At 64.0% G+C, this 57,671-nt stretch carries 46 protein-coding genes and 2 pseudogenes (2 of these 48 running past the window's edge); 11 read left to right on the top strand and 37 right to left on the bottom strand.

Translation table 11 applies throughout. The annotated features are described in order from the left end of the window. From ACZ9H4_RS30560 to ACZ9H4_RS30500, 13 genes are all read right to left on the bottom strand, one after another. Window positions 1–1,230: the 5' portion of an FAD-dependent oxidoreductase gene (locus ACZ9H4_RS30560; RefSeq protein WP_408152229.1), read on the bottom strand. The gene continues 309 nt to the left of window position 1, outside the view; the window shows 1,230 of its 1,539 coding nt (coding positions 1–1,230); it begins with the start codon at window positions 1,228–1,230; its stop codon lies beyond the left edge, outside the window. 18 nt (window positions 1,231–1,248) lie between these two features. Further along, window positions 1,249–1,992 carry an SDR family oxidoreductase gene (locus ACZ9H4_RS30555; protein WP_408141156.1) on the bottom strand — a complete coding sequence of 248 codons (744 nt, stop codon included), beginning with the start codon at window positions 1,990–1,992 and terminating at the stop codon, window positions 1,249–1,251. A gap of 37 nt (window positions 1,993–2,029) precedes the next feature. After that, on the bottom strand, window positions 2,030–2,992 hold the full coding sequence (locus ACZ9H4_RS30550; RefSeq protein ID WP_408141155.1) for an NAD-dependent epimerase/dehydratase family protein: 963 nt from the start codon (window positions 2,990–2,992) through the stop codon (window positions 2,030–2,032). A 22-nt stretch (window positions 2,993–3,014) separates the two neighbouring features. Continuing rightward, entirely contained in the window at window positions 3,015–3,437 is a 423-nt protein-coding gene (locus ACZ9H4_RS30545; protein ID WP_408152228.1) for a cupin domain-containing protein, read from the bottom strand. Next, on the bottom strand, window positions 3,434–4,357 hold the full coding sequence (locus tag ACZ9H4_RS30540) for an NAD-dependent epimerase/dehydratase family protein (RefSeq protein ID WP_408152227.1): 924 nt from the start codon (window positions 4,355–4,357) through the stop codon (window positions 3,434–3,436). The genes ACZ9H4_RS30545 and ACZ9H4_RS30540 overlap by 4 nt, the downstream gene beginning before the upstream one ends. Further along, window positions 4,354–5,226, bottom strand: coding sequence for a sugar phosphate isomerase/epimerase family protein (locus ACZ9H4_RS30535; protein WP_408141152.1), 873 nt, complete (start codon window positions 5,224–5,226; stop codon window positions 4,354–4,356). Before ACZ9H4_RS30535 ends, ACZ9H4_RS30540 begins: the two co-directional genes overlap by 4 nt. Further along, complete coding sequence (locus ACZ9H4_RS30530) at window positions 5,223–7,829, bottom strand: branched-chain amino acid ABC transporter ATP-binding protein/permease (protein WP_408152226.1); 2,607 nt, start codon at window positions 7,827–7,829, stop codon at window positions 5,223–5,225. The genes ACZ9H4_RS30535 and ACZ9H4_RS30530 overlap by 4 nt, the downstream gene beginning before the upstream one ends. Further along, a complete protein-coding gene (locus ACZ9H4_RS30525; RefSeq protein WP_408141150.1) occupies window positions 7,826–8,695 on the bottom strand; it encodes a branched-chain amino acid ABC transporter permease in 870 nt (289 codons plus the stop codon). Before ACZ9H4_RS30525 ends, ACZ9H4_RS30530 begins: the two co-directional genes overlap by 4 nt. 43 nt (window positions 8,696–8,738) lie before the next feature. Then, complete coding sequence (locus tag ACZ9H4_RS30520) at window positions 8,739–9,971, bottom strand: ABC transporter substrate-binding protein (RefSeq protein ID WP_408152225.1); 1,233 nt, start codon at window positions 9,969–9,971, stop codon at window positions 8,739–8,741. Window positions 9,972–10,078: 107 nt separating this feature from the next. Further along, entirely contained in the window at window positions 10,079–11,857 is a 1,779-nt protein-coding gene (locus ACZ9H4_RS30515) for a thiamine pyrophosphate-binding protein (protein ID WP_408152224.1), read from the bottom strand. A gap of 13 nt (window positions 11,858–11,870) precedes the next feature. After that, window positions 11,871–13,307: an aldehyde dehydrogenase family protein gene (locus ACZ9H4_RS30510; RefSeq protein WP_408141147.1), complete on the bottom strand. Its 1,437-nt coding sequence runs from the start codon at window positions 13,305–13,307 to the stop codon at window positions 11,871–11,873. A 77-nt stretch (window positions 13,308–13,384) separates the two neighbouring features. Further along, a complete protein-coding gene (locus ACZ9H4_RS30505) occupies window positions 13,385–15,085 on the bottom strand; it encodes an FAD-dependent oxidoreductase (protein ID WP_408141146.1) in 1,701 nt (566 codons plus the stop codon). Between the two features lie 283 nt (window positions 15,086–15,368). Beyond that, a complete protein-coding gene (locus tag ACZ9H4_RS30500; RefSeq protein ID WP_408152223.1) occupies window positions 15,369–17,579 on the bottom strand; it encodes a TonB-dependent siderophore receptor in 2,211 nt (736 codons plus the stop codon). 580 nt (window positions 17,580–18,159) lie between these two features. Here ACZ9H4_RS30500 and ACZ9H4_RS30495 point away from each other — a divergent pair. From ACZ9H4_RS30495 to ACZ9H4_RS30470, 6 genes are read left to right on the top strand one after another with little or no spacing between them, the layout of a single operon-like run. Continuing rightward, the gene (locus tag ACZ9H4_RS30495; protein WP_408152222.1) at window positions 18,160–19,554 is read left to right on the top strand and encodes a lysine N(6)-hydroxylase/L-ornithine N(5)-oxygenase family protein; all 1,395 of its coding nucleotides are present in this window, start codon (window positions 18,160–18,162) and stop codon (window positions 19,552–19,554) included. Then, window positions 19,551–20,804: an MFS transporter gene (locus ACZ9H4_RS30490; protein WP_408152221.1), complete on the top strand. Its 1,254-nt coding sequence runs from the start codon at window positions 19,551–19,553 to the stop codon at window positions 20,802–20,804. The genes ACZ9H4_RS30495 and ACZ9H4_RS30490 overlap by 4 nt, the downstream gene beginning before the upstream one ends. Further along, on the top strand, window positions 20,794–21,459 hold the full coding sequence (locus ACZ9H4_RS30485) for a GNAT family N-acetyltransferase (RefSeq protein ID WP_408141142.1): 666 nt from the start codon (window positions 20,794–20,796) through the stop codon (window positions 21,457–21,459). Before ACZ9H4_RS30490 ends, ACZ9H4_RS30485 begins: the two co-directional genes overlap by 11 nt. Next, window positions 21,456–23,342 (top strand): IucA/IucC family protein, encoded by a 1,887-nt coding sequence (locus ACZ9H4_RS30480; RefSeq protein WP_408152219.1) that lies wholly within the window; start codon window positions 21,456–21,458, stop codon window positions 23,340–23,342. Before ACZ9H4_RS30485 ends, ACZ9H4_RS30480 begins: the two co-directional genes overlap by 4 nt. A gap of 2 nt (window positions 23,343–23,344) precedes the next feature. Then, window positions 23,345–24,151: a siderophore ferric iron reductase gene (locus ACZ9H4_RS30475; RefSeq protein ID WP_408152218.1), complete on the top strand. Its 807-nt coding sequence runs from the start codon at window positions 23,345–23,347 to the stop codon at window positions 24,149–24,151. A 47-nt stretch (window positions 24,152–24,198) separates the two neighbouring features. Then, window positions 24,199–25,428, top strand: coding sequence for an aromatic ring-hydroxylating oxygenase subunit alpha (locus tag ACZ9H4_RS30470; RefSeq protein WP_408152217.1), 1,230 nt, complete (start codon window positions 24,199–24,201; stop codon window positions 25,426–25,428). Window positions 25,429–25,614: 186 nt separating this feature from the next. Here the strand turns inward: ACZ9H4_RS30470 and ACZ9H4_RS30465 are convergent, their stop codons facing one another. After that, window positions 25,615–27,702 carry a TonB-dependent receptor gene (locus ACZ9H4_RS30465; RefSeq protein ID WP_408323331.1) on the bottom strand — a complete coding sequence of 696 codons (2,088 nt, stop codon included), beginning with the start codon at window positions 27,700–27,702 and terminating at the stop codon, window positions 25,615–25,617. Window positions 27,703–28,059: 357 nt separating this feature from the next. Continuing rightward, a complete protein-coding gene (locus tag ACZ9H4_RS30460; protein WP_408323330.1) occupies window positions 28,060–28,932 on the bottom strand; it encodes a LysR family transcriptional regulator in 873 nt (290 codons plus the stop codon). Window positions 28,933–29,045: 113 nt separating this feature from the next. Between ACZ9H4_RS30460 and ACZ9H4_RS30455 the strand changes: the two genes are divergently transcribed. Continuing rightward, window positions 29,046–30,440, top strand: coding sequence for an MFS transporter (locus ACZ9H4_RS30455; RefSeq protein ID WP_408323329.1), 1,395 nt, complete (start codon window positions 29,046–29,048; stop codon window positions 30,438–30,440). Between the two features lie 68 nt (window positions 30,441–30,508). Here ACZ9H4_RS30455 and ACZ9H4_RS30450 read toward each other — a convergent pair whose 3' ends face one another. The 4 genes from ACZ9H4_RS30450 to ACZ9H4_RS30435 form a co-directional block, all read right to left on the bottom strand. Further along, window positions 30,509–33,049: a branched-chain amino acid ABC transporter ATP-binding protein/permease gene (locus ACZ9H4_RS30450; RefSeq protein ID WP_408152213.1), complete on the bottom strand. Its 2,541-nt coding sequence runs from the start codon at window positions 33,047–33,049 to the stop codon at window positions 30,509–30,511. Then, window positions 33,046–33,915 (bottom strand): branched-chain amino acid ABC transporter permease, encoded by an 870-nt coding sequence (locus tag ACZ9H4_RS30445; protein ID WP_408141134.1) that lies wholly within the window; start codon window positions 33,913–33,915, stop codon window positions 33,046–33,048. Before ACZ9H4_RS30445 ends, ACZ9H4_RS30450 begins: the two co-directional genes overlap by 4 nt. A 33-nt stretch (window positions 33,916–33,948) precedes the next feature. After that, the gene (locus ACZ9H4_RS30440; RefSeq protein ID WP_408141133.1) at window positions 33,949–35,247 is read right to left on the bottom strand and encodes an ABC transporter substrate-binding protein; all 1,299 of its coding nucleotides are present in this window, start codon (window positions 35,245–35,247) and stop codon (window positions 33,949–33,951) included. Window positions 35,248–35,411: 164 nt separating this feature from the next. Beyond that, entirely contained in the window at window positions 35,412–36,308 is an 897-nt protein-coding gene (locus ACZ9H4_RS30435; protein WP_408152212.1) for an NAD-dependent epimerase/dehydratase family protein, read from the bottom strand. Between the two features lie 117 nt (window positions 36,309–36,425). Between ACZ9H4_RS30435 and ACZ9H4_RS30430 the strand changes: the two genes are divergently transcribed. Continuing rightward, on the top strand, window positions 36,426–38,201 hold the full coding sequence (locus tag ACZ9H4_RS30430; RefSeq protein WP_408152211.1) for an FAD-dependent oxidoreductase: 1,776 nt from the start codon (window positions 36,426–36,428) through the stop codon (window positions 38,199–38,201). Between the two features lie 26 nt (window positions 38,202–38,227). Here ACZ9H4_RS30430 and ACZ9H4_RS30425 read toward each other — a convergent pair. From ACZ9H4_RS30425 to ACZ9H4_RS30390, 8 genes and pseudogenes are all read right to left on the bottom strand, one after another. After that, window positions 38,228–38,568: pseudogene (locus tag ACZ9H4_RS30425) on the bottom strand (IS5/IS1182 family transposase); the annotation flags it as partial. A 44-nt stretch (window positions 38,569–38,612) separates the two neighbouring features. Continuing rightward, window positions 38,613–39,494, bottom strand: a complete 882-nt coding sequence (locus ACZ9H4_RS30420) for an alpha/beta fold hydrolase (protein WP_408152209.1) — start codon at window positions 39,492–39,494, stop codon at window positions 38,613–38,615. Between the two features lie 106 nt (window positions 39,495–39,600). Further along, on the bottom strand, window positions 39,601–40,479 hold the full coding sequence (locus ACZ9H4_RS30415) for an amidohydrolase family protein (RefSeq protein WP_408141128.1): 879 nt from the start codon (window positions 40,477–40,479) through the stop codon (window positions 39,601–39,603). Window positions 40,480–40,490: 11 nt separating this feature from the next. Beyond that, entirely contained in the window at window positions 40,491–41,291 is an 801-nt protein-coding gene (locus tag ACZ9H4_RS30410; RefSeq protein WP_408141127.1) for an SDR family NAD(P)-dependent oxidoreductase, read from the bottom strand. 5 nt (window positions 41,292–41,296) lie between these two features. Next, window positions 41,297–41,848 carry a carboxymuconolactone decarboxylase family protein gene (locus ACZ9H4_RS30405; RefSeq protein WP_408141126.1) on the bottom strand — a complete coding sequence of 184 codons (552 nt, stop codon included), beginning with the start codon at window positions 41,846–41,848 and terminating at the stop codon, window positions 41,297–41,299. Between the two features lie 48 nt (window positions 41,849–41,896). Continuing rightward, window positions 41,897–43,204 carry a cation:dicarboxylate symporter family transporter gene (locus ACZ9H4_RS30400; protein ID WP_408141125.1) on the bottom strand — a complete coding sequence of 436 codons (1,308 nt, stop codon included), beginning with the start codon at window positions 43,202–43,204 and terminating at the stop codon, window positions 41,897–41,899. Window positions 43,205–43,277: 73 nt separating this feature from the next. Further along, a complete protein-coding gene (locus tag ACZ9H4_RS30395) occupies window positions 43,278–43,892 on the bottom strand; it encodes a hypothetical protein (protein ID WP_408152208.1) in 615 nt (204 codons plus the stop codon). Further along, window positions 43,889–44,752, bottom strand: coding sequence for an alpha/beta fold hydrolase (locus tag ACZ9H4_RS30390; RefSeq protein WP_408152207.1), 864 nt, complete (start codon window positions 44,750–44,752; stop codon window positions 43,889–43,891). Before ACZ9H4_RS30390 ends, ACZ9H4_RS30395 begins: the two co-directional genes overlap by 4 nt. A gap of 94 nt (window positions 44,753–44,846) precedes the next feature. Here ACZ9H4_RS30390 and ACZ9H4_RS30385 point away from each other — a divergent pair, with 94 nt between their 5' ends. Next, complete coding sequence (locus ACZ9H4_RS30385) at window positions 44,847–45,857, top strand: LysR substrate-binding domain-containing protein (protein ID WP_408141122.1); 1,011 nt, start codon at window positions 44,847–44,849, stop codon at window positions 45,855–45,857. A gap of 7 nt (window positions 45,858–45,864) precedes the next feature. Here the strand turns inward: ACZ9H4_RS30385 and ACZ9H4_RS30380 are convergent, their stop codons facing one another. The 8 genes from ACZ9H4_RS30380 to ACZ9H4_RS30345 form a co-directional block, all read right to left on the bottom strand. After that, on the bottom strand, window positions 45,865–46,080 hold the full coding sequence (locus ACZ9H4_RS30380) for a hypothetical protein (protein ID WP_408152348.1): 216 nt from the start codon (window positions 46,078–46,080) through the stop codon (window positions 45,865–45,867). Next, on the bottom strand, window positions 46,043–46,264 hold the full coding sequence (locus ACZ9H4_RS30375) for a hypothetical protein (RefSeq protein WP_408152206.1): 222 nt from the start codon (window positions 46,262–46,264) through the stop codon (window positions 46,043–46,045). The genes ACZ9H4_RS30380 and ACZ9H4_RS30375 overlap by 38 nt, the downstream gene beginning before the upstream one ends. Before the next feature lie 123 nt (window positions 46,265–46,387). Next, window positions 46,388–47,242 (bottom strand): IclR family transcriptional regulator, encoded by an 855-nt coding sequence (locus tag ACZ9H4_RS30370; protein ID WP_408141121.1) that lies wholly within the window; start codon window positions 47,240–47,242, stop codon window positions 46,388–46,390. A 95-nt stretch (window positions 47,243–47,337) separates the two neighbouring features. Then, window positions 47,338–48,720 carry an MFS transporter gene (locus ACZ9H4_RS30365; RefSeq protein WP_408152205.1) on the bottom strand — a complete coding sequence of 461 codons (1,383 nt, stop codon included), beginning with the start codon at window positions 48,718–48,720 and terminating at the stop codon, window positions 47,338–47,340. Window positions 48,721–48,821: 101 nt separating this feature from the next. After that, window positions 48,822–49,655 carry a sugar phosphate isomerase/epimerase family protein gene (locus ACZ9H4_RS30360; RefSeq protein WP_408152204.1) on the bottom strand — a complete coding sequence of 278 codons (834 nt, stop codon included), beginning with the start codon at window positions 49,653–49,655 and terminating at the stop codon, window positions 48,822–48,824. A gap of 44 nt (window positions 49,656–49,699) precedes the next feature. After that, on the bottom strand, window positions 49,700–50,311 hold the full coding sequence (locus tag ACZ9H4_RS30355) for an NIPSNAP family protein (protein ID WP_408152203.1): 612 nt from the start codon (window positions 50,309–50,311) through the stop codon (window positions 49,700–49,702). Beyond that, window positions 50,308–52,059, bottom strand: a complete 1,752-nt coding sequence (locus tag ACZ9H4_RS30350; RefSeq protein ID WP_408152202.1) for an FAD-dependent oxidoreductase — start codon at window positions 52,057–52,059, stop codon at window positions 50,308–50,310. Before ACZ9H4_RS30350 ends, ACZ9H4_RS30355 begins: the two co-directional genes overlap by 4 nt. A gap of 118 nt (window positions 52,060–52,177) precedes the next feature. After that, window positions 52,178–53,215, bottom strand: coding sequence for a Gfo/Idh/MocA family protein (locus ACZ9H4_RS30345; RefSeq protein WP_408152201.1), 1,038 nt, complete (start codon window positions 53,213–53,215; stop codon window positions 52,178–52,180). Between the two features lie 210 nt (window positions 53,216–53,425). On the opposite strand from ACZ9H4_RS30345, the gene ACZ9H4_RS30340 reads away from it, so the two are divergent. Further along, a complete protein-coding gene (locus ACZ9H4_RS30340; RefSeq protein WP_408152200.1) occupies window positions 53,426–54,271 on the top strand; it encodes a shikimate dehydrogenase family protein in 846 nt (281 codons plus the stop codon). A 105-nt stretch (window positions 54,272–54,376) separates the two neighbouring features. On the opposite strand, the gene ACZ9H4_RS30335 is transcribed toward ACZ9H4_RS30340, so the two are convergent. Both ACZ9H4_RS30335 and ACZ9H4_RS30330 read right to left on the bottom strand, forming a co-directional pair. Further along, window positions 54,377–56,125, bottom strand: a complete 1,749-nt coding sequence (locus tag ACZ9H4_RS30335) for an FAD-dependent oxidoreductase (protein ID WP_408152199.1) — start codon at window positions 56,123–56,125, stop codon at window positions 54,377–54,379. A 399-nt stretch (window positions 56,126–56,524) separates the two neighbouring features. Further along, window positions 56,525–57,391, bottom strand: a complete 867-nt coding sequence (locus ACZ9H4_RS30330) for a glucose 1-dehydrogenase (protein ID WP_408152198.1) — start codon at window positions 57,389–57,391, stop codon at window positions 56,525–56,527. A gap of 185 nt (window positions 57,392–57,576) precedes the next feature. On the opposite strand from ACZ9H4_RS30330, the pseudogene ACZ9H4_RS30325 reads away from it, so the two are divergent. Beyond that, window positions 57,577–57,671: pseudogene (locus tag ACZ9H4_RS30325) on the top strand (DUF72 domain-containing protein); its annotated part runs 31 nt beyond the window's last position; the annotation flags it as partial.

Raw genomic sequence — 57,671 nt, 5'->3', positions numbered from 1 at the left:
GATGCTCGCGCCGAGTGCGTTGGCGTCCATCCCCGTGATGCGCGCGAGCCCTTCGACGGTATTGGCCTCGCGATAAATATCCGGACGGTTGCGCCGGTAATCGGCGAGATATGCGTAGGCGACACCCGGCGCGGTCGAAATGAAATGCGGCCAGCGGGAATAGCGTTCGGCGATACGCCCGTCGATGACGATATAGCCGACGCCGCCCGGCTGATCAGGCAAGCGGTATGCGGGCTTGTCGGACTCGTCGCAGAAACGTTCGCCACGCGCGTTGACGAGCAGCGCGCCGTCTTCGAATAGCGCGAGTGCGGGTGCGAGCGCGGTGGTCAGGAACTTCATGAGGAACGGCCGCAGAATCACGTCGGGAACATGTTTCATCGACCATTGCATGACCGCGGCCAGCGAACGCCACGGCGGCAGACGGCGCACGAAATTCTCCTTCGCGGGTGCGATGAAACGGATCTCCGGGCCGAGCGCGAGGTCGCCATTGACGATCTGCGCCCCGCAGCGCTCGGCCATGCGCTGGCCGTCGCCGGTGGCGGTCGGGTTCACCGCGGCGACTTTAGCCTCCTGCGGTCCCATGAAACGGGCCTTCAGTTCGGGGCTGTTGGTAAAGTCGCCCGCGGCGAGAATCACCCCCCCGCGGGCGTCGATACGCCGAGTCGGGCGGCCTTCGCTCTCGCTGTCGACGAGCACGCCCCGTACTCCGTCCTCCTCCAGCACCAGTTCCGTCACACGCGCGCGGACGCGAATCTCCACGCCACAGCGGCGCGCGCGCCGCGACAGGTGATAGATGAACGAACGCGAATTCGGCAAAACGTTGTGCATGCGCGGCACGCGATGCGGCGGCTCGGGCATCGGTCCCATGAACCGGATGCCGCTATCGAGCAGCCATTGGAACGTGTCGGGCATCGCGTCGCACAACACGTGGCGCAGCGCGTCGTTGTCGCGGTCGGCGAGATCGCCCGCGAAGCCGGGCATGTCCTCCCAGTGCGCTTGCGGCGTGTCCGCGATGCCCTGGGCCCGCTGATGCGGCGTCTGCGAAGCGCTCACGGAGCCGATCGACCACGAGGTCGATCCACCCGGCGCCTCGTTTTTCTCCAACAGCACGACGCGCGCACCAGCCTCGGCCGCCGCGATCGCCGCCGCGAGCCCCGCGCCGCCCGCGCCGACCACTAGTACGTCAACGGTCTCGTCGGCCGGCGGATAGATACGGTTTCGTGTCTGCATCTCTGTACGTCCGGACATTCACACCAGCGCGCCGTTGGCCTGCACGATCTGGCCGTCTACCCACGACGCTTTACCCGAGACCAGGAACGCGACCACTTCCGCGACCTCCTCGGGCGTGCCGATGCGGTTCAGCGGGCTCATGCTGGCCGAGCGCTGCTTTGCTTCGTCAGTCTTGCCGGCGCGAAACAGCTCGGTGTCGATCGGCCCTGGCGCCACCGCATTCACGCGCACGTTGCGCGCCGCGAGTTCCTTCGACATCGACCGTACGAGGCACTCCACCGCCGCCTTGGTCGCGCTGTACGGGCCCACGCCCGGCACCGCGTGGCGCACGAGCGAGGTGGTCAGCGCGACGATCGAGCCGCCGTCGGCCACCTCGCGCGCCGCGGCGCGCAGCACATGAAACGCGCCGACGAGGTTCACTTCGATGAGGCGCCGGAAATCGTCATCGCCGAATTGCGCGACGGGCGCGGGCGGCACGTTGATGCCGGCGTTCGCGATCACCGCTTGCAGCGGGCGCTCAAAGTCGCGCAGGATGTCGGCGAACACTGCGTTCACGGCAGCCGCGTCGCAGATATCCACGCGGTAGCCACGCACTTTTGCGCCGTGCGCGCTCGCCTTGTCCTCCAGTTCGCGGGCCGCCGTGGACTGGCTCGCGTAAGTGAATGCGATGTCGCTACCGCCGCGCGCCAGCACATCGACACATGCGGCGCCAATGCCGCGCGATCCACCGAACACCAGCGCCAATGGCTTGATGCTGTTCATTGCCTGTCTCCCTTTTGCGTATCGATGCGTAACGGTGCTACGCGGTATGGCGCGCAAACGCCGCGCGGGTTTCTTCGATGGTGGCTTCGATGCCATGCTGCAAGTCGTAGCGCGGCTCGTACCCCAGTTCGGCGCGCGCCCGGCTGATGTCGAGCGCGCCCTTCTTCGCGCTGAGCACCGTGCCGCCGTGCCGGTACGGGCCGCGACTACCCACGGTGATGCGCGCGCCGGGGATCGCCCGGTTGACGGCTTCTGCGACGTCCGCGATCGTCGGTGCAACGCCCGTCGCAACGTTGTAGCTGTCGAAACGGTGCGCCTCTTTGTCGAGCGCGAGCAGCAGACCCGCCACGGTGTCGGCAACGTAGACCTGATCGACCGCGAGCTGCGCGCCGTCCGGCGCATGCAGCGCCTCGCCGCGCAGCGCGGCTTCGATGAAGGTGCGCGGCACGCGCAGGCGCGGCAGATGCGGCCCATAGACCCAGCAGGTGCGCACGTTGATGCATTCGAGCCCGTGATCGCGCGAGTACATGCGCCCGTAATGCTCGACCGCGAGCTTCGTCGCGCCGTACACGCTGACGGGCTTTTGCGGATGATCTTCGTCGATCGACGGCGCGGTGAAGTCGCCGTACGTCTCCTCTGTGCTGACATGCACGATCCGCTTGACGCCCGCGAGCCGCATCGCTTCGAAGAGGTTGATCGACCCTTCCACGTTGACGCGATTCGCCTTGATCGGAATGTCCGCGCACTGAATCACGCCGACGATCGCAGCCGCATGAATCACCGCGTCAGGACGATGGTCGTGCATCAGACGCAATACTTGCGGCCACTCGCACAGGTCCGCCGCGGCCAGCGTGAGCGCCGGATAGCGCGCGGCGAGCGCGGTCGCCGCCGGGCTGATCACGATGTCGGTGCCGACCACTGCATCGCCGCGTGCGAGCAGTGCTTTCACGATCTCGGTGCCGAGCCAGCCGCTCGCACCGGTAACCAGAATCTTCTTCATCGTCTTCTCTCGTTGTGCAGCCTCAGCGCGGCTGCGGTTCCTCGTCGGTCGGCGGGCTCGTGATCACCAGAAAGACCAGCGTGTCCGTGCCGGTGCAGTGAAATTCGTGCTGTACGCCGGGCGGGATATAGGTCACGTCGTTCGCGCGAACCAGACGCTGCTCGCCGTCGACGACCAGCATGCCTTCGCCCGACAGCACGTGATAGATCTGCTCCTGCACCTTGTGCACATGATTCTCGACATAAGCGCCGGGCTCGTAGCATGAGATGCGGTGATCGAAGAAACGGCTGCCCACCGTGTCTGGCGTCACGATCGCTTTCGAAAGCGCCTGATTGAAGTGGCCAGGGTATTGCACCCACAGCAGCTCGGCGAGGTTGCGTGTCACGGCCTGCTTTTCCCTGGCCGCGTTCTGGAAATGCTTATCGTCGGGGATGATTGTCGTCATGATTGTTTCTCGAAGCCGGGCAAGCCGGCCAACAGGTGCCGCTGATCGAACTCGGGTACGAAGCCGAGCCGAGTCGCGGCGTGCTTGAGGTCGTAAAGGGGTGCAAACGGATGGCGGCGATAGTGCTCGGGGTCGCGGATGTCGACCGCGTCGCCATGAAGGCGGCGCAAACGCTCGATGGTCGGCTCCGGCGACAGCGTGACGCTCGCCGACAGATAGAAACGATCGAACTCGCCGGACCGCACCGGCAGTTCCAGCGCGAGGCGAAACGCGCGGGCGAGGTCGCGCGCGTCGATGTGGTGGTGCAGCGGGCCGCCGCCTGCCGTCGAGGGACCGCCCGCCACCGGCGCGTGATAGTTGAGCGGATCTTTCGCGCGCGCGACGATCTCGCCCGCCATCTCCGGATACGCGACGAACACCGTGCGCAACGCCAGCACCGACATACCGCGCAACGCATACGCCCGCGCGATGTCCTCTCCCGCGACTTTGCTCAACGCGTACGGATCCGTCGCGTTCAGCGGATGCGCGAGGTCGAGCGGCGCATAGCGCGGCGGCACCATCTTGCCTTCACGCACGGTGTAGCCCGCGACCGAATCGCTCGAACAGAAGACGACGCGCTGAATGCCTGCGGCCTCGGCTGCGTCGAACACGAGCCACGTGCCTTGCGTGTTCACGTGCATGATGGTCGCGCCGTCGCCGGACCAGATGTTCGGCACCGCCGCGATGTGCAGCACGGCGTCGACGCCACGCATGGCCGCCTCGAGGGCGGCGGCGTCGGTCACGTCGGCGATCAGCCATTCGATGTCCGCGTCGCCCGCGCGGCGATCGAAGCCGCGCACGTCGTAGCCATGCGCGCGCAATTCGCGGACGACGAAGCGGCCCAGAAGGCCTGCGGCGCCCGTGACCAGAATGCGGCTCATGCGGGCCTCAGCGTAGTTTTTTCAGCTTCTGCAAAGCCGAACGCGGTCAATGCCCGGTGGCTGCGCCGAATCGCGCGCTCAGGTTCCGACGAGATGATTTCAAGCATGCAAGCTCCGTTGAAGTTGATTTCATCGAGCGCGGCGGGCACTTCAGAAAAGGGCACGTCTCCCAGACCGACTTCATCATGACGCCACGTCTCGCGCGTCGTGTCGGACAGATGGATCAGCCGGACCAGTTCGCGCAATTCCCGCAAGCCCGCGGCAGGCGACTCGCCGATGAAATGCGCGTTCGCCACGTCATAGCAGACCGCCAGCGACGCCGAAGCGTATCCACGTACGAAGGCGCCAAGCGTCACGGCATCGGGAAACGACGCGAACGGCACGTTCTCCAGCGCGAGCGTCACACCACGCCGCTCGGCATGCGGCACGAGCGCGTCGAGGCTTTCACGCATCCACGCTTCGCACTGCTGCTGCGGTGGCGGAAAGAGCGGACTCATGCGGCCGGGCACGACGACCAGGTGTGTGGCGCCGATATCGGCGGCCAGGTCGATCGCGTCGATGAACAGATTGACCGAGTACTGGCGCATGCGCCGCATCGGACTCGCGAGGTTGTGATCCAGGCTCGGCACGTTCAGCGAGCGCGCCACCAGACCTTCGGCCGTCAGCAATGCGGCAAACTGCCTGCGCTCGCCGGACTTGAATTCATCCAGTGCGAGGTGGGGCGGATTGAGCACCAGCTCGAACTCGCGATAGCCGAGCGCGCCCAGCCGCCGCACGCACTCGGCCGCCGGCGTCGACCAGATATAGCCATAGGTGTTCACGCCGAGCGGCCGCGCGCGGTGTGTCGTGTCGATCGTCGTCATGCTCATGCCGTCTTCCGCAACAGTTCTTCCGGATCGCCCGCCGTCACGCCGAGCAGGCGTTCCTGCAGCGCGGTATCGGCGGCCAGTTCCTGTGCGCTGCCGCCGAACGCCACCTTGCCGTTGACGAGCACGTACGCACGGTCGGCCATCGTCAGCACGGACTCCGCATGGTGCTCGACGATGACGAGGCTCGCGCGCGTGGTCAGTTTCACGACCGCCTCGCGCACCTCGTGCACGACCGCCGGCGCAAGACCCTCGAACGGCTCGTCCAGCAGGATGAGGCGGCTCGGCACCATCAGCGCGCGCGCAATCGCGACCATCTGGCGTTCACCGCCGGAGAGGTTGCCCGCACGCGAACGCATCAATATGCGCAGCTTGGGAAACAGTTCGCAGATCTCATCGAGCGGTGCGCCGCCTACACGGGCGCCGATCTTCAGGTTGTCCTGAACCGTGAGATTGGGGAACAGCCGACGCCCTTCCGGCACCAGCGATACGCCGAGCCGGTTGATCAGATCGGCGCGCATCGCGCTGACATCGTTGCCGTCGAAGATCACCCGGCCCGCCGTTGCGTGCAGCGTCCCCGTGATCGTGCGCAACAGCGTGGTCTTGCCGACGCCGTTACGGCCGAGCAGCGCGACGACCTCGCCCGACTGCACGGTCAGATCGACGCCTTCGAGCACCGTCCCGCCGTCGTAGCCCGCGCTCACCTGTCCGAGCTGCAGCAGCGCACGGCCAGATGAAGCGGCTTTTGCAGCAGCCCGCGCCGGTTCTGCTGCAGTGTCGATGCGCGCGACCTTGGTCGCGGCGCCGTCTGCCGTGCCCGAATCGCCGAGATAGGCGCTGATCACCTGCGGATCACGCGCGACGTCCGCCGGCAACCCGTCCGCAATCAGCCGTCCTTGGTGCAGCACCGTGATGCGATCGGACAGCGCAAGCACGCGATCGATGTCGTGCTCGATCAGCAGCACCGCATGCGAACTCGCGAGCCGCCGGATCAGCGCGGCGACGACCTGGCGATCCGACTCCGCGAGACCGGCGAGCGGTTCGTCCAGCAGCAACAGCTTCGCGCTCGTGGCGAGCGTCATCGCGATTTCGAGCAGACGTTTCTCGCCATGCGACAACTCCGCGCACAAACTGCCGGCGCGATCGGCCAGCCCGACCGCGTCGAGCAGCGACCAGACGCGCTCATTGGCGTCCCCGGCCGTGTATGCGTCGAGCCAGAAGCCGCGCCATTGCTTGCGAGCAGCCTGCACGGCGACACGCACATTTTCGAATGCGCTCAGGTTCGGAAATACGCTGAGAATCTGGAACGACCGCGCGAGTCCCAGACGGGCACGCTTATGCGCCTGCAAGCGCGTGATGTCGCTCCCTTCGAAAACGATGCGGCCTTCGTCGGGCAGAATGAAGCCCGTGAGGATGTTGAAGAAAGTGGTCTTGCCCGCGCCGTTTGGCCCGATGAAGCTGTGCAGCTGATTGCGCTTCACGTCGAGTGAAATGCTGTCTTGCGTGACGATCGAACCGAAACGCTTGGACAGGTTCTGCACCGACAGCACGGCATCACCTTCGTCGCCGCCCGCATCGAGCGGACGATACGGCGTGATGCGCGCCGGCCGCGCGGGAATGGTGTCGCGCGTGAGCGTCCAGCGTGGCCGCTTGCCGAAGCGCTGCCAGAACCCCTGAATGCCCTCCGGCGAAAGCAGCGCCATGACGATGATCACCGGCGCAAAAAACAGCCACCAGTTTTCCGTGATCGCGCTGAGCCGGTCTTCGAGCACGATGAAGGTAATCGCGCCCCACAGCGGCCCGAGGAACTGATGCACGCCACCCAGCACCGCCATCAGCACCGGGTCGCCCGCGTGTGCCCAGTTCAGATTGTTCGCATAGACGCCTTGCAGCAGCAGTGCCATCAGGCCGCCCGCCACGCCGATCGTGCCGCCCGCTATCAGCAGCGCGATCAGCCGCGTGGTATACACGTCGTAGCCGAGACTCGTCACGCGTTGCTCGTTATCGCGCAGCGCCTGCATCAGGCGGCCAAACGGCGCGTGCGCGATGCGCCACAGCGCCCACGACAGCGCGATCACAACCACCAGCGCAAAAGCATGGAACGCCAGCGCCGATCCGAACAGCGGCCGCGCCACGTTCTGCAAACCGTTCTCGCCGCCCGTCACCGCGGTCCACTTGTACGCGATCTCGAATGCGATTTGCGAGCAGGCGAGCGTCAGCAACGAGAAGTAGAGACCTTTGCGCCGCAGAATCAGCGCACCGATCACGAGCGCGAGCAGCAGCGAAAAGCCCCCGGCAATCAGCACGCCCGTGATTTCGTTGCCGCCCCATGCCCCGGAGGCAATGGCCAGCGCATAGCTCGAACAGCCGAAGAAAAACGACGCGCCGAACGGAACCAGCCCGAGATAGCCGATCAGAAAGTTCGTGCCCGCGGCATAGAGCGTATAGATCGCGATCTGCGTGATGCGGTCGATCGGCATGCCCAGCGCGAGCGCCGCCCCGGAGATGATGATCAGCACGGCCGCCATCGTGACCACCGGATGACGCAACGGACGGAAATGGCCGCGCTCCCGCAGCGGCGTGCCGGTATTCCTGCGCGTATTCATTCGAAGCGCTCCCAGTGTTCTCCAAACAGTCCGCGCGGACGCAACAGCATTACGATAAACATCAGCGCATACATCGACGCGGCCGCGGCATCGGGCTGGAACTGGATCGTGAGCGAACTCACGATGCCCACCGCCAGTCCCGCGACCACCGCGCCTGCAAACGAGCCGAGACCGCCGATCGCGACGACCACGAACGCCGGCATGATCGCGTTGGCGGCCATCGACGGCGACACGGTCCACAGCGGCGCGGCCAGCACGCCGGCGATCGCCGCCAGCGCACAGCCGAGCCCGAACACGCCGGTCAGCACGCGCGGCAGGTTGATGCCGAGCAGCTCCACCATCTCGGGATCGCGGCTGCCCGCGCGCAGAATGCGGCCGTACGGTGTCCATGCGAGGAACGCGCCGAGCGCGAGCAGCGTGCCGAGCGTCGCGACGAGCACGGCGACCCGGTACTTCGTGATCAGCAGCGGCCCCGCCTCGACAATGCCCGCGAGAAACTCCGGCTGGTTGAACGGCTTGCCGTCGGCGCCCCAGAAGAAGCGGATCAGCGCTTCGATCAGCAACGCGAGTGCAAAGGTGACGATGAGACTGGACAGCGGTTCCTTGCCGTACAGCCGCCGGATGATGACCACCTCCACCACCATGCCGATCACGCCGACCAGGATCGGCGCGAGCACCACCGCGGGCCAGCCGAACATCTGATAGAGCTGGTACGCGACGTAGGCGCCGAGTGCGAAGAACGCGCCGTGCGCGAAATTGATCACGCCGAGCAGGCCGAAAGTGATGGACAGGCCCACGGCGATCAGCACGTAGATGAAGCCGAGTACCAGTCCGTTGGCCGACTGTGAAACAAGCGTATCGAGCATGATGCCCCCTTGATCGTGCAGTTGCCGTATGGTTGCCGCGACGTTACAGCGACGGCATGTTGCAACCGATCTCCTGCTTGTCGCCGAAGGCCTTCTCGGTCTCGGCCGCGGTGTTCGACGTATCTCTCACCACGTCGAAGAAGTCGTACTTGTCGGTGATCTTCGACTTGACCTTGACGACCACCGAAGGACGCACGAGCTGGTGATCCCAATCGCGGTAATAGAACGGGAAAGCGCGGTCCGTGTTCTTCCACTTCTCGAGCTGGGTGACGATGGCCTTCGAGTCCGTGGACTTCGCCGCATTGATCGATTCGAGCAGAGAGCGCATCGCGATCCAGCCTGACCACGACTTGTCGGAAGGCGGCCGGCCGTATTTCTTCTCGAAGTCGGCGGTGAATTTCTGCTCGGCTGCGGTGTTCTTCGGGTTGTTGTAATACCAGGGCTTCACGTAGATGCCCGCCGATGCCTGCGCGCCCACGTCCCAGAAGTCCGTGTCGGTCACCGCGACGGCCACGTACGGGATCTTGTCCTTCATGCCCATCTCGTTCCATTGCTTCAGGAAGTTCGAGAAATCGCCGCCGACGAGCCCGCCGAGCACGACATCCGGCTTCGCCTGTCTGATCTTCAGAATGTACGAGCTGTAGTCCGCGGTATTGACGGGCACTTCATCGACACCAACTTCGCTCATGCCGTTCTCTTTCAGCCGACCGCGCGCCGAACGCAGAATGTCCTGGCCGAATGCATACGATGGCGTCAGGAAATAGACCTTCTTGCCGATCTGCGACAGATACGGCATGACGCCGGCGATCTGAACCGGCACCGTGGCCTGGGTGCGGAACGTATAGCGGCTGCAATCCTTGCCGGTGATCTCACTGGCGGCGGCGCCCGGCAGTATCAGCGGAATCTTTGCGCGGTTGGCGACGCTCATCATCGCGAGCGCGGACGAGCTGTAATTGCCGCCGACCACCGCGACGACCTTGTTCTCGCCGACCAGCTTCTGCATGTTCTGCTGCGAGACCTGCGGATTCGGCTCGTCGAGCCACACGAGTTCTACCGGCCGGCCCAGCACTTTTCCGCCGGCCTGTTCGAGTGCGAGCTCGCTGCCGCGTTCGAGGAATTGACCGATCGAGGCGCCGGGGCCCTGCTTCGAATAAATGAGTCCGATGCGCACAGGATCGCTGCCCTGCGCGAGCGCCGTGGCGCTGCAAGCCAAACCCATTGCGATTGCGAGAAACGAGCGAACACCTACCCGCCCGCGCGGATTGCGGAAAATCATGACTGTCTCCTGTTTAGGGGCGGCGCCGGCCTTCAAGGTCACGAGGCGCCGTGGAGCATGAGTTGAACGACTGCTCTCTGGTTATGCGTGCGGCTGTGAATCTGTGATCAGGCGATGTACGGCTTGCCGTAGACCGGCTCCTTGTACGGAATCGGCGGCAACTGCCACGTGCCGGTCGAAGGCGGCCTGACTTCGGCGTCCACGTGTACGTCGATCACGCAGGGCCGCCGGTTCCTGAGCGCCTGCTCCACAGCATTGCCAAGGTCCTGTGCACGCGTGACGGTCATGCCATCGGCGCCGCACGCGCGCGCCCATGCGGCGAAGTCGGGGTTGTAGCGTTCGCCGGTTTGCCCCTTGTAGAAGGCCGTGCCGATCTCGCGGCCATCGAACAGACCGTATTGCAGATCGCGAATCGCGCCCCACGCGAAGTTGTTCCAGATGATCCACACCACCGGCAGGTCGTATTCGACGGCGGTGCACAGCACGTACGGCGTCATCGTGAAGCCGCCGTCGCCGACCACCGCGACGCACGGCCGGTCAGGCGCGGCGAGTTGCGCGCCGAGCACGCCACATACGCCGAAGCCCATCGACGAATAACCCCAGCTGTTCAACATGCTCTGCGGGCGCTTCGGCTTCCAGAACTGCATGAACCAGTTGTGATGCACGCCTGAATCGAGCGACAGAATGACATCGTCGGGAAGCGCTTTCTGCAACGTGCCGACCACGAACTCTGGCCGCAGCGGGCTCGTGGAATCGCTGAAGTGCGGACGCACGAACGCTTCCCACTGACGCACCCAGCCGAGCACTTCTTCGGCCCACGGCGCGTAGCGCCTCGCCTCGATCGCCGGACGGCCGGGCAGCGCATTGAGCAACTGCCGCGTGAACACTTTCGCATCGGCGACGATGCCGACCGTCACCGCATAGTTGCGCCCCAGTTCGTTCGGATCGATATCTACGTGCACGAGCCGCGTCTTCGGGAAATTCCACGAGTAGCCCGGATGCCAGCTCGACGACGAACGGTCGTCGAAGCGCGTGCCGATCGTCACGACGAGGTCGGCCTGGCGGCCCGCCTCGTTGGCGGCATACGCGCCGTTGCGGCCGATGAAGCCGAGCGTCAGCGTGTCGTCCGCCGGCACGCAACCCATGCCGTTCGGCGACGTGATCACCGGAATGCGCAGCGTCTTCTGCAATTCGGCCAGCTCCGGCCCCGCTTCGGCGAGCGTCGCACCATGGCCGATGAAGAGCACCGGCTTGTGCGCGGCGGCGAGCAGATCCAGCACGGCGGCAAGGTCGGCGTCGCTCGCGCCGGGCCGCACCCGGCGGCCGATCTGCGAGGCGGGCGGCAATTCGACATCGGCCTCTTCCTGAAACACGTTGTACGGTATGTCGAGATTCACCGGACCGGGACGGCCCGTAACCATCGTGTCCATCGCCTGACGCAGCGCGAGCGGCAGCATGTCGACGCGCGACGGCTGGAACGCGCGCTTGACGACCGGCCGCATGACCTGCGCGAAATCCGCCTGGTTGTGCTGATAGAGTTCCTGGAACGGCCCGCGATTGTGCTGCGACGTCGGCACGTTGGCGCTGATCGCCATGAACGCCGAGGAATCGGCCAGCGCGGTGGCGAGCGACATCACCATGTTCGCCGAACCGGGGCCGGTGGACGTCAGCGTCGCGACCGGACGGTGCTTCACGCGGAAGTACGCATCGGCCATGTGTCCCGCGCACTGCTCGTGACGCGGGGAGATCAGTTGCAGTTTGTCGCGCACGTCGTACAGGGCATCGAGAATCCCGACATTGCCATGACCACAGATGCCGAACACGTACGGCACGTTTTCCTTGACCAGCGTCTCGGCGATCAGTTGACCGCCCTTCATCATCGGCATTGCATCGTCCCCTTCATGTACTCAGCGTGATCAAACGTTCTTCGCTCATCTCCCGCACCGCGTAGTGCGGCCCTTCGCGTCCGAAGCCGGAGTCCTTGCTGCCGCCGTACGGCATCAGATCGACCCGCGAACTCGACGTCTCGTTGATGTGCACGCCGCCCACGTGCAGGCGGCGCGCCGCTTTCAGCGCCACGTCGAGGCGGTTCGTGAAGAGCCCGGTCGCGAGCCCGTACGGCGTGGCGTTGACGCGGTCGATCGCTTCGTCGAGCGTGTCGAACGGCACGAGCGACATCACCGGGCCGAACACTTCCTGGCAACTGACCTGCGAGGCGGGATCGACGTCGGCCAGCAGCGTCGGCGGCACGACCGCGCCGTCGCGCGCGCCGCCCACCAGTCGGCTTGCACCTCGTGCCACCGCATCGTCGATCCAACGCTCGATGCGCTCGGCCGACGCAAGGCTGATGACGGGGCCGACCAGCGTCGCCGGGTCGCGTGGATCGCCGAAGCGCAGTTCGCCCACCAGTCCGGTCAGGCGCGCCTTGACCTCCGCGAGGCGGTCGCGTTGCACGAGCAGCGTCTGGATCGACGTGCAGACCTGTCCCGCTTTGCGGTAGCCTGCCGCGACGATTTTCGGCAGCGCCTGATCGAGGTCGGCGTCATCGCCGACGATCGTAAACGCGATGCTGCCGAGTTCCATCTGCGTACGGCGCAGGCCCGCGCGCTGCTGGATCGAACGTCCGACTTCGGTACTGCCCGTGAACGCGAAAAAGCGCACGGCGGGCTCGTCGATCAGCCACCCCGCCACTTCCGCACCACCGTGCACCACCGTAATGAGTCCCGGCGGCAAACCAGCTTCGAGCAGACTCGACGCCATCAGATTCGCGAGCGTGGGCGTATGCGTCGAAGGCTTCAGCACGACGGCGTTGCCGGCTGCGAGCGCGGGCGCGACCTTGTGCGCGACCGTGTTGAGCGGCGCGTTGAACGGCGTGATTGCGCACACCACGCCCAACGGCACGCGAATCGTGAAGCCGAGGCGGCCTGCCTGCTGCGGCGCGCCGTCGAGCGGCACCATGTCGCCGGCCAGCCGGCGCGCTTCTTCCGCCGAGAGCCTGAAAGTCTGCAGACAGCGCTTGATCTCACCTTGCGCATCGGTAAGCGTAAACCCGCCCTCCGTCTGCAATGCGCCGACGAGCTGCTGCGAATCGCGTTCGAGCAGCGCTGCGGCGCGCTCGAGCACGGCGCCTCTTTCATACGGCGTCAACGTCGATGCCGCAAAGGCACGCTGCGCTGCCGCCACCGCGATGCGCACCTGGTCCTGCGACGCGAGATGCAGGTTCGCACATCGCGTCAGCCGGTATTTGTCGAGCACCGCGATGCGTTCGACGCCATCGGCCCACTGGCCGTCGATCAGGAGTCGTACCTCAGGCAGGGCAGTGAATGATTCGGTCATCGAAATTAGGCTCCATGCGATAGCAAGCAGTGTAGAGGCGCGGTTTCGCGAGCAAAACTATTGTTTTCCGAGACCACCTATACGGTCAGCTTATGGCCGAGCGCGTGCCGCGCCGCGATCACGCCGAACACCAGCGCCGGGCCGAGCGTGATGCCGGGGCCAGGATACGCGCCGTTCATCACCGAGTGCATGTCGTTGCCGCACGCGTAGAGGCCGTCGATCGGCGTGCCGTCGGCGCGCAGCACGCGCGCATGCGCGTCGGTGACGAGGCCGGCGGCCATGCCGAGATCGGCGGGAAACACGGCGACCGCGTAGAAAGGGCCGTGCTCTATCGGCGCGACGCAGGGATTGGGCTGGCGGTCCGCATCGCCCAGATGACGCTGGTACATGTTGCCGCCCCGGCCGAATTCGCCGTCGCGGCCTTCTCCTGCATCGACGTTGAAGCGCTGCACGGTTTGCACGAACGCCGCACGCGGCACGCCGATGCTGTCGGCTAGAGCATCCAGCGTGTGCGCCTTCCTGAGGTAGCCGCTCGCGACGTCGCGCCGGGTCGATAGCGCGAATGGGCGCACGCGGCCGAGCCCGTATTTCCAGAGAAAGCGGCTATCGCAGACGAGCCATGCGGGGATCGCAGCGTCGGCATCGCGAAGCTGGGCCCGCACAAACTCGTGATAAGAAACCGCCTCGTTGACGAAACGTTTGCCGTGCCGGTTCACAGCAATCAATCCCGGCTTCGCGCGATCAGTCACGGTGTGAGGGAATACGGCTGAAGACCCGTCTTCCCGTTGCCAGCAGGACACGGGTACCCAGAAAGCCAGCGCATCGTCCACGCCTCGCGATGGTGGGCTCAATGCAGCGCCCGCTGCCTGCGCGAGGCGAGCCCCGCCTGCCTGCACACCTGCGTTTGCGGTAGCGGAGCGCTGTCCCGCCTGGGCGGGCACGAACGACGCGCGCAGTGCCATATCGTGCGAGATGCCACCTGTCGCGAGCACCACGGCCCGCGCGCGCACTTCCTTCGCGGTCCCGTCGATTCGCAGCCGCAGACCCGCGACCCGGCCACCATCCAGCACGAGGCGATCGACCTGCGCGTTCAGCACGATTTCGACGTCTAGCTCACGCGCCGACTTGAACAATCTGGCGGCGAGCGCATTGCCGAGCACGAGCGTCGTCCCGCGATGGGCGCGCAGCCGCTCCCGCGCGTATCGGCCGATCAGCTTGAGCACGTCCCACGTGGCGGCCGGCGATTTGCCGAGGCGACGCAGCTTCGGAATGTCCTCGCGGCTGATCATCATGCCGCCGAACAGCATGAATTCGGGCAATGGATCGCGCAGCAGTGCGAAGTCCTTGCCGAGTTCGCGGCCGTCGAAGGGAACGGGTTCGAGCACGCGTCCGCCGGGCGTCGCGCCGGGAAGATCGGGATAGTAGTCGGGATAGCGGCGCACCGGGCGCAGCTTTAGCGCGGTGTGGGCTTCGAGGTCGCGGATCGCCGCGTCGCCTTGCTGGAGAAAGGCCTGCATGCGTGCGTCGTTCGTCGCGCCCGGCACCGTTGCTTCGATGTAGCGACGCGCCGCTTCCTCGCTATCGTCGAGGCCCGCGTCCTTCATCTTGTGGTTCGCGGGAATCCAGACCATGCCGCCGGAAATCGCCGTGGTGCCTCCAACCCGGCTGGTGTGCTCGAGCAACAGCACGCGATGTCCTTCCGCCGCGCCGATGGAAGCGGCCGCTAGCCCCGCCGCGCCCGCGCCGACCACAATCAGATCGTAGTTTTCGTCTGTCATGGAGACGCAGTGTAAGCGCGTGAACCGCGAGCGCGGGACTACCGATTTCCGATGGCGGTTATCGCTTTCTGCTATGGCTGCGGGTGTTGCGTGGCGAAAGCGGTGGAGAGATTGGTAACGAGGCGGAGCGAAACGGCGTGGCGTTTGCAGGGAGGCACGCGGCGCGTGCCCCTATGCCCAGAGAATGTGCGCTCGAATTCAGGCCAGGCCGAATACCTCGGCCGCGCAGTAACGAAAAGCCCGCTGCCGATACTCGACCGGCGAGCAGGCTTCCAACTTTCGATCAGAAATCGATCTTGGCATTCAGGCTGACCGTACGCGGATCGCCCGGCGCAATATAGTTTTCGTACTGGAACATCCAGTAGCGGCGATTCGTGATGTTATCGATCGCCGCGCGCAGCGTCACGTCGTGGCCACCGATGCGAGTCATATAGTTCGCACCGACGTTCACGAGCATATAGCCGCCCGTCTGCAGATTGCCCGCCGGACGTACTTCCATGTTGCCCGTGTATTTCGTATCGGCGCCCACCTGCAGGCCCGGCACGAACGGAACATCGTAGGTCACGCGCGCAGCGGCAACGAACCGCGGTGCACCGGCAACGCGGTTGCCGTTATACGTCTGCCCCTTCGCGTACCACGTGTCGAGCAGCATGACGTCGCCCGCCACCTGCCAGCTGCGGCCCAGGCGCACGCTGCCGCCCGCTTCCATACCCTGATAGATCGACGTGCCGTCCTGCGTCAGCACGTGCTGGTCGTTCTCATACGTGGCGCCGCGCTCGATACGGAACAGCGCGGCATTCGCGCTCCAGCTCCCGTGCTCGCTCTTGATGCCGACCTCATACTGGCGCGAGCGCAGCGGGTTCAGCAGCGCCCCGGCGTTCGCGTAATTGCTGGCGACGGTCGTCCCTTGCTCCAGCGACTCCACGTAGCTCGCGTAGACGGTCGTGTTCGGCTCGAGCTTGTACATGAGCGCGAAGGTCGGCGTGACGACGCCATTGTGTCCGTACGACGACGCCAGCGAGCCGTTCACGTTGTACGTCTCCTGATCGTAGTTCGTGACGCGCACGCCCGCGAGCACCGACCAGCGGCTCGTCAACTGGATCGTGTCGCTCGCAAACACCGATTTCTGCGTGATCTCGCTCGCGCGGTACTTGTCGAGACCCGCGCCAGAGTAATAGCGCCACGGATTCGGCTGGAAGAGGTTGCCGTTGCCGAGTTCGAAGTAGTACGAAACAGCGCTGTAGTCGTTGGTCTGATGCTGCCACGACGCGCCGAGCACCAGTTGATGCATGAACGGGCCGGTCTTCACCTTGCCTTCGAACATCCCCTGCCAGTAAATGTCCTGGTGACCTTCGTCGCCGTTCCAGCGGTTGTCGGTGTAGTCGCCCGCCTGGTTGAGCAGCGTGAGCGTGCTCTCGTTACGGTCGCGCGTCGACTTGCTGTAACTCAGCGACGTATTGAACGACCAGTCCGGCGTGATCTGGTAGCGCACGCCTCCCGTGTAAAGCTGAAGGTTCGTGTTCAGATGCTGATCGGTGCCGCCCAGCAGATTGCTGCCGCCGCTGATCGTCGCGGGCAGATTCGCCGCCGTGTAGCTGCCCGTGTAGATCGCCGGCGTCCCGCCGCTCGAACGGCTTTGCTGATAGATCGCATTGAAGTAGACGGCGAGGTCGCGCGTGAGCTGGCCGTCCAGCGCCAACGCTACCGAATTGCGGTTGATGTCGCCGGCGTTATAGGTCTTGCCCGCCTCGTGCGTGTAGTTGATGCGCGCGCCGAACATCCCGTCCGGGCCGAAACGGCGGCTCAGGTCCACATGCTGGCTCAGCACGCCGTCCATCCGATAACCCAATGAGGCGCTCGTCACCGGTTCGGCCGCAGGTTTTTTCGTCACGTAATTGACGACGCCGCCTGGTTGCGCGAAACCATACATGAATCCGCCGAGGCCCTTGAGCAATTCCACCCGTTCCAGATTTTCATAGGGCATAGTGATGCCGTATGAAATGAACGGATTGCCGTCGATACGAAAGCCGTTTTGCCAGTCGATCGGCAGGCCGCGAATCGTGATGTATGTCGCCCACGCGTTGTACGCGTTGCTGCTGTCGGTCACCGAAGCGTCGCCCGCGAACACGTCGCCGAGCTTGTTGGCCTGGCGGTCGGCGAGTTCTTCGCCGGTCACGATGGTGGTCGAAAACGGCGTCTCCAACTGCGAGCGCGAGCCGAGCGCGCCGGCCGAAATCGGCGTATTCAGATGCAGCGGCGAGTCTGCCTGGGCAGCCGCCGTCACTTTGACGGCAGGCAATGCCTGTTCGCCGCGGCCCGCCTCCGGCGCGCCCGCTGTCACGCCGGAGGCGGCAGCCGGCACCGCGGCGTCGGCATTGGCGTTGCTCTGAGCAAAGGCATGCTGAGACGCGGCGGCAAAAGTCAGCCACGCGGCAACGTGCAGAGGACGGTAAGGCATGAGCCCGGTACGGCGTTTGGTTTGTTGATTTTTCATGTCTGACAGGACCGAGGCGTCTGCGCCTCACGTTGTGAATGGGAATCATTCTCAAAGGCGCGATACTAGCAAAGCGGGCGTCCATTTAAAAGCCTTACGTTGCAATTCGATTGCCTTACGGCCTCTTAAAAGCGCCGCATGGCCCGCCACGCGGGTTTCCCCCGCTCTTCTGACCCGGATGACCCGCCCCCGCACGAACCCCCACTCGGCGAAGGGGTATAAAGTCTGACGAAATGGGGAAAACGAACTTTTCGTGGTCCCGACCGACGCCCCCCGCGCACACCGCCACCAATCCCACGCTTCTTCGATCCACAGCGACTTTTCAGCCGATACGGCTCATGGCTCGTTCATGCGCAGCGAGTCAATTTATTGATTCGGATTCCTTTTAATGTGTCATTTGACCTTGCCAGACGGCGAGGAAATTTCTATGATCCTCAAACGCGAATCAATCTCATTCGCACCTGAGTCGCCTATCACGCTGCCGGCGTTCTACTGTGTCCGTTGCGTGACGCTCGTGTTTTCCGTCCATCGTTGATGGCATCCCAACATGGTCCTACCCGGTCAAAGAGGAAACTCAATCATGAGTACAACGAATATCTTCCATGAGCACGAGCCCCGTACTGCAGGTGCGGGCTCCGTTGCCGGGACGAACCCGGCGGTTCTCGATTTCATCGCGATCGGTCTGGGCCCGTTCAACCTGAGTCTCGCGTGTCTCGCCGATCCGATCCGCGATCTGCACGGTCTTTTCCTCGAACGCAACGAAGACTTCGACTGGCATCCCGGCATGCTGATCGACGACACCACGCTGCAAAATCCCTTTCTGGCCGACCTCGTCAGCCTCGCCGATCCGAAGAGCAAGTTCAGCTTCCTGAACTACTGCAAGCAGGAGGGCAAGCTCTACGCGTATTACATCCGTGAGCGCTTCTATTTGAGCCGCGAGGAATATAACCGTTACTGCAAATGGGCAATCAGGCAGCTTTCCAGCATCGCTTTCGGCTCTAGCGTGGAGAACGTCGAATACGATCGCGAGCGCGCCCATTACGTTGTGAGCGGGCGTCATGTGCGCACCGGTGAAGTCTTCGCGCATCGCGCGAAGCGGCTCGTGGTCGGCGTGGGTTCGGTGCCGCAACTGCCGGCCTGTTGCGACGAAATGCGCGAGCGCTGCATTCACAGCGCGCATTACGTGGCGTGCAAACACGAATTGCAGCAGAAGCGGTCGATTGCGGTGATCGGCAGCGGCCAGAGCGCCGCCGAAATCTTTCACGATCTTCTCAAGGAAAGCGATAAGTACAACTATTCGCTCACGTGGATCACGCGTTCACCGCGCTTCTTCCAGATGGAGAACACCAAGCTCACACTGGAAATGATCTCGCCCGACTACATCGACTACTTCTACAACCTGCCGCGCAATGTGCGCGAAAGCATCATTGCGAAGCAGGACAGTCTCTACAAAGGCGTGAATGCTTCGTTGATCAACCAGATCTACGATCTGCTCGATGACCGCCGCAGCCGCGGTCATCGTAACGCGCGGCTCATCACAAATTCGGAGCTGACCGGCTGCCATCACGATCACATCGACGACCGCTACCATCTGCACTTCGTGCAGCGCGACGAGGGCGTGCAGTACACGCACATCACCGACGGCGCGATCTTCGCGACCGGCTACCGGCAGAATGTGCCGGGTTTCATCGACGGCATTCGCGAGCGCATCCGCTGGGACGATAACGGGCATTACCTCCTGTCGCGAAACTATGCGATCGATGTGAACGAACGCGATATCTTCGTCCAGAACGCCGGGCTTCTCAGCCACGGGCTGACCAATCCCGACCTCGGCATGAGCTGCTACCGCAATTCGTGCATCCTGCGCGAACTGACCGGCGTCGAGCACTACAAGATCGAGCGGCGCATCGCGTTGCAAGATTTCTCGGTGCCCGATACGGAGGCGTTCGTGAAAGCGCCTTTGGAGGCGCGATGAAATTGCGCAACATGATCATCCTCATGACGACCTTCGCGGTCGTCAGCGACGCGATCCTGATTCCGTTTTATCCGCAGTTCTTCGCCGCGCGCTACGGCGTGACGAGCCCTGTGCACGCGGGCGCCTACGTGGCGTTCATTTCGATCGTCGTGATGCTGACGTTGCCCATCTGGGCACGCATCGCCAAACGGCTCGACGCCATGCATCTTCTCGTCTATACGCAATGCGCAGCCGGTGTGCTTTCGATGGCGAGCTACTGGGCGTCGACACTGCCGCTCTTCTGGGTGCTGTCGCTCGCGATGTTCATGTGCAAGAGCAGCTATCTGCTGATGTACCCGTACATGATGCGGCTCGAGCCGAAGGAGTCCCACGCGCATACGATCGGGCTGCTATCGGTGGTCGTGCACTTCGGCGCGATCGCGGGCGCTGTTGCGGGCGGCTTCGTGATGCAGGTCTGGAACGCGCACACCTGCATCTTCGCGATGGCCGCCGGCGACTTCGCGCAGATGGCGATCTGCATGTGGCTGATCCGCTCGCACGCCATCGCACGGCGCTGCCGCTTCGCAGACGAAGCGACCGCTCAGGCTGGGGACGCGCGTCCGAAGCTGAGCACACGGTTGCCGATTTTGCGGCTCGCGTTGTTGATGCTTGCGTTCGACTTCTGCGTGTACCTGATCCGGCCGTTCATGTCGTCCTACTGGCAAAACACGAGCGGCTCGCCGAGCGAGTTGCTCTCCGGGCTCGTTTTCGCGATTCCCGGCATGGTCGCACTCGTCGCGTTGTATATCAACAAGCACACCGCCGGACAAGGCCGGCGCCTGCCGGATCAGATGATCCCGAATCTGCTGCTTTGCACCGTGGGCATGCTGCTGCAAGGCGTCGAAGCACCGCTGTGGATCATCGTCGGGCGCGTGCTGTTCGGCTGGGCGTTCTTCCAGATCGTCGTCAAGCTCGACGTGACGATGTTCGCGCTCAGTACGCCCGCCTCGTATGCGACCGACTTCAGCGTGATCAACTTCTTCCAGAACCTCGGCGTGCTGCTCGCTTCGTTCGCCGCCGGCGCAATCGTCGATGAAATCAGCTTGCGCGCGCCGTTCTTCATCGCGTCGGCGGGCCTCTTGCTGTGCGCGCTCATGAGCATCTGGCTGCTCGAGCGCCGGCCCGCTCGCGACACGCAACATACCGCGCTCGCCGATGCCGCGCTTTCCAACGACCTTGCCAACACAGGAGCCACCGGCCATGCGAACTGACATCGCCTCCGACGAAATCGCACTGCGTGCGGCCGCGCCGTTATCTGCCGCGCGACTCGCAGATAACCCCGCGAACTCGCACCACGCAACGCTCTGCGCAACGGTGAACGGCTTTTACATCCGCCCGCTCGACGTCAAACGCGACGCGCCCACGCTGCACCGCTGGTTCATCGAAGAGCGCGCCGCCTTCTGGAACATGCAGGACAAGAGCGCCGACCAGGTCGCCGCGTTCTATCAGGCCATCGAAGACTCCGGTCACGCACGTGCATGGATCGGCAGTCAGCATGGCGCGAGCGCCTTTCTCTTCGAGAGCTACGACCCGGCGCACGACGAAGCGGGCGAGCACTACGACGTGCGCGACGGCGACCTCGGCATGCATCTGTTCGTCGGACCTGCCGCGACGCCCGTGCCCGGTCATACACGCCGCGTGTTTCAGACGCTGATGACGTTCCTGTTCGACCACCTCGACGCCGAGCGCATAGTCGTCGAACCGGATGCGCGTAACACGCGTATCCACGCACTCAACCGCGCGATGGGCTTCGTCTATACGAAGAACGTCGCGTTCCGCGAGAAAACCGCCTCGCTCGCGTTCTGCACGCGAGCCGACTTTTACGCCACCCTTCAAAAGACTACCGCAAAGGATCTCAAGTCATGACTCAACCGACGACGCAACCTTCGATGCAACACGTGACGCTCGCCCCGCAACAGGCCACCGTGCATCTCACGCCCGACGTATGGGCTAACGCCAACCGCATGCTGGTTCGCAAGGCGCTCGCCGAATACGCGCATGAGCTGATCGTCGAGCCGACGCGAATCGGCGACGCGCCCGGCGAACACCATGCCCGCTACGAAGTGAAGTCCGACGACGGCACGAGCATCTACAGCTTCGAAGCACGGCAACTCGCGCTGCGTCACTGGAGCATTCGTCCGGAGTCGATCGTGTGGACGCGGGACGGTGCGCAACAACCGCTGGACGCGCTCGCCTTCATCCTCGACGTAAAGGGTCGTCTCGGCATCAAGGAAGAGATGCTGCCGATCTATCTCGACGAAATCAGCAGCACGCTGTATGGCGCCGCGTACAAGGCGGTTAAAGTTGGCCCCGATACGCCCGATCTGCTGAACGCCGACTTCCAGGCCATCGAAACCGCGATGAGTGAAGGTCACCCAGGCTTCGTCGCCAACAATGGCCGCCTCGGCTTCGACGCGGGCGACTATCGCGCGTTCGCGCCGGAAGCAGGTTCGCCGATTCAGGTCGTATGGCTCGCGGTTCATAAGGACAACGCCGCCTTCCATTGCAGCGACGACCTCGACTACGCGCGCCTCATGGACGACGAACTCGGCGCGCCAACCATCGCGCGATTCAGGGAGATCGTGGAAGCGAGTGGCTGTAACTTCGACGACTACCATCTGATGCCGGCTCATCCGTGGCAGTGGTTCAACAAGCTGTCGATCGCGTTCGCGTCGTACGTCGCGACGAATCGCATCATCTGCCTGGGTTATGGCGACGACCGCTATATCGCGCAGCAATCGATCCGGACGTTCTTCAACCTCTCGGACCGCTCGAAGCGCTACGTGAAGACTTCGCTGTCGATTCTCAACATGGGATTCATGCGCGGTCTTTCGCCGTACTACATGTCGGGCACGCCGGCGATCAACGACTACATCAAGGGCCTCGTCGCGAGCGATCCCTACTTGCAGCAGAAGGGTTTCACGATCCTGCGCGAAGTCGCGTCGCTCGGCTTTCGCAATCGCTATTACGAAGCGGCCGTGCAAGTCGACAGTCCTTACAAGAAGATGTTTTCGGCACTCTGGCGCGAGAACCCGCTGACACTCGCGGGCGAAGGCCAACGCCTGATGACGATGGCGGCGCTGCTGCACACCGACCGCCACGGCCGCGCGCTGCTGCCCGCGCTCATCGACGCGTCCGGACTCGGCGTGCAGGCGTGGCTCGAGCGCTACCTGAACGCGTATCTCGCGCCGCTCGTACATTGCTTCTACACGCACGACCTGGTGTTCATGCCGCATGGCGAGAACCTGATCCTCGTGATGGAGAACCACGTGCCGGTGCGCGCGATCATGAAGGACATCGCGGAGGAATCCGCGATCCTCAATAAGGACGCCACGCTCCCCGACAACGTGAAACGGCTCGCGGTGGATGTACCTGAACGCGTAAAGCTGCTGGCGATTTTCATCGACGTGTTCGACGGATTCTTCCGCTACGTCAACCAGATTCTCGTCGAGCACGGCTGCTGCAGCGAGGATGTATTCTGGAACTCGGTGGCAAGCTGCGTCGCACGCTATCAGGCAGAGCATCCGCAGCTCGCGCAGAAGTTTGCCGAGTACGACCTGTTCGCGCCGGAGTTCCTGCATTCGTGCCTCAACCGTCTGCAGCTCGGCAACAATCTGCAGATGGTCAATCTGTCGGACCCCGCTGGCAATCTGAAGATGGCGGGCAATCTCCAGAACCCGCTCGCGGGTCGGCGCGCGGCACCGAAGGAAGTCGCAACGGGTGCGCTCGCGGAAGCAGTTGAGGCATAAGCATGACGGCGAACCGCACACTGGAAGATCTCCTGCGGCTCGCCGCACGCGTAGTGCCTGGCTTGCGCGGGGTGGTCGCAGACTGCGCAAGCTCTTCGCCGCCTCGCAACGACGAGTCCGCGCGTGGCGCAACGCACTTTCGCCCTCCCCGTCGCGACGGCAATCGTGTTGCGCTGGAAGCGCTGCTCAGTTTCTGGACCAAGGGATATCCCGAAACCGGACGTGCGTACTGGTCGTTGCGCTGCTGGGGCATTCTGATCTGGCAGCCGATTTACCTGAGCGTGATCGGCGTCCACGCAGCGCAGCGCGCGCTGTCGCTCGATCGCATCGAGCAGCCTATCGAGAACGGCTGGACCCGCGAAGTGCGATTGCCCGACCACGTGCCGGCGCAGGGCGATCCCGACACACTGATCGACCGCGCCGCGAGTGAGATTGCCGCCTGCTGCGCGCAGATTTTCGACGAACTGTCGAGCGTCATCCGGCTCAATGCTCACGCCGCGCGGTGCATGCAGGCCGATTGCGTGCTGGCGGCGCTGCTCGCTTTGCGACCCACGCACCCCGGCTGGAGCCACGCGCATATCGAAGCGCTCGGCGAGCGTTGGCTCGGGGCGCTCGCACTCGCAGGCCGCGGCGGCTTTTTCGCTTACGCGCGCAGCGACGGCGCGAGCGCGCTCGCGCTCGATCGCCAGACCTGCTGCTACCACTATCGCCGGCGCGATGGCGAACTTTGCAGCACGTGCCCGCGACTGGAACAACGCGAGCGCATCGTGCGCCTGAATGCGGAACGGGATGCCATGCCGGCCGCGTGAACGCGAACGCACGCGTACCTGGCATCCAACCGAAATGGAAACGACCGATGAACGACATCAGCAACATGACGCATCTCGCGCCGCCGTCCGATGCGCAAGACGCGCAGCTGCAACTGCCGGCAAGCGCCTATTTCGACGAAGCGCTGTTCGAGCGCGAAATGGCGCGCATCTTCACGAACGCCGCGCTCTATGTGGGCCACGAACAGTCGGTGCCCGCGCCTGGCGACTGGCGCCGTCTGCCGCAGGAGGAAGGCGGCCGCGTCCTCGTGCACAACGCGAGCGGCGTGCAGTTGCTCTCCAACGTGTGCCGTCATCGCCAGGCGCTGATGCTGGGCGGCGAAACAGGCGACGTGGGCGGCGCCGCGCAGTCGAGCGGCAATCTCGCCGCGACCGGCGGCAACATCGTCTGCCCGCTGCATCGCTGGACCTATGACGGCAAGGGCGAACTGATCGGGGCGCCCGAGTTCGAACGCAAGCCTTGCCGTAATCTCGAACGCTTCGCACTGAAGAATTGCCACGGACTCCTCTACGAAGGACCGCGTGAACCCGCGCGGGATATGGCCAAAGTGTTCGCGCGCCCCGAATTCGATTTTTCCGGCTATGTGCTCGACCATACCGAAACGCACACCTGTCATTACAACTGGAAGACCTTCATCGAGGTCTATCTGGAGGACTATCACGTCGCTCCGTTTCATCCGGGGCTGGGCAAATTCGTGACCTGCGACGACCTCGATTGGGAATTTGCCGACACATACAGTATGCAGCGGGTCGGCATACATAACGCACTCGCGCAGCCGGGGTCGGATATTTATCGAGCGTGGCACGACCGGCTGCTCGACTATCGCGGCGGCGACGCGCCCTCGTTCGGCGCAATCTGGCTCGCGTATTTTCCGACGCAAATGATCGAGCTTTATCCGCATGTGCTCGTGGTGTCCACGCTCCATCCGAAAGGACCGCAGGAAACGCTGAACGTCGTCGAGTTTTTCTATCCGGAGGAAATCGCGGCATTTGAGCGCGAATTCATCGAGGCGCAGCGCGCCGCGTATCTGGAAACAATGATCGAAGACGATGAAATCGCCGAACGCATGGATGCGGGGCGCCTGCGTCTGCACCGGCGCGGCGTGAGTGACGCTGGACCGTATCAATCGCCGCTCGAAGATGGCATGCGCCACTTTCATGCGTGGTATCGGCGTGCGCTCGCCGCGCCTGCCGCGAGTTCGCTGAGCGGGGAGCATAAGGTGTTTGAACTGCGCGTCGTCGAGGATTCGGTGTGCTGAGGGCCGGGTGCGTAGTGTACGTGACGGCGATTGCTTCGCCGATCTTGCATACGGACGATCCGCCGCCGGCACGCGACGCTCCGGTGCCGCATGGAAGCGCGTGTCGTCGAGGCATGCGCTAACTGACAAGGAAGCCGCCCAAGGCAGCGGCACTGTATCTCCATCGCGCATGCCCGCATGATCCAACTAGAACGTAGTACGCATGCCGACCATCACACTGCGGCCGCCCTCTGGCGCGATATCCCGGACCACCGAACTTGCATAGCGGATCTCCTGATTCGTGAGGTTGTCTCCGCGAACATACGCAAGCCAGTTCGTTGCGCCGACGTGGAACTTATACGTCAAAATCAGGCCCAGCTTCGTATAGCTCGAAGTCGGCAGATCGTTGTCAGGGACGCGATTCTGGGCCCACGCATGCTCCATCTCCGCACGAGCGCCGAAGGGTCCGTAGCCATAGTCGACCGCGAGCGTCGCGCGCAGCGGCGCAATGCGAGGCAGCGCCTCGCCGTTGTCGAGGTCGCGAGCATGCGTGTAATCGGCAACGAGTTCGACGTCCACCTGGTGCGCGCCTTTCTCGAAGACGCGCCATCTGCCGTCGAGTTCGATGCCATAGAACTCCGCGCGCACGCCGCGATATACCGCTTCGTTCAACGCATCGTCGGTACCGCGCGGCACGACTTCGCCGTCGTCGTTGACGAGACGCCCCGTGTTGAATTCGGTCAGATAGTTCTTGAAGCGGCTGTAGAACACGCCAACGCTACCCTTGTTCGGGCCACTCGCAAAGCGCAATGACAGATCGGTCGACACGGCCTTCTCTTTCTGTGCATCCGGATTGCCGATCAGATACTGGCCCGTCGCATCGTGCGGCCCGTTTGCATAGAGTTCGTACAGCGCCGGCGCGCGCTCCGTATAGGCGGCATTGCCCGCCACCGACCACACTGGCGACAGTTTGTACAACGCACCGAGCGACGCGCTGAGCGCATTGAAGTCGCGGTCTGTCGCACTCGCGAACCTGTCGTTGCCGTTGGCCACGGGGTCCTGTTTTACGTGCTCGTAGCGTGCGCCCGCGCTGAGCTTGAAAGCGTCGGTGACGTTCCACTCTTCCAGCCCGAACAGCGCCACGTTGGTGGTCTGCGTGGTCGGGACGAGCGCTTCGTCGCCTAGCGCCGAAAACGTGTTCTGGCTGATCTGCACACCCACGGCACCCTCGAACGGGCCGATCTGCCGATGACGCGCTTCGATACGCGCTTCATAGCCATGGTTGCGAAAGGTCGTGCTGGTCTCGCCGTTGTCGATCTCCCTGTGCTCGTAGTCCGTGTAGCCGAAATCGAACTTCAGTTGCGAGAACGGCCCGCTCAGATTGCGTAACTCCGAGGCGAATGCTACGTGGTCCTGATGCATGCGAAGCCGCACGTTGTCTTCTGCGACCGAGCCGTAGTTGCCGTCGTAGCCGTTGTACGACAGACCTGCATAGCCATCGGCCCAGGTGTACGCACCGCCGAGCGCGCCGCCATGCCACCGGCCGTCGCTGTTTGGAATGCTGCCGTAGGCCTCGTCGGCATCCGGGCCGTCGAGCGCGCGCTGGCGATCGGAGTGCGCGAAACCTGGAATACGTTGCGTGCCGGTGTCCCGATCGAACGCATCGACGTGAAATGCAAATTGCCCATTGCCTCCTTCGACGAGGGCCGCGCCGGCGCGCGCGTCGTTGGCCCCGCCGTAGCTCGCGTCGACTGCACCCGTGACGCCGGTGATCGGCTCGCGCGGAATACGGTTGTCGATCGTATTGACGACGCCACCGATGGCGTTGCCGCCATAGAGAAGTGCCGCGGGCCCTCGGACGATCTCGACGCGATCGACCGTGAGGGGTTCCTGCGGCACGGCGTGGTCGTACGACAGCGACGATGCGTCCCAGGCCGCCACCCCGTTCTGCAGAATGCGGATGCGATCCCCATCCATGCCACGGATGATCGGACGACCCACCATCGGCCCATACGTCGTCGTGGACACGCCGGGCAGGCCGTTGAGCGTTTCGCCGAGTGAATTCGTTTGTCTGAAGGTGAGCGCGTCGCCGTACAGCGCAGTCGCCGGCGCGATGAGGTCGGTCGAGCCCAGTGGGTTCGCGGTGACGAAGACGGGCGCAAGCGCGCCCCCGGGCAATGCCTCCGGCGTCGCATTCTGTTGCTGGGCTTGCGCAGCGAACGCGAGCAAGGCCAATGAAGCAGGCGATAGCCGGCGGGCCCGCCGCGCGATGGAGCGTATAGGTTGTCTGTTCACGATCTTTTTCTAAGGGTTGACTTCGACCCCGGCGGCGCGTCGAATCGAAACGATATAACATTGCACAGAACCGCCGCCATGTGGTCGACAAAATTCCTGAAGGGTGGTCTCTTCCTCAGGTTACGGAGCTGTATGTTATAACATTACATTTAAGAAAAGAAGAGTGATCGTCGTTCGTATTTGTGCGCGCGGCGGCGCCCTTGAACGGGTAAGCGCAAGCATGCATACGCCCGCGCGTCTCTTCAGGGAGGAGACCTGCTCGAATTTCGGCCAGCGGCGTCAACAGGCGTTGCCTTGTCGAAACTGTGGCGAAGCTGATGTTGGACGGACTCGTTGTGACGGCCAAACATCCGCTTTCTACCCGCTCGTCATGAAATCGGGATTTTCCGCGACGATTTTCAGGAGAAAGTCCATCACTGCCCGGACATGGGGCGAACGACGCAAATCCCGATGCACGGCCATCCAGATGTCCCGTGAAAACGATTCGCCATCGTGTGGCAGGCGTTGCAGATTCGCACTCGTCTCCGCCAGAAAGCAAGGCAAGCCAGCTACACCCGCGCCTGCCTGAGTCGCGGCGAGGTGGCCCGTGATATCGCTGATCTCGCAAGCAATCGGTCTGCCGTTTGCAACGCTCATCAACCACTTTTGCTGGGGCATCTCCGCGAAGCCGGCATCGTAGACGATGAACTCCCAGGCAGCGGGATTATGCAAATGCGGATAGTCCCGGCTCGCGTACAAGTCGAAAGGCATACGCCCGAGCTTGCGTATTACGCTGGTCGCTTCATCGGGACGAAGCAGCCGTAAGGCGATATCCGCCTCTCTTCGGCTGAGCGAAACCTGCCGTGCGTCGCCCGAAACGGACAACTGGATGCTGGGATGGGCAAGCCGGAAAGCCCGCAGATGCTTCACCAGAAAACTGGCTACGAGCACCGGTGGCGCGCTCAGCGTGACTTTGCCGCTCAGCGGGGAAAGGCTGGCATCGAGGAATCGCTCGATCGCGTAGGCGTTGTCCTCCATGCCTTGCGCCAGTTCGAAAACACGCTGCCCGGCCGGCGTGAGCTTGCAGGCTCTGGGAAGCCGTTCGACCAGGCGAGTCTTGACCTGATCCTCGAGTGCGCTCAAGCGGCGGCTCACGGTCGCGTGATCCACCTTCAGTTTGCGTGCGGCCCCTGACAACGTACCGATGCGGGCGACCGCCAGGAAATGACGAATATTTTCCCAATCGAACATCTGTGCATTTTCTCAAGGACGGTGTGCGGTGATGTGGAATATTCGCACAAAGCTATTCTGCCTAACATCGATACTCGTTCAATCGATCGGGGTCGTTCCAGATGAGCATGTCCATGAGCCGCAATCAACGCGGCACGCTCGCCGCCGCAGGGCTGGGCTTCGTCGTCGTCCTGCTCGATGTCAGCGTCGTGAACGTGGCACTCGACGCCCTCAGAAGCCGCTTCGCGACAGACGTGACCGGCCTGCAATGGGTCGTCAACGCGTACACGCTGGCGTTCGCTTCACTTCTTCTCACCACGGGCGTTCTGGGCGACCGTTTCGGCGCAAAGCGAGCCTTCACCGCAGGGTTCACCGTGTTTACGGCGGCGTCGATCATGTGCGGAATGGCCAACTCGTTGGCGCTTCTGGTGATCGCGCGTGTCGTGCAAGGGATAGGCGCCGCGCTGCTCGTACCCAATTCGCTGGCCATGCTGCGGCAGGCCTTCCCCGACACCGAGCAACGAAGCCGCGCGGTGGGATGGTGGGGTGCGGCAGGGGGCATTGCGCTGGCCGCGGGCCCCGTCCTCGGTGGACTGCTGGTCACTCATGTCGGCTGGCGCAGCATATTTTTGCTCAATCTGCCCATCGGCATCGTGGGGGCGGCGCTCACTCTGCGTCATGCGGCCGACGCACAACCAGCGCCTGGCCGAAGCATCGATCTTCCCGGTCAACTGGCTGCAATCCTGGCGCTAAGCGCTTTGACCGTGTGCATCACGGAAGCAGCCCATTTTGGATTCGATCATCCGCTGGTCTATGGCGCGCTGCTGCTTGCCGTGATCTTCATGCTGGCTTTTGTCTGGGTGGAGTCGCGCAGTACGCAACCCATGTTCCCGCTGGCGCTGTTTCGAACCGCCACGTTTGCCACAGCGTCGGCCGCCGGTGTCATCGTCAACTTTGCGTACTACGGTTTGATCTTTGTTTTCAGCCTCTTCTTTCAGATCGAGCAGCATCTGTCCGCCCAGAGGACGGGACTCGCATTCTTACCCATGACCGTTGTGCTGATGGCGGTGAACATTCTGGCGGCCCGCCTGCTCAACCGGCTCGGCGCAAAGAAACTGATGATCGCGGGGATGGTGATTGCCGCGTCGGGTTACCTGCTTCTCCTGCCAGTCAGTCTGAACGGCTCGTACCGGTTGCTGATCGTGCCAATGCTCATTGCCGCGAGCGGGATTGCGCTCATGGTGCCGACCATGACAAACCTCACGTTGTCGTCCGTGGAGGCGTCCCGATCCGGCATCGCATCGGGCATATTGAACGCCGCGAGGCAGGTAGGCGGCATGCTCGGCGTGGCGGTCTTCGGGTTTTTCGTGCGCGATCCCCGCCCTGATGCGTTCATGCGAGGCATGCATCTTTCCTTGATGACCGCCGCAGCGTTGCTGTTGGCCGGCAGCGTGATGTGTCTGTACGGAATTCGATCACCACGCGCCAAATGCATCGAGACCGCATGCGACATTCTGGCCTCGGACTGATAAGACCGTCCCCAGACGATCACACTGCGCCCGCCGCAGTGACAAACGCAGCGGGCGCCCCATTTCGATCACGCCGTCCTGACCTCCGGAGCAGGCGCCGCGTCGTCGTGCATGACACCCAACAGCCGCGCCTGCGTGAACTCGTCACGCTCCAGCGCTTCGGCGGTGTTCTGATACGCCACGCGTCCGTTGACGAGCACATACACGCGGTCCGCGATCGGCAGCACCATGTCCGCCTGATGCTCGACGATGATCACACTCGCGCGCTCGCGCAAGCGCACCACCGCATCGAGCACTTCCTGCACGACGGCCGGCGCGAGCCCTTCGAACGGTTCGTCGAGCAGGATCGCTTTTGCCGGTGCCATCAACGCGCGGGCAATCGCCACCATCTGCCGCTCGCCGCCCGAGAGATTCTCTGCGCGCGTGTCCTTCCGGTTAGCCAGACGCGGAAAGAGCGCATAGATTTCTTCGACGCTCGCGCCGCCTTTGCGCGCCGCGAGACGCAGGTTTTCATAAACCGTCAGGTTCGGGAACAGCCGCCTGCCCTCCGGCACCATCGCGAGACCGAGCCGGTTGATCACATGGCTCGGCTCGTGGGTGATGTCGCGTCCGTCGAAGGTGATCGTGCCGGCATTGATCTGCACGACTCCGGTGGCTGCGCGCAGCGTGGTGGTCTTGCCCACGCCGTTACGGCCGAGAATCGCCACCACCTCGCCTTCGTTGAGCGTGAGGTCGAGACCGTCGAGAATCGTGTTGCCGCCATAACCGGCCTTCAGATTCCTGATGCTCAGCAGCGGCTTCGTCGCCGCTGCGCGCGCCACGCGCGTGTTCACGCGCTCGGCGATCGGCAGCGTCAGCTTCGAGCGGCCCATGTACGCTTCGATGACTTCCGGATGCGCGGCCACTTCCGCCGGCGCACCATCGGCAATCAGATGTCCGCGGTGCAACACGCTGATGCGGTCGGAAATGGCGAGCACGCGGTCGATATCATGTTCGATCAACACCACCGCATGATGATTCGCGAGTTCGCGTACGATCTTCGCAACGATCTCGCGATCCGCTTCGGCCAGCCCCGCGAGCGGTTCGTCCAGCAGCAGAATCTTCGCCTGAGTCGCCAGCGAAATGGCGATTTCAAGCAGACGCTGTTCACCGTGCGACAGGTTCTCGCACGCGGCAGCAGCCTTGTCGGCGAGGCCGACCGCCGCCAGCAGCGACCACGTGCGGGCATTCTGCTGCGCGCAGCCATGCGCATCGCGCCACATGCCAAGACGTTTTCGTTCAGCCGCCTGCACCGCCACGCGTACGTTCTCGAACACCGTCAGATGAGGAAACACGCTCAGAATCTGGAACGAGCGGCTCATGCCGAGACGCACGCGCTTGAACATCGCCACGCGCGTCACATCCTGACCATCGAAGACGATACGTCCGGCCGTCGGTTGCAGCACACCGGTCAGCATGTTGAAGAAGGTCGTCTTGCCCGCGCCGTTCGGACCGATAAAGCTGTGTAACCGATATGGAAACACATCGAGATCGATCTTGTCGGCGGTGACCAGCGAGCCAAACTGCTTCGACAAACCACGCACCGACAGGATTGGCTTGTCGGGATCGGCATCGATACGCGCGCTTTTATACGGCTCGATGACAGCGGGACGTGCCGGAATCGTGTCACGCACGAGCGTCCAGCGCGGTCTCTTCAGTACGCGCTGCACCAGCCCCTGAATCCCTTCGGGCGAGAAGAACGCAAAGGCAATGATGATCGGCGCGAACAGCAGCCACCAATGCTCCGTCAGACCACTCAATTTGTCTTCGAGCAGAATGAAGGCAATCGCGCCCCACAGCGGCCCGAGGAACTGGTGCACGCCGCCGAGCACGGTCATCAGCAGACTGTCGCCCGCGTGTTCCCAGCTCAGGTTGTTCGCGTACGCGCCTTGCAACATCAGACAGAGCAAGCCGCCCGCATAGCCGATGATGGCCGCGGACACCACGAAAGAAAACAGCTTCAGACGATAGGTGTCATAGCCGAGGCTCGACGCGCGCTGTTCGTTGTCGCGCAGTGCTTGCAACGCGCGACCGAACGGCGAGTGAACGAGGCGCCACAAGATCCACGCGGCCGCCACCACCGTCACGCAGGCAAACACGTGGAACGCCGGGAAGGTCGCGAACATCGGACGCGGTATATCCTGCAGCCCGTTCTCGCCGCCGGTCACGTCGGTCCATTTGAAGGCGATCTCAAAGGCAATCTGCGAGCACGCCAGCGTCAGCAGCGAGAAGTAAAGTCCGCGCCGCTTCAACACCACCGCGCCGATCAGCAACGCCATCCCCGCCGAAAGCGCGACGCTCAACGCGAGAGCGAGCACTTCGTTATGCACGTAGCGCTGCAGCGACACGGCGACCAGATACGTCGACGTCCCGAAGAATACCGACGCGCCGAACGGCACGAGCCCGGTATACGCGACCAGCAGATTCACGCCCATGCCGTACAGCGCATAGATCGCCACCTGCGTCGCACGTTCGAGCGGCGTGCCGGTCAGCGCGAGCAACGCCGAGACGACAACGAGGCAGATCGCGAGGAGCGCGACCGGATGCCTTGAGACGAGTTTGAGATTCATTCGAAGCGCTCCCAACGTTCACCGAAGAGCCCACGTGGGCGCACGAGCAGCACGAGCGCCATCAGCACGTACATCGCGACGGCCGAACCCTCGGGGAAGAACTGCACCGCCAGCGCGGTGACGACGCCCACCAGCAGGCCCGCGACCACCGCGCCCGCGAACGAGCCGAGCCCGCCGATCGTAACGATCACGAAGGCCGGCATCACGGCGGCCGTCGCCATGCTCGGCGTGACGGTCAGCAGCGGCGCGGCGAGCAGACCGGCCGCACCAGCCAGCAATGCACCGAGTCCGAATGCACCGGTCAGCACGCGCGGCAGATTGATGCCGAGCAAGCCGACCATTTCCGGGTCGCGACTGCCGGCGCGCAGGATGCGTCCGTACGGCGTGAACTTGAGAAACCACCACAGCGCGAGCAGGATCACGACCGTCGTGACGAGCACGAACAGGCGGTATTTCGTGAGCAGCAACGGCCCATACACGATGAAGCCCGAGAGTGCCGCCGGCGGACTGAACGGCAAGCCGCCCGCGCCCCACACGAGCCGGATCAGCGCGGTCAACAGCAGCGAGAGCGCGAACGTGACGATCAATCCCAGCAGTGGCTCCTTGCCATAGAGCCGGCGAATGAACACGACCTCGATCAGCATGCCGACCGCGGCAACCAGCACGGGGGCGAGCACGACCGCCCACCAGCCGAAGTGCGTCGACAGCGCAATCGCAAAGTACGCGCCGAGCGCGAACAGCGCCCCGTGCGCGAAGTTGACGATGCCAAGCAGCCCGCAGATGATCGACAGCCCGATCGCGAGCAAGACGTAAAGGAATCCCAGCACCAAGCCATTGGCGATCTGGGACAAGACAATTTCTGCCATGTCCGTACTCCCGGTAGCAGCGTGCTTGAAGGATCAGATCTGGCGCGGCGGCATCGTGCAGCCGACTTCCTGGCGCGAGCCGTAAAGCTTGTCGACGTCGGCGGCGTTCTGCGGCACGACCGACACCTGGTCGAGCCAGTCCCATTTGTCGGTGACGTGGTCCTTCACCTTGAACACGCTCCAGCGACGCACCATCTGGTGGTCCCACGCGCGGTAGTAAGCGGGCACGGCGCCGTCGTCGAGCTTGACGGTTTCGAGGCTCGACGCGATGTCCGCGCCGCTCGTGCTCTTCGCCTGCTTGATGCCTTCGAGCAGGCCCCGGGTCGAGAACCAGCCGAGCCATGCCTTGTCGGCGGGCGGCTTGCCGTACTTCGCCGTATAGCTCTTGATGAAGGCCAGTTCCGCCGGCGTATGGCCGGGCGAGCTGAAATGCCAGGGCTTGCCGTAGTAGCCGGTTGCGGCATCGGGACTGATTGCCCACAGGTCCGAGTCGCCGATGATCGGGCAGGCCACCGGAATCGTCCCTCTCATGCCCATTTCGGCGTACTGCTTGAGAAATGTGGACAGGTCACCGCCGGGCAAACCGAGTACCACCACGTCCGGCTTGGTTTGCCTGATCTTGAGAATGAAGGAGCTGAAATCGGTGGTGTTCAACGGCGTGACGTCCGCGCCCGTCATCGTGCCGCCAGCCTGCTTGAGCAGTTCCGACATCGCGCGCTGAATGTCCTGGCCATACGCGTAATTCGCGACGAGGAAGTGCCAGCGCTTGCCCTTCGCGAGGAGCGACGGCGCGAGCGCGCGGCATGTCACCGGCGTGGGCGCGAGCGTGCGGAACGTGTAAGGGTTGCAACTGCTGCCGGTGAGTTCGCGGGCAGCCGCATTCGGCGAGATGTACGGCACTTTCGTGCGGTTAGCCACGGAGGCCATCGCGAGCGACGTGCCGCTATTGGTGCCGCCGATCACCGCGACCACTTTGTCTTCGTCGACGAGCTTCTGCATGTTCTGCTGCGCCGATTGCGGGTTCGGCTCGTCGTACCAGATCAGATCGACACGCCGGCCGCGCACCTGATTGCCGGCATCGGCCAGCGCCAGCTTCACGCCGTTCGCGATCATCTCGCCCTGCTCGGTCCACACGCCCTGCTTCGCGATCACGAGGCCGAGCTTCAGCGGCTGGTCACCCTGCGCTCGCACGAAGGCCGGTGCGGCCATCATGGCCGCGCCGCTCGCGAGCGTCTTGCCGGCCGCGGCCAGCCAGTCGCGCCGCGTCATTGCTCCCGGCGTCTCGCTTGCGTTGCCGCGCTCTTTGTTGTCGCCACCGTGGTTCTCGCTCATCTGTCTCCGCTCCTGTTTGCCCATTCATAACGGCAGCGAGGTCTGTCGCCGCCGATTCCAATTTTTCTGAATAGTAGTTTTAACTGGAATATGATTCAACAATCTTCAACCCTTACAGGGTTTTCGTGAATATGGGAGGTTCGGAAAAATGAGTGGCGCGTGCGCTACCGTCGCTCGCGGTAGAACGCCAAGGTCTGCCGCAAGCCGTCTTCCAGCGACGTGGCCGGCAAATCCGGCAGCAACCTGTCGAGCGCCGGGTCGTGCGGAAAGTCAGTGGCGATGGGCAACGGCGCGCCGGCGGCGCCAAGACGCGCGCCGGGTGCGAGCACAGATAACCGCTCGATCACGCTATCGACTGAAGCGATCTCTCCTGCCAGCGTGAACACGTGCGCACCCTGCGCCGGGGCAAACAGCGCGGCCTCGTAGGCGGCGGCGACATCGTCGGCAAATACGAGGCCCGTCGATCCCGTGAACGGGATCGTGTACGCGTCGCCGCGCGCCGCCGCGCGGCAGGCGAGACTCGGCCCCGCGCTGGAGCCGCTCTCGCGCCCCGCGCCATACACCACAAGCGGGCGGAAGCCGATGCTGGCGATACCGCAGTCATTCCAATAGGCTCGCGCCGATCCCTCACAGGCGAGCTTGAATGCGCCGTAGTGCGTCTGCGGATGCGGCCGCGCGCCGTCGTCGGGACCGAAGACCCCCGCGCTGCTCGCATACAGCACACTGCGCAGACCCGCCGCGCGCGCCGCGTCGAATACGTTCAGCGTGCCGATCAGATTGATTTGCGCGCCGCGCACTGGATCGCTCGCGCAACTCGGCGTCAGCACGCCTGCGAGATGAATGACGCCGTCGCAATCTTGCAGCGCACGCCTCACGTCGCTCGCCACGGAAATGTCGCCCGTCACCCATTCGACTTCGCGCGCCCTCTCCGGCACGAGTTCGCCCAGGAGGCGCGGGTCGCGACGCGTGTCGAACGTCCGCACGCTGACATTGCGCGCCAATAGACGCCGCATGATCCATGCGGCAAGAAAGCCGCTTCCGCCCGTCACCAGGACCCGCATCGTTTGCTCCTCCAATGTGCGTGAAAATTTTGATTTTTGAGGTTTATGGAATACTATTCCAATAATAAAACTTGTTCTACATATTTCCGTGCCCCGGCACAAGGAGACATCCAGGCGATGAACGAAGCGAGACAAACACAGTGGGACGAGGAAACCGATCTGCTCGTGTTCGGTGCCGGAGCCGGCGGCATGACCGCCGCGCTGGTGGCCCATCACGAAGGCATCAGGGTTCTCGTGTGCGAAAAGACGGATGCGGTCGGCGGCATCACGTCCACCTCCGGAGGCACCACGTGGGTGCCCGGCACGAGTCTGAGCGCGAGCGCCGGTGTGCCCGACAGCGTCGACGACGCGCGGCGCTTCCTCGCCTCGGTGGTCGGCGAGCGCGGCGGCGACGAAGCGCGCGCGGCGTTTCTGGAAAGCGGCCCGGAGGCAATCGACGAACTGCAACGCATCAGCGACGTGAAGTTCGTCGCGGCCACGGCCCACCCGGACTATGTGGCGGGGCCGGGCGCTGCATTTGGCGGACGCGCGTTGGCGCCGGTCGCATTCGACGGCCGCCTGCTCGGCGACGAGTTCGTCCGCGTGAGGCCGCCGCGCAAGGAGTTCATGGGCCTGGGCGGCATGATGGTCGCGCGCACCGATCTGGACGCGCTGCTCGCGCCTTTCGCGTCGAAGAAAAATTTCTCGCGCACGCTGGCCGTGGTGGGCCGCTATATGCTCGACCGGCTGCGCTATCCGCGCGGCACGCAGCTCGTCATGGGCAATGCGCTGGCGGCGCGGCTCTTTTACAGCTTGCGCAAACAGAAGGTGGAAGTCCGCTTCGACACGCCGCTGGTTGAACTCGTGATCGAGCAAGGCGAAGTCACGGGCGCCGTGGTCGAACAGAAAGGCGTGGGACGCAAGCGGATTCGCGCGCGTCGTGGCGTAGTGCTGGCGACTGGCGGCATTACGCGTCATCCGGTGCTGCGCAAGCAGTTGTTTCCCGCCGGGGCTCAACCGTTGTCGCTGTCGCCCGACACGCATACCGGCGACGGCGTCGGCAGTGCGCTCAAGATCAACGCCCGGTTGCACGACGGCCACGACAGCCCCGGTCTCTGGATGCCCTGCTCGATCCTGCGCTCAGGCAACGGACAGGACGCGGTCTGGCCGCACATCATTCTCGATCGGGCGAAACCCGGGCTGATCGCGGTGAACCGCCGCGGCGAACGGTTCGTCAACGAGTCGGACTCGTATCATGACTTCGTGATGGGCATGTTGCGCGACGCGAAAGGCGAAAGCGCACCCGCGCATTTGATCGTGGATGCGGCGTTCATTCGCGACTATGGCCTCGGACTGCTGATGCGCGAACGAAGCGGCGCGCGCATCGCCAGTTTCGAAAAGGCGGGCTATCTGATCAAGGGCGAGACACTGGCCGAACTGGCCGCGAAGCTGGGCGTCGATGCAGCGGGCCTCGAACGCACGGTCGCCACCTACAATCGCGGCGCGGCGCAAGGCCTCGACCCCGCGTTTCAGCGCGGCTCGAGTCCGATGAACCGCTTCAACGGCGATGCCGCGCAGAAGCCCAATCCGTGCATCCGTGCGATCGGCGCCGGCCCGTACTATGCGGTGACGGTGTGGCCTGCGGATCTCGCCTGCAGCGCCGGGCTCGCGGGCAACGCCGATGGCCAGGTGCTCGATAACGACGGGCATGTGATACCCGGCCTGTACGCATGCGGCAACGACCTTGCGTCGATCTTCCGCGGCACCTATCCTGGTCCGGGGACGACGCTCGGCCCTGCGATCGTGTTTGGCTGGCGGATCGCTAAAAATGCGGCTCGCGCCGCGCGGGATTCGGCCGCGCCAACGCGGTTTGATTCGAGCGCGCCGCAGGAGCATTTTCAGGCCACCAGATAAAGGCTTGAGCGACGACCTACGCCAGCTCATGCGCCCACCAGCCGCATTGCTTCCATCGTCTTCTTGAAGCCCAGGATTCTCAGCACTCGCGTGAGATTGTAGGCGAGTACGTTCAAACGCATCTCGGTACCTACGTTGGGCACCTGCGCGTCAGGAAGTGCGAGGGCGTGCATCGTGATTTTATTTTGCATTGCGAACAGGCGCTACTCCAGTATCGATGTAGCGGCCTCCCATGTTGCTCACTCGCGTAACGGTAAACTGCCCGTTCTCCAGTTGGACATTGGTACTCGTCGTCCGGCGCACTGTAGATGAAGTCTGCCTTGTCGAATCGGCCATGGTGTTTCGCGCCCCATGTTGTCGGGTTCGGCCGCATGACAGATTCGCTGCAGTAGCAACGCATCGAGCCAGCCGTTATTCGTTGATCCGCTTCGCGAACTCCGAAATGGCGTCAGCCATTGCCTTGGGCTGTTCCGGCGCCATTGCGTGCCCGGCGTTCGGCACCACAATCACTGTCACCCGGTCACCAAGCATGTTCTTGAGCACGTGCGAGAACTGACGAGGCGCCACTGCATCGTTCTCGCCCTGCAAGTCGAGAATCGGCGCGGTGCCGGCGGCGAAGTAGTCGTCGACCGGGGTGATATTACGAGCATGTCCTTCTGCTTCATGCGCTTCTGGATGCCAGCCCCCCAACCACACGCCAGGGTTGTTTCCCGGCGCGAAGAAGGCCTCTTCAAGGTACCGAAGCCGTTGAGCTTCCGGAAGCCCGAGGTCTGCGGCTCCGTCAATCGCTTTGCGCATCTCCGGGCTGATGGGTTTCCCGTTAAACCCCGGAGGAACCTTGCCCGCTGACGCGGCAGCTAGAACGACGCCCTTTACAAGGTCAGGACGGTCCACCGCTAGCTGACGCGCGGCGAAATTCCCCCAGGCATGTCCGACGACGACAACAGGGCCGGCGTGCTTTTGATCGATGACCATTGCCACGTCAGCTGCAAAGTCGTGAATGCTCAGGTTTTCCATCGGGCCCCTGCTCTTGCCGATCCCGCGCGGTTCAGGGCGTAACACGCGTAACCCATCGGCCATCAGGTACTCAGCGACCTGGTCATAGTCGCGCGCCGAACGCGCCAGCGACGGGAGAATGACGACGGTTGGTCCCTTTCCCTGGCTCAGTACTTCTATCTGGACGTTGCCGCGTTTGATAACTTCGTCGGTCACTTGAGCAGGGTCCAGCGCCGCGAAACTGCTCATTGACATCGCGACGAGAACTCCAGTGAGACCATATTTTGCGAATTTCATGAACGTTTCCTGAAATTTATAAATCCGCGAATCTGCGCCAACATCTGCCGCTACTGAGCGCATGCAGCTACGAACGAGAGTCGTGTCCAATGTCCAGGACATGGATCTACTCGAAACCGAAAAACTCGGCGGGGTTGTCGACCAGTAGCAAGCGACGTTGTTGCTCGCCCGGCGCCATCTGCGCAATCAGGTCGGTAAGGTCGCCGTCGTCGGGCATCGGGCCGTGCAGATTGACGTGCGGCCAGTCGCTGCCCCACAGCACACGCTGCGGTGCATGCGCGGCGAGATTGCGCGCGACCGGCAGCACGTCGTGAAACGGCGTGCCGGTCTTCGACAGACGGTCTGCCGCACTGAGCTTCACCCACACGCGCCCGCTGTCCATCAGGCGGCGCAGTGCTGCAACGGCCGCGCCGTCTGGACCATCGGCGATGTCGAGTCGAGCCATATGGTCAATCACGACCGGCATGTCGAGTGAGAGGATGAACGGCGCGTACTCGACAATGTCGTTTCCGGCCACGTGGATCGCCACGTGCCAGCGGAATGGCCGGATTTTCGCGGCGACGTTGCGGACCACGTCGAGATCGGTGCGCCCGCCCAGATGCGCGAGAAAGTGAAAGCGCGCGCCGCACACGCCGGCAGCGGCCAATTCGGCGATCTGCGAGTCGGGGTCCGTCGGCCGCACCAGCGCGACGCCGCGATAACGGCCCGCGCCATGATGCAGCGCGTCGAGCAGCGGCCGGTGATCGAAACCGTGTCCCTGGCTCTGCACGATTACTGCGCGGCTGAAGCCAAAGCGCTCGTGCCACTTGCGCAACGCGGTCTCCGGCGCGAGCGCGGGGTTGAAGCTGCGTTCGTCGGGCAGCGGATAGCGGTCGAACGGTCCGTAGATGTGGCAGTGCGAGTCGCAACTGCCGGGCGGCAATTGCAGCATCGGTGTGCGCGGATGCGCGAGCGGCGCGTCGGAAGTCTTCAAAACCTGGTTCATGGGTGCGCTCCTTAACCGCAGCGTACGGTCATGCCGCCGTCGACCACCACCTCAGTGCCGGTCACGAAGCGCGCTTCGTCCGATGCGAGGTACAACGCCGCGTTCGCGGTATCGCGGCCATCGCCCATGAAGCCGAGCGGAATCCGCGCAAGACGCTGCGTGAGCAGCGCGTCGACGTCGCCGCCGGCACGCTGGTTTGCGAGCCGCGCCTCGACCATCGGCGTATGCAATTGACCCGGCACCACCGTGTTCACGCGAATCCCCTTGCCTGCATACTCCACCGCGACGACGCGCGACAACTGGATCACGCCGGCCTTCGACGCCGCATACGCGACCTGCGCGGCACCGGTCCAGCGAATGCCGGAGGTCGATGCCGTGTTGACGATCGCGCCCGCGCCCTGGGCTTCCATCACGGGCAAGACATGCTTGCAGGTCAGGTACACGCTTTTCAGATTCAGCGCGATCTGCGCGTCCCATTTGTCTTCATCGAGCGCGACGGGACCGCCCGCCTCCGAGCCGCCGACGTTGTTGACGAGAATGTCCACGCGCCCGTAGGTCTTCACGCAGCCTTCCACCATGCGCGCCACCGCTGCGCTATCGGTCACGTCGCATGCCACGCCAGTGACTTCTGCGCCGACCGCGCGCACGCGCTGAAGCGTGTCCTGCATCGCGTCGAGATTGCGATCGACCGCATAGATCTTCGCGCCTTCCTCGGCAAAGCGCACCGCCACGGCGCGCCCGTTGCCCCAGCCGGGCCCGACGCAGCCCGCCCCCGTCACGATGGCTACCTTGCTGTCGAGTCGTTTGCTCATCTGCTTCATTCTCCGAGCTCGTTTGGCACGCCCGCGGGCTGTGCCACCTGAAAGACGTTGATCGTCATCGAGATCAATGTGTAGTAGCCGGCAAGTCCGACGAGATCGATCACGCCCGCTTCGCCGAGCCGCTCGACGGCTTCCGCGTAGCGCGCATCTGATACCTTGCGGTCGCGATGCAACTCGGTCAGGAACGCATGGATCACGGCTTCATCTGGCTGCGAGAAAACGGGCTGAGCGTGTGTGCGAATCGCTTCGACCACATCGCGGCTCACGCCCGCTTCGAGCGCGATCGGCTTGTGCGCGTACCATTCGTATTCCGAGCCCCAGACGCGGGCCAGCGTCAGAATCGCGAGTTCCGACAGGCGGGGCGGCAACGTCGTTTCATAGCGGCAATAGCGGCCCAGTGCCTGCGCATGCTGGGCCAGTTCCGGGCGATGCAGCCAGACGGCGAGCGGCCCGCGTACGCCCTTGCGTGGACCGCTGGCGATCGCGTCGTGTGCGCCACGTTGCGCCGGAGTCATCTGATCGGGATCGAGATCGGCGATACGTTTCATCGAAGTTCCTTGTTGAGCATGAGATGCCTGAAGTGAGCGGTGAAGCCGCTATTTCGTGGATGACCGGGTCGACGCGAGCGCCGCCGCGCGCGTCTCGTGACTGTCTTGCGCGCGACGCGGCCCCTGGCACGCGCGAAAGGTGTCAGCGTCGAACGCGTGTTCCCATTTCGCCAGGGCGATCACGGCGACCGTATTGCCGATCATGTTGGTCAACGCGGTGGCCGTCGCCATCAGGCGGTCGATGCCGAACAGCAACCCGAGCCCGCCCAGGGGCAACACGCGCAGCGATTCCATCGTGGCGGCGAGCTTGATGAATGCGCCGCCCGCAACTGTCGTGCCGCCTTTCGAAGTCAGCGTCAGCACGCCGAGCAACGCGATCTGCTGGGCGATCGAGAACGGCGTATCGGTGGCCTGCGCGATGAAGCCAACTGACATCGCCATATAGATGCCGGTGCCGTCGAGATTGAAGCTGTAGCCGGCCGGCAGCACGAAGCCGACCACCATTTCATCGCAACCGGCCTGCTGCAACTTTTGCACGAGACGGGGAAACGCCACCTCGCCCGAGGCGGTACCGAACACGAGCAGCAGTTCCTCGCGAATCAGGCGCAGCACCGCGAAGATCGACACGCCGCACGACGCGGTGATGCCGCCGAACACAATCAGCACGAAGCCGATCGAACCGGCCCAGTAGAGCAGCACGAGCTTCATCAGATAGAGCATCGTGGCGCCGCCGTAGCTGCCCACCGCGGCGGCCATCGCGCCGAATGCGCCGATGGGAGCGAGCCGCATGATGAAGCCGAGAATCGTGAACAGCACGCGCTGCGCCTCGCCGACGCCGCGCAGCAGAATGGAATCGCGGCCGACCGACAGGTTCAGCGCGATACCCGCCAGGATCGCGATTAATAGCACCTGCAAAATGTTGCCGGTCGCGAACGCACCGACAAGCGTGGTCGGCACGATGCCCAGCAGAAAATCGGTGACAGACATGTGCGCGGCCGATTCCGCGAACTGCGCGACCTTCCCGCTGCTTTCGAGGTGCGCCGCATGCATGCCGACACCGGGCTTGAACACGTTGACGAGCACGAGACCCACGAACATCGCGAGCGTGCTGACCACCTCGAAATAGATCAGCGTCTTTGCGCCGAGCCGCCCCAGCTTGCGCATGTCCTGCACGTGCGACATGCCGTGCACGACGGTGCAGAACACAATCGGCGCGAGCAGCATGCGCAGCAGGCCGATAAAGGCGTCGCCGAGCGGTTTCATGGCGATCGCGGTGGCCGGTGCGACGATGCCGACCAGCACCGCGAGCATGAGCGCAAGCAGCACCTGGACGTGCAGCTTCCTGAGTTGTGCCATCCCTGTCTCCGTTATCTGTTCTTCGTTAGCGTTCGTGGCCACGGCTCAGATGCAGCCGTCGCGTGTGATGCCATCAGTAGCTGCTGCGCCGGTATGGCACATAAACATTGAAAGTGCTGATGCCGAATCCGCACGGGCGACCGATCTGGGCGGCGAGTGTCGAGGTGGCCGGTGAATCGAACGCGGCTAGAATCCACACGGTTTCGCCATCCTCGACGAAGCCGCGTAGCTGCAGCAGATCCTCGCGCGCGGCAAGCGCTTCACGCACCGCGGCGACGATCGATTCCGCCGAGGCCACGCCGGCGATCAGCCGTACGCTCATCGCAAGCAGCCGGCTGACCGCTTGCGGATCGCGTTGTGCTTCTGCGCGCCCGTCGAGCGCGCCAGCCGCCACACGCGAGCGGCCCACCGTGCGCGGCAGCAGTCGCCTGCTCCACGGCGTCGATTGCGCGCCCGACACCTTGCGGTACGCGTCGCTATCGAGTGCATCCAGCGAGGTGAGGTCGTAGAGCGCCATCCAGCGCGGCCAGCCGTCCACGCAGACCCAGCGCGACGCCGACACGAATCCCGGCAACGCGAGGCGCTGCGGAAAATGCTCGGTGTCGTACCAGTCGTTGAACTCCTCTTCGAGCGAGGCGGGCGGCTCCATCGACACCATCAGCAAAGCGGGCCGAGCGGTGTGGGTCATCGGTAGTCTCTATCAATAAATGCTTCAATCTTGTCGAACACCTGCGCAGGCGTTTGCACTGCCATCAGATGACCGGCTGGCACCGTATCGAGCACGCTGCCCCGAATCAGCGCGGCTTGAGTGGCGACCCGCGCGGGCGGGCGCTGCAGATCGTGCTCGCCGGCGAGCAGCAGGCACGGACAGCGCAAGGCCGGCAACTGCGCGCGCAGATCGATGTCGCTGAGCGCGTCGTTTGCGAGCGCATAGCAGACAGGATCGTTGGCAAGCAGGCGCGCGCGGTAAGCAAGATGGGCTTCGAGCGCAAACGGATCGTCGCGCAACACCGGTGGCCACGACTGATCGAGCGTACTGTCGACGATCGCGCGCATGCCGTCCGCCCTCGCCCGTTGCGCGCGTTCACGCAACATGCCCCGTCGTGACGGATCGACGTCGAGGGCCGGCGCGCACATCACGATGCCAGCGACGCGTGCTGGATAGCGCGCCGCGAAGTCCACTGCGATCGGCGCGCCGGCAGCCGCCGCGACGAGCCAGCACGGTTCGTTCAGCGAAAGCTCGTCGAGCAGCGTGCGCAGATCATCGACATGGTCGGCAAGCGAGAACGGCACGCGGACCTTTTCCGAATCGCCATGTCCGCGCTGATCGTAGCGAAGTACGCGGCGCGACGCGCTCAACCTGGACACGATGGCATCCCAACTCGCGATGCTTCCGCCCAGTTCATGAATCAGCACGACCGTGCCGGCAGCCTCCGATCCCTCTGCTCCCGCGAGCACATAGCCCAGGCTGATACCCGAGGCGTCGATCCATGCCAGTTCGCTATCCTTCGACGCCAGCGGGGCAAGAGCTTCTGAAAGCGCGTTCATGAATGGCTGTCTCCGTTTCCAGTACTGTGCCCGGGGCACGACCTATTGACAAAAACCTTTTTTCGATGGAAAGCTATGCTCAAAAAGCATAGCTGTGGCACGTGCGGCACAACAGGAGACGATCATCGAAATCAGGGAACTGCGTTCATTCGTGCACATCGCGCGAGTGGGTAGCTTCAGCCGCGCGGCGGCGGAGTTGTACGTCGCGCAGCCGGCGTTGAGCCGGCAGATCGCCAAGCTCGAAGAAGAACTCGGCACCGCGCTGTTCGTGCGCCACGGGCGCGGTGTGCGTTTGACGAGCGGCGGTGCGCAGTTGCTCGAACGCGCGGAGATGATCATCAACTTCGTCGCGCAGACGGGTGAGCATGTGCGCGCGTCGAGCGATCGTCTGAGTGGGCATATCGCGCTCGGATTGCCGCCCGCGGTGGGGGTGCACGTATCGGCGCCGATCGTCGAAGCGTTTCGCGAGCGCTGGCCCGCGGTAGGGCTGCATATCCGCGAAGGGCTCAGCAGTTCGTTGCAGGAATGGCTGCTCGACCGGCGCGTCGATCTCGCGATCGTCTACAACCAGCCCGCGCTGGAAGCATTCGATGTGCTGCCGCTGTGCAACGAAGCGATGGTGATCGTCGGTCCGCCCGATGATACCGTGATCAAACGACGCGGCGGCGAGCCGCTGCGCATTCGCGATCTCGCCGAATTGCCGCTGATCGTGCCGGGTTTTCCACATGCGAACCGGCGCGTCCTCGAACAGGCGGCCGTTCAGCACGGCGTGCATCTGCGCGTCGTGCTGGAGGTGGATAGTGTCGCGCTGACCAAGGCGCTCGTGAATCGTGGCCTCGGCTACTCGCTGCTGACGTACACGGCCATTCAGGACGAAGTGCAGCGTGGCGATCTGCGAGCGCTGCCGATCGAGCGGCCGTCGATCCGCTCGATCGTCTCGCTTGCGACACTGCGTGAACAGCGCGCGTCGCGGCTCGTGCGCACGATGGCGGACGTCGTACGAGACAACGTGCACGAACTCGCGGTCAACGGCGCATGGAAGGACTACGTCACGTGGCTCGGCGACAGCGAACCCAACGCGACACGCGCGACCGCGGACGAATAAACGCGGATCACCGCATCGGATGACTTTGCCTTTTTTGCACTGCTGGCCAGGTGCCCCAACGAGAAGAGGCATATTGCCTCATGTCCATCTCTTCTTGATGGCAGACAGATGCCGCGCCATTGGCGTGACGTCGAGCGTCATGTATGGAAATTAAGGGCAGCGACCTGAGCAGGGTGTGCGGTTCGTCATGCGAGCCGACATTGAATACGCTTGCGTTCGCGATTTGGCCGGCTACACGCCAGAAATGACGCCCCCTCGCGCTGCAGCCGTTTGAACAGATCCTTGATCTCGGGGAAGTACTTCGACTTGGTAACGATGATACGGCGCGCAGCAGGATCTTCGGGGCCGTTCACCAGAAATGGCGTAGAAAGCCCTTGACCTTCCGCTTCCTTGTGGTCCTGCAGCAAGATGATGAGCGGCGAACGCCGCCGGAGAGGGTCCGGTCAGCGCGTCTGCACGGACAGATACAAGCGCGAAGGCTGATTCGCCATACCGCGACGAGCCGCACGAGCGGTCCGGCATACCCGCAATCAGGCCGCTTTGGGCCGGCCCTTGCGCCGCGCCGGAACCGGCTGCACATTGGTCACCACCGGCGCGACTTTCAGGCTGCGTTTGAAATACGGCGAGCTGAGCGTGGCCGCGCTCATGTCCGACACGGCTTCGAGCAACGCAGGCGCAAGCGCCTTCAAGCGCGCCTCAGGCAAGCGGCTCGTCGGCCCGGCGAGACTCACCACGCCGACGGCCAGCCCGGTGACGGGATGGCGGACAACCGCGGCCATCGACGTCATCCCCACCTCGTAGGTGTCGCTCGCGACGCCGTAGCCGCGTTTGCGCGCGCCAGCCAGGTCCTGGAGAAACTGCTGGATCGACTTCGGCGCCCTCGGCCCGGTCTGGCCCGCCTTGCCGATTCCACCCTGGCGCGATACCAGTTCGAGCGCCTCTTCGTCGCTCATCGTCGACAGCCACGCCTGCCCGCTCGCGGTGCAATGCAGCGGCGGCTGGCTGCCCATGTCCGGGTCGTAGCGCAGGCCGGATTTGGCGCCCTGCGCCTTGCCGACGAACGTGATGTGATCGTCCTCGACCACGCCGAGCCGCGCCAGTTCGCCCGAGGCCGAGGCGAGCCTGTCGAGCACGGGTTGCGAAATATCGAGCACGCCGCCCGTGGACAGCCAGATCAACGCCAGCGATACAAGCTTGAGCGCAAGGACGTACTCGCCGTGCTCGTCCTGCCGCACATAGCCTTCTTCGCTCAGTTCGGCGAGCAGGCGATGGGTTCCGCTGCGCGGGATGTTCAGCGTGTCGGCTATCGCGGCCAGTTGCATGCTGCCGCCCTGCTTCGCCAGCAATTCGATGATCGCCAGTGCCCGCTCAAGATTCCCCGCCATATTGAACTCTCAGTTCGACTTAGATACCGAATGAGAACACGATTCCACATCGGAATTCAAGCAACCCGCATTCCTGTGTGGTCCTGAGCGCCGGCCTAGTGGCCTGCAACCTCGACCCGCAGCACCGGCCCGCGATGCCGCGCGCCTTTCAGAAGCACCGCGGCGGCGCCGACTGCCGCGGGAATCGCCAGCGCCGTGAACACCTCGCCGAAGCCCCAGTTCGCGTGCAGCATGCTCGCGCCGAGCATGGCCCCCGCGATGCCGCCGAAGCGGCCGATGCCGAGCATCCAGCTCGTGCCGGTCGCGCGCATACGGGTCGGATACGATCCGGCGGCGAGTGCGCAAAAGCCGGTGTTGGAGCCGTTCATGCAGTAACCCATGCCGAACGCCAGCACGCTGATGCCGACGATGCCATGCCCCGGCAAACCCATGTACCACGCAAAGAGTCCGCCGACGAACACCGTCGCGCCCAACGCGCGGTGCGGGTTGACGCGGTCCATCAGCCAGCCGATCGCGAGCGAGCCGATGGTGCCGCCCGCCTGAAACAGCGCGCCGACGATCGCCGCCTGTTCGAGCGTAAAGCCGGCGCCGCGAATCAGGATCGGCAGCCAGCTACCAAGCAGGTACACCGTCAGCAGACCCGCGAAGTAGCAGACCCACAGCATCACTGTGCCGAACACATAGTCGCGCGAGAGGATCAGACGGACCGGGCTGCGTTCGCGCTGCGGCGTGCCGTGCGCGACGAAGCGCGTCGCGTGATCGGCGAGGCCGGCTGTGATGCGGTTCATCACCGTCACGAGGCGCGCGCGGCGCGTTTCCTTCAAGGCGAGAAAACGCGCGGACTCGGGCAGCCATTTGATCATCAGCGGCACGTAGAGAATCGGCAGCACGCCGCCGAGGATCAGCACCGAGTGCCAGCCATGCGCCGCGATCAACCATGCGCTGATGAAACCGCCGCCGGCCGCGCCGAGCGTGAAGCCGCAGAACACGGTCGTCACCATCAGCGCGCGGCAGCGTTGCGGCGCGTATTCGGCCATCAGCGTGGCGGCGTTGGGCATCGACGCGCCCAGCCCCAGGCCGGTCAGAAAACGCAGCACCGCCAGTTCGCCGACGTTGCTCGCGAACGCGGAACCCAGACTCCACACGCCGAAGAACAGCACCGCGCCGGTCATCACCGTCTTGCGGCCGAAGCGGTCCGCGAGCGGTCCCGCGCCCAGCGCGCCGAACGCGAGGCCGAGCAGGCCGCCGCTCATCACCGGGCCGAGCGCATCGCGCGGAATCGCCCAGGCGGTGGACAGCGCCGGCGCGATGAAGCCGACCATCACGGTGTCGAGCCCATCGAGCGTGACGATGAACATGCACATCAACAGCACGAGAATCTGAAAGCGCCCGACTGGTTGTTCGTCGAGAAGCTTTTGCACGTCGATGACGCGCGCCGCCTGTGCGTCTGACGCGACGGGCTTCAATGATGCCTTCATGGGTTGTCTCCGGATCGTTATTGGTTGTTATCGATGAGGGATGCCAGTCCGCGCTCCGTCTCGCGCGGGCTCGTCAGCGCACTGTGCGACGCTCACGCGTTTCAGCCGGCCGCGTACGTTTGCGCCAGCACGGCAAGCGTCGCCTCGCGCAGCTTGCGGGCACGTTCGAGTGCCGGCGCGGTCTTCGCCCACTGCTCTGTCGGCACCTCGATGCTGAGCGGCAGATGGTCGGGCAGCGCACGCAGAATGCCGGCGAGATCGATGCCGCCTTCGCCCGGGATCATCCGCTCGCAGCGCGCCTGGAAGAGCAGCGTCTCCAGATCGGTCGGGCGCTCGGCGGGCGCGTCGCAGAACTGCACGTAGCCGAAGTACTCGCGCGGCAACGCCGCGAGTTCGTCTGTCGACGAACCGGCGCGGTCGAAGTGGATCGGGTCGATGATGAGGCCGGTATTACTGCGGCCCGCGGCCTTGACGATGCGCGCACCCTGCGTGATGTCCTTCACGTCGGTCCACGGCATCGGCTCGAGCGACGGCGACAGTCCCAGCGGCTTCGCGAGATCGCAGAGTTGCGCGAGACGATCCGCGGTGCGCGCTTCGTCCGGGTCGTTGCCGGCCACCAGCACATAGCGTGCGCCGAGCTCCGCGCCGGTTTCGAGCATCGGCTTGTAATCGGCGACATTCGTGTCCGGCCTCAGGCGCAGAATCTCGATGTCGAGCACCTTGATGCCGGTGTCGCGCAAGCGCGCGAGCGTTTCGCGTTTCAGCGGCGTATCGCCGATGATCTCGTGGCGCACCTCGTGATCGGTTGCGGGCAACAGGCGCAGGCCGACGTAGTCGTAGCCCGCCTGCGCGGCGCACTCCACCATCTGCGGCGGGGTCAGTTCGAGCGCGGTCAATGCCGAGAGAGAAAGCGCGCGCGTGTTGTGCTGTGTCATGTCGTTTCCTTGAATCCGGTGGTTCGTTCGTACTCCATACGCGTTCAGCGCAGCGGCGAAAACGGTGCGGGCACGCAGATGGTCGATTCCATCGTGGTCAGATGCGCGGGGCCGCCCTTGGGCGGCCAGATGCCGTCCTTCACCGCTTCGGCGCGAATCCGCGAACGTTCGTCGACGCTCGCGTACGGCCATATGTTCAGAAAGCGCGGCACGGCGCCGTCGAGCGAATACATCGCGCCGATCAGCGGCGAGCGCTGCGTGCGTTCCGGCAGCGCTTTTTCCCACGCGTCGATGGTGTGCTGCAGGCTCGCGAGCTTCGTCCCATAGATGCGCATTTCGTAGATGCCGCCGTGCACGGCAGGCTCGATCGGCGGCAGGAAGGGGAACAGCGAATAGCTGTCGATCTTCACGTCGGTGACGAATTCGCCGCAGCCGAACGGGTTGCCTTCGAGCAGCATGCGCTTGCGCTCGCTGACGAGCGCGGCTTCCGATTCGAAGCCGCGCAGCACCAGCACTTGCCCCAGCGCGCCGATATCGGAATACCAGCATCCAAGCAGTTTCGAGCCGGGTTGATCACCGCTTGCCTTGATGCTTTCGAAGACCTGCGCATTCGAACCGATTTTCACGGTAAGCGTCACTACGTCATAGAGGGTCATGGGATATGTCCTTGCATGTGATTGGAGAGAGGCGCGGCGGACTCCGTCTGAGCCGAACCGGCGAGAGCGAGTCCGGCGATGTAGCCGAAGGTCATCGCCGGACCGAGCGTGATGCCGCCAGCGGGATAACAGCCGCCCATCATGCTGGCGCTGTCGTTGCCCGTCGCGAAGAGACCGGCAATCGGCCGGTGCTCGTCATCGAGGACGCGGGCAGCGGCATCGGTCGCCAGACCGGCGAAGGTGCCGAGGCTGCCGGGAAGCAGTTTGACCGCGTAGAACGGGCCGTTTTCGAGCGGCGCGACGCATGGGTTCGGCTTGTGAAGCGCGTCGCCCTGCATACGGGTGTACGGTGTCGAGCCTCGATGGAACTGCGGATCCATGCCGTGTTTCGCATACGTGTTGTAACTGGCCACGGTGTTCGCGAGCCCTTGCGGATCGATGCCGCACTGCGCGGCCAACCCGGCGAGACTGTCCGCGCGTTTCAGATAGCCCGAGCGCCGATAGGAGCCGGTCGGAAACGGAAACGGCCTCGATGCGCCCAGACCGTAACGGCGCTGGAATCGATGGTCGCAAACCAGCCATGCGCAGACTTCTTCGCCGTGCGGCGTTGCCTCGAAGAGCGCGCTCATCAGGTCGTAATAGGACGATGCTTCATTACCGAAGCGCTTGCCCGTGCGCGTCACCGCAATCACGCCCGGTTTCGCGCGTTCGATCAGATGCGGGAACGCCACCGGTGGCTCGCCCGCTGGTTGCGGTACGAGCGACACCGGCGCCCATGCGGCGGGCGCGCGGAGCGCTGCATCGAAATGGCCGCCGACCGCCTCGCCGATGCGAATGCCGTCGCCGCTATTGGACAACGGCGCGGCCGACCAATGCTCGCGCCCGGACGGCGTGTAGGAGAAGGTGCGCGCGCGGCGCGCTACGTCATGCGGATAGCCTCCGCACGCCAGCACCACACCCCGCGCGGCTCGCACCTCCTTGACGATTCCATCGATCTCGATGTGTGCTCCCACCACGCGGCCCGCCTCGCGGATCAGGCCAACGGCTTTCGCATTCGAGCGCAGATCGACGTCATGATCCACCGCCGATTTCAGCAAACGCGCAACCAACGCGTGACCGTTGACCAGATGCATCGAACGGCCATAGCGCAGCTTGTGCAGCGCGAACGTGGCTAACCTTCGCGTGACATACATCGCGGAGCGCAGCGACCGCGTCGCGTTGAAGAAATGGCTGAGGTCAGCGCCGGAGGCGATTCCCATCCCGCCAAGCGTCGTCGTGGCGAGCGGTTGCCGCAGCTTGTCGATGAGCGGTCCCAGTTCACGGCCGTCGAACGGCATTGCGCAGACCGAGCGGCCGCCGGTGCCGGCGCCGCCCGACGTGTGAAAGTCCGGAATCCGGTTGCCGTCGACGAAACGCATCGACGTATGCCGCTCGAAGAATTCGACCATTCGCGGGCCGTGGTTCAGCAACGCGCCCGTCTTCGCCGCATCGAAATGCGAGCCGAGTTCGTTGCGCAGATAGGCGCGCGGCGCTTCGACGTCCTCGGTGATCCCCGCACGTACGGCGAGCGGATTGCCGGGTATCCACATCCAGCCGCCGGACCACGCCGTCGTGCCGCCGAAGACCGCCTCCTTTTCCGCCACGATGACCCGCAGTCCCCGCACGGCGGCGGTGACCGCCGCGGAGAGGCCGCCCGCGCCGGAGCCCAGTACCAGCACATCACATTCGAGCATCGGTTCGCGCTTCATGGCCAATCCGCTTCATCCTCAGGGTGGTTCGATTTGTTGAATACTATTCCATATTGTTATTTTATTCAAACGATGCTTAACCCTTAGCTCTCCGATGCAGAACCATGCCGCGCCTCCCTCAAAGGGTCGGCGCGACGCGCCCTCCCGCCGCCACCGCGCGATGCACGGCGAAGGTTGCGGCCAGTGTGCGCGCGGCGTCGTCACCCGAACAGACCGGGGTTTCGTCACCGGCGATCAGCGCCGCGAAATGGCGCAACTGCTCGGCGTAGGGGTCGCCGCTGTGCGGCGTGGTGCGCTCGTGCGTCAGCGGTTCGTGCCAGCCTTTGCCGCTGCGGTACTCCCAGACGTCGAGCTGCGGCAAGGTCAGCGACGCATCTGTGCCCGACACGAAATGCGTGTTCACCTGCTGACGGGGATAGTGCGCCGCCTCGCCCGCGGCGAGGTCCCAGTTCCAGGGCGACGCCGCGCAATCGGACACGGCCAGCGTGCCCAGCGCGCCATTCGCGAAGCGCAGGATGACGGCTGCGGTGTCCTCGACTTCGAAGCCCCGTATCGCGTTGGACGTCAGCGCCTGCACGTCGACGATATCGCCGAGCAGGAAGCGCATCATGTCGATGTCGTGAATCAGATTGATCAGGACCGGCCCGCCGCCCTGGCGACGGCGCCATTCGACGTCGAAATAGGCGTCCGGTTTGTAGAAGGTGGCGAGAGCCGTGGCGGTCACCGGTTTGCCCAGTCGTCCCGACTGCACGATGTCGCGCGCGCGTCGCAGAATCGGATTGTGGCGGCGATGATGGCCGACGAGCAGCGGCACGCGCGCTTCGACGGCGGCGTCGTTCAGTTGGCGCGCCTGTTCGACGGTATCTGCCACCGGCTTTTCCATCAGCACCGGCACGCCGCGCGCGATACAGTCGCGCCCAACATCGACATGCGTCGCATTGGGTGTCGCGACGATCGCGCCTTCGGGCCGCACCTCGTCGAGCATCGACCGGTAGTCGGCGAACCAGCGCAGCCGCTGCTCGCGCGCGAAGCTTTCCGCCTGCGGTGAAGGATCGGCGATCGCGACGATTTCGCACTGCGCATGCGAACGCGCGCGCTCGACGTGCATGCGCCCAATGGCTCCCGCGCCGATCAATGCCAAACGTCTCCTGCTCATCTGTCTCTCCTTGGATTTGAGTGCTTCTGTAGTTGGCCGGAACAGCGATCACAGCGTCTGAAACCTCATCTATTTGTTGAATACTATTCCATATCAGATTAAAGTTCATCTAAATATGCGCAGCAAGGACAATCGATTCGGTCTGGATGCACGCGCACCGTACCCGCTGCGCAACGGAACCCGGAGACATCAAAGGAGGTTGGAAACAGCATGAGTCAGCAGAACGCATCTTCATTTTCTCCGTCGCTCGATGAAGGCCTGAGTGGCGCGACGCGTATCTATTTCATCGTCGGCGATCCGATCGCGCAGGTCCGTTCGCCTGCCGGCGTCACCGCCGCATTGCGGGCGGCCGGCCGCGACGCGCTGGTGGTGCCCGCTCACGTGGCGCCCGCCGATCTCCCCGCCTTCTTCACGGGCGTGAAGCCGATGCACAACGTCGACGGCGTGATCATTACCGTGCCGCACAAGTTCAGCGCAGCCGGATACTGCACGACGCTTTCCGACGAAGCGGCCTTCCTCGGCGCGGTCAATACGCTGCGCCGTATGCCCGACGGCCACTGGCACGGCGGCATGTTCGACGGCACGGGATTCGTCGCGGCGCTGAACGACGCGGGGTGTGAACCGACGGGTAAGCGCGCGCTGCTCATCGGCGCCGGCGGCGCGGGGTCGGCGATCGGCCATGCACTCGTGAGCGCGGGCGTCGGTTCGCTCGACGTCCGCGATAACGATGCGGACCGCACGACGTCGCTGACCGGGCGGCTCAATGCACTGCAACGTGGCAAGGTGGGCAGCGCCGCAGCCGATGTCGAAGCGCACACGTTCGATATCGTGGTCAACGCGTCGCCGCTCGGCATGCGCGCGGATGACCCGTTGCCTATCGATGTGTCGCGCTTACGGCCGCAGACCTTCGTTGGCGACGTCGTTACGAAGCCGCCGCTCACGCCGTTTATCGAAGCGGCGCGTGCCCGTGGCTGCCCGACGGTGACCGGCACGCAGATGTTCGGCCGTGTCTGCGACCGTATGGTGGAATTTCTGCTGGAAGCGGCGCAGCCATAAGCACAATGCACGGCGCACACGCGAATCTGCGTGTGTGCCGTACGCTGGAAAAAAGCCCGCCGTCAATGCGTGGGAACCGGCACCCGTATCGACGCCTTCGCTGTGTTAGACGGTTGCCGCGCTGACGAGCGCCTCGTCATGTGGTTCGTAGTCCATCGCATGCGCCGCATGACGGCCCGCGATGTAGCCGAACGTCATCGCAGGGCCGAGGTTGATGCCGCCGGACGGATAGCATCCGCCCATCACACTCGCCATATCCGTTCCCACCGCGTACAGACCGGCAATCGGATGGCTGTCCTTAGTCAACACTTGCGCGGACCCGTTGGTTTTAAGGCCGGCGAACGTGCCGAAGCTGCCCGGCAAAACTTTGACCGCGTAGAACGGTCCCTGCTCGAGCGGTGCGACGCAAGGATTCGGCCCCCCATGCAGAGGGTCGCCGCCCTTGCGGTTATACGGCGTCGAGCCGCGTCCGAACTCCGGGTCCTCGCCGCGGCGAGCATGCTCGTTGTAGCGCGTCACTGTCGCCGTCAATGTATCGGGGGCGATACCGCAACGCTTCGCCAGCGCTTCGATCGTCGAACCTCGCTGCAGATAGCCGTTGCGAATCAACGAACCGACCGGCACAGGAAAAGGCCGCGCATAGCCCAGACCATAGCGGCGCAAAAACCGGTGATCGCAGATGAGCCACGAAGCGACTTCTTGCCCGTCAGGCGCCGCCGCGACCATCGCCGACGTGTAGTCGTAGTAGCCATCCGCCTCGTTCACGAAGCGCTTGCCGTTCGAGAGCACGCCGATCACACCGGGCTTCGCGCGGTCGATGATGTGCGGGAAGTGGCCAACGCTGCCGTCAGCATGGGTGACTTTCGACACCGGCGCCCAGGCGGCCGCCGACGCCACATCCGTGAAGAGATAGCCGCCGGCCGATTCTCCGAGACTGACGCCGTCGCCCGAGCAACTTTCGGGGGGCAGCGCGAGGTGTTCGCGGCCCGTCGGCGTACGCGCGAAGAGCGCCTTGCGCCGCGCCACGTCGTTGGGGAAACCGCCGGCGGCCAGCACGACGCCCCTCGTCGCGCGAATCGTCACGTCCCCTTTGAGCGTCGCAACAACCGCTCCGCGCACCGCGCTCCCTTCGAACACCAGGCGTTGTGCGGGTGCCGACTCCATCAGGACGACACCCAGGTCCTGCGCCGATTTGACGAGACGCGCGACCAACGCCACGCCGTTGACCAGCTGCATCGCGCGGCCATAGAGCGCGAGATCCAGTAGATGCCGCGTAAAACGCTTCGTCACGTGGATAAATGATTTGAGCGAGCGCGTCATGCTCAGGAAAGCCATCAGGTCCGCGCCCGCCATGATCGGCATACCCATGAACGCGGTCTCGCGCATGGTTTTGCGCAGACGTTTGATCAGCGGACCGACCTGACGTCCGTCGTAGGGAGCGGCAATGACCTGGTGGCCTTGCGTGGCCGCGCCTTCGACGTTGCCATGCACATCGGGGATGCCATTGCCGTCCGCGAATTGCAGCGACGTATGCGCTTCGAAGAAGGAGACCATGTGCGGACAGTTGTCGAGAAACGCGTCGACACGCTGCGCGTCGTAACGGTGGCCGAGTTCGTTCCTGAGGTAAGTGCGCGGCTGCTGCGGATCTTCGTGGATGCCCGCGCATTTGGCCAGCGGATTGCCCGGAACCCACATCCAGCCGCCCGACCACGCCGTTGCGCCACCGAATACGGCATCTTTTTCGACCACGATCACCTTGAGGCCATGCCATGCGGCCGTTACCGCGGCGGCCAGACCCGAGGCACCGGAGCCGATCACGAGCAGGTCGCAGTCCATCTGATTTGAAGTGTTCATTTCCACAGTTGCTTCGAAAGACGCTCTTTACTGGCGCTACTTGCTGCGTTGGCCGGGTTGATCAACGATGGCGGCCCTCGAATCCATGCACTTCGAGCCGAAGTATGACGCTGTACCGGGGGAAGGGAATTCTGGTCTTTTTAGTGCATTCATCCGACTAAGTTGAATTTCGTTCTCTTTGGAATACTATTCCACAATAGGTGCGGACGTGTCAATGTCGGCCCTGGGCGCTCAAAGGGGCACCAGCGTTGAAACCCGAATCTGGATGTCGAAAAAACGCGGGCGCTCTCCGGGGCAACTCACCTGTCGAGACGGTATGGAGAGCAGCCTACACGGTGCGTGCAGGTCAATCAGGACCGGTCAACAGTCAGTGCCAACCGGTCGGGCGTTCAGTTCACCTCAAATAATCGGCGCGCCACCCGTTACTGCAATCGTGGCGCCCGAGATGTAACTCGCTTCGTCCGAGGCAAGCATCACATAGGCCGCCGCCAATTCAGCGGGTTGACCGGGTCGCTTCATCGGGACCTGCTCACCGAATTTTTCGACCTTCTCCGGCGGCATCGTGGACGGAATCAGCGGCGTCCAGATCGGGCCGGGAGCCACACAGTTTGCGCGAATGCCTTTTTCGGCCAGCAACTGCGCAAGTCCGCCGGTAAAGTTCTGAATCGCGCCTTTGGTCGTCGCATAGGCGATCAGTCCGGGATTCGGATGGTCGGCGTTGATGGACGTCGTGTTGATGATCGCCGCACCCGCCTTCATGTGCCTGACCGCCGCGCGCGTGATCCTGAACATCGCACCGATGTTGGTATCGAAGGTCTTGTCCCACTCTTCGTCGCTGATGCCATCGAGCGACGGGTAGCTCATCTGATACGCCGCATTGTTGACCAGTACGTCGAGCCGGCCGAACGCGTCGATGGCCTTGTCGACGATGGCATCGCAATGCGGCCGCGAGGTGATGTCGCCCGGCACCAGCACCGCCTTGCGGCCCGCCTCCTCCACCCAGCGAGCGGTTTCGCGTGCATCGTCGTCCTCGTCGAGGTAGGAGATCAGCACGTCCGCACCTTCGCGCGCAAATGCGATAGCGACTGCGCGGCCGATGCCGCTGTCGCCGCCGGTCACGATCGCCGCTTTGCCCGCAAGGCGGCCAGAGCCCTTGTACGTTCGTTCGCCATGATCGGGTTGCGGATTCATTTCAGCCGTCGTGCCCGGCGTGCGATGTTGCTGCTGGGCGGGAAACGGCGGCGTGGGGCGTTGGATGGCGCTCATGTCAAATCTCCAGGTGCGGGCGGATAGGCGCGGCGTGCGGGAAAATGCACGGCATTGCGGTCAGCGTTCATGACGGAGATGAGCAACCTTTGGGCCCAGCAGGTATGGCCTGCGCGAAGAGACGGCATGCCGGGCGACGGTAGCCCAGACCGACATGTATTAACGACTGCACGTGTGAACTCATCGAGGCGCGGCTGATCGCGCCGGACGCGCATCCGCCCCACCGGAAACGCCGCGAGGTGTACTGCCATTTCGACGATGACGTCAAGGCACGCGCGCC

Source organism: Paraburkholderia sp. TE9906, from assembly GCF_056279605.1.
The sequence above is the reverse complement of the archived record's forward strand: the minus strand, read 5'-3'. Positions and strand labels throughout refer to the sequence as shown.

Excerpts from the sequence above, each read along its gene's own strand:
- ACZ9H4_RS30555 (WP_408141156.1), bottom strand. The coding sequence starts at position 1,992 with ATGAACAGCATCAAGCCATTGGCGCTGGTGTTCGGTGGATCGCGCGGC.
- ACZ9H4_RS30550 (WP_408141155.1), bottom strand. The coding sequence starts at position 2,992 with ATGAAGAAGATTCTGGTTACCGGTGCGAGCGGCTGGCTCGGCACCGAG.
- ACZ9H4_RS30545 (WP_408152228.1), bottom strand. The coding sequence starts at position 3,437 with ATGACGACAATCATCCCCGACGATAAGCATTTCCAGAACGCGGCCAGG.
- ACZ9H4_RS30540 (WP_408152227.1), bottom strand. The coding sequence starts at position 4,357 with ATGAGCCGCATTCTGGTCACGGGCGCCGCAGGCCTTCTGGGCCGCTTC.
- ACZ9H4_RS30535 (WP_408141152.1), bottom strand. The coding sequence starts at position 5,226 with ATGAGCATGACGACGATCGACACGACACACCGCGCGCGGCCGCTCGGC.
- ACZ9H4_RS30530 (WP_408152226.1), bottom strand. The coding sequence starts at position 7,829 with ATGAATACGCGCAGGAATACCGGCACGCCGCTGCGGGAGCGCGGCCAT.
- ACZ9H4_RS30525 (WP_408141150.1), bottom strand. The coding sequence starts at position 8,695 with ATGCTCGATACGCTTGTTTCACAGTCGGCCAACGGACTGGTACTCGGC.
- ACZ9H4_RS30520 (WP_408152225.1), bottom strand. The coding sequence starts at position 9,971 with ATGATTTTCCGCAATCCGCGCGGGCGGGTAGGTGTTCGCTCGTTTCTC.
- ACZ9H4_RS30515 (WP_408152224.1), bottom strand. The coding sequence starts at position 11,857 with ATGCCGATGATGAAGGGCGGTCAACTGATCGCCGAGACGCTGGTCAAG.
- ACZ9H4_RS30510 (WP_408141147.1), bottom strand. The coding sequence starts at position 13,307 with ATGACCGAATCATTCACTGCCCTGCCTGAGGTACGACTCCTGATCGAC.
- ACZ9H4_RS30505 (WP_408141146.1), bottom strand. The coding sequence starts at position 15,085 with ATGACAGACGAAAACTACGATCTGATTGTGGTCGGCGCGGGCGCGGCG.
- ACZ9H4_RS30500 (WP_408152223.1), bottom strand. The coding sequence starts at position 17,579 with ATGAAAAATCAACAAACCAAACGCCGTACCGGGCTCATGCCTTACCGT.
- ACZ9H4_RS30495 (WP_408152222.1), top strand. The coding sequence starts at position 18,160 with ATGAGTACAACGAATATCTTCCATGAGCACGAGCCCCGTACTGCAGGT.
- ACZ9H4_RS30490 (WP_408152221.1), top strand. The coding sequence starts at position 19,551 with ATGAAATTGCGCAACATGATCATCCTCATGACGACCTTCGCGGTCGTC.
- ACZ9H4_RS30485 (WP_408141142.1), top strand. The coding sequence starts at position 20,794 with ATGCGAACTGACATCGCCTCCGACGAAATCGCACTGCGTGCGGCCGCG.
- ACZ9H4_RS30480 (WP_408152219.1), top strand. The coding sequence starts at position 21,456 with ATGACTCAACCGACGACGCAACCTTCGATGCAACACGTGACGCTCGCC.
- ACZ9H4_RS30475 (WP_408152218.1), top strand. The coding sequence starts at position 23,345 with ATGACGGCGAACCGCACACTGGAAGATCTCCTGCGGCTCGCCGCACGC.
- ACZ9H4_RS30470 (WP_408152217.1), top strand. The coding sequence starts at position 24,199 with ATGAACGACATCAGCAACATGACGCATCTCGCGCCGCCGTCCGATGCG.
- ACZ9H4_RS30460 (WP_408323330.1), bottom strand. The coding sequence starts at position 28,932 with ATGTTCGATTGGGAAAATATTCGTCATTTCCTGGCGGTCGCCCGCATC.
- ACZ9H4_RS30455 (WP_408323329.1), top strand. The coding sequence starts at position 29,046 with ATGAGCCGCAATCAACGCGGCACGCTCGCCGCCGCAGGGCTGGGCTTC.
- ACZ9H4_RS30450 (WP_408152213.1), bottom strand. The coding sequence starts at position 33,049 with ATGAATCTCAAACTCGTCTCAAGGCATCCGGTCGCGCTCCTCGCGATC.
- ACZ9H4_RS30445 (WP_408141134.1), bottom strand. The coding sequence starts at position 33,915 with ATGGCAGAAATTGTCTTGTCCCAGATCGCCAATGGCTTGGTGCTGGGA.
- ACZ9H4_RS30440 (WP_408141133.1), bottom strand. The coding sequence starts at position 35,247 with ATGAGCGAGAACCACGGTGGCGACAACAAAGAGCGCGGCAACGCAAGC.
- ACZ9H4_RS30435 (WP_408152212.1), bottom strand. The coding sequence starts at position 36,308 with ATGCGGGTCCTGGTGACGGGCGGAAGCGGCTTTCTTGCCGCATGGATC.
- ACZ9H4_RS30430 (WP_408152211.1), top strand. The coding sequence starts at position 36,426 with ATGAACGAAGCGAGACAAACACAGTGGGACGAGGAAACCGATCTGCTC.
- ACZ9H4_RS30420 (WP_408152209.1), bottom strand. The coding sequence starts at position 39,494 with ATGAAATTCGCAAAATATGGTCTCACTGGAGTTCTCGTCGCGATGTCA.
- ACZ9H4_RS30415 (WP_408141128.1), bottom strand. The coding sequence starts at position 40,479 with ATGAACCAGGTTTTGAAGACTTCCGACGCGCCGCTCGCGCATCCGCGC.
- ACZ9H4_RS30410 (WP_408141127.1), bottom strand. The coding sequence starts at position 41,291 with ATGAGCAAACGACTCGACAGCAAGGTAGCCATCGTGACGGGGGCGGGC.
- ACZ9H4_RS30405 (WP_408141126.1), bottom strand. The coding sequence starts at position 41,848 with ATGAAACGTATCGCCGATCTCGATCCCGATCAGATGACTCCGGCGCAA.
- ACZ9H4_RS30400 (WP_408141125.1), bottom strand. The coding sequence starts at position 43,204 with ATGGCACAACTCAGGAAGCTGCACGTCCAGGTGCTGCTTGCGCTCATG.
- ACZ9H4_RS30395 (WP_408152208.1), bottom strand. The coding sequence starts at position 43,892 with ATGACCCACACCGCTCGGCCCGCTTTGCTGATGGTGTCGATGGAGCCG.
- ACZ9H4_RS30390 (WP_408152207.1), bottom strand. The coding sequence starts at position 44,752 with ATGAACGCGCTTTCAGAAGCTCTTGCCCCGCTGGCGTCGAAGGATAGC.
- ACZ9H4_RS30370 (WP_408141121.1), bottom strand. The coding sequence starts at position 47,242 with ATGGCGGGGAATCTTGAGCGGGCACTGGCGATCATCGAATTGCTGGCG.
- ACZ9H4_RS30365 (WP_408152205.1), bottom strand. The coding sequence starts at position 48,720 with ATGAAGGCATCATTGAAGCCCGTCGCGTCAGACGCACAGGCGGCGCGC.
- ACZ9H4_RS30360 (WP_408152204.1), bottom strand. The coding sequence starts at position 49,655 with ATGACACAGCACAACACGCGCGCGCTTTCTCTCTCGGCATTGACCGCG.
- ACZ9H4_RS30355 (WP_408152203.1), bottom strand. The coding sequence starts at position 50,311 with ATGACCCTCTATGACGTAGTGACGCTTACCGTGAAAATCGGTTCGAAT.
- ACZ9H4_RS30350 (WP_408152202.1), bottom strand. The coding sequence starts at position 52,059 with ATGAAGCGCGAACCGATGCTCGAATGTGATGTGCTGGTACTGGGCTCC.
- ACZ9H4_RS30345 (WP_408152201.1), bottom strand. The coding sequence starts at position 53,215 with ATGAGCAGGAGACGTTTGGCATTGATCGGCGCGGGAGCCATTGGGCGC.
- ACZ9H4_RS30340 (WP_408152200.1), top strand. The coding sequence starts at position 53,426 with ATGAGTCAGCAGAACGCATCTTCATTTTCTCCGTCGCTCGATGAAGGC.
- ACZ9H4_RS30335 (WP_408152199.1), bottom strand. The coding sequence starts at position 56,125 with ATGAACACTTCAAATCAGATGGACTGCGACCTGCTCGTGATCGGCTCC.
- ACZ9H4_RS30330 (WP_408152198.1), bottom strand. The coding sequence starts at position 57,391 with ATGAGCGCCATCCAACGCCCCACGCCGCCGTTTCCCGCCCAGCAGCAA.